This window comes from Enterobacter sp. 22452 (genome assembly GCF_052045065.1).
Lineage (GTDB): Bacteria > Pseudomonadota > Gammaproteobacteria > Enterobacterales > Enterobacteriaceae > Enterobacter > Enterobacter mori.
In genome coordinates, this window is the sequence record NZ_JBQEOB010000004.1 from 426,726 (window position 1) to 484,396 (window position 57,671).

The 57,671-nt window shown below is 56.8% G+C and carries 47 protein-coding genes (2 of these 47 cut by a window edge); 17 read left to right on the forward strand and 30 right to left on the reverse strand.

Annotated elements, in window-relative coordinates:
* Positions 1–1,180, reverse strand: the 5' portion of a protein-coding gene (locus ACTJJA_RS14575) for an EAL domain-containing protein (protein ID WP_440668517.1). 1,061 nt of this gene lie to the left of the window's left edge; only the first 1,180 of its 2,241 coding nucleotides appear in the window; it begins with the start codon at positions 1,178–1,180; its stop codon lies beyond the left edge, outside the window.
* A 352-nt stretch (positions 1,181–1,532) separates the two neighbouring features.
* Between ACTJJA_RS14575 and ACTJJA_RS14580 the strand changes: the two genes are divergently transcribed.
* On the forward strand, positions 1,533–1,721 hold the full coding sequence (locus tag ACTJJA_RS14580) for a YfgG family protein (protein WP_042717858.1): 189 nt from the start codon (positions 1,533–1,535) through the stop codon (positions 1,719–1,721).
* Here ACTJJA_RS14580 and ACTJJA_RS14585 read toward each other — a convergent pair.
* On the reverse strand, positions 1,718–2,608 hold the full coding sequence (locus tag ACTJJA_RS14585) for a LysR family transcriptional regulator (protein ID WP_440668518.1): 891 nt from the start codon (positions 2,606–2,608) through the stop codon (positions 1,718–1,720). The genes ACTJJA_RS14580 and ACTJJA_RS14585 overlap by 4 nt on opposite strands.
* Positions 2,609–2,705: 97 nt before the next feature.
* On the opposite strand from ACTJJA_RS14585, the gene ACTJJA_RS14590 reads away from it, so the two are divergent.
* The 3 genes from ACTJJA_RS14590 to ACTJJA_RS14600 are packed head-to-tail and all read left to right on the forward strand — an operon-like array spanning position 2,706 to position 5,209.
* Positions 2,706–3,935: an MFS transporter gene (locus tag ACTJJA_RS14590; RefSeq protein WP_440668519.1), complete on the forward strand. Its 1,230-nt coding sequence runs from the start codon at positions 2,706–2,708 to the stop codon at positions 3,933–3,935.
* A 51-nt stretch (positions 3,936–3,986) separates the two neighbouring features.
* On the forward strand, positions 3,987–4,454 hold the full coding sequence (locus ACTJJA_RS14595; RefSeq protein ID WP_440668520.1) for a DUF6130 family protein: 468 nt from the start codon (positions 3,987–3,989) through the stop codon (positions 4,452–4,454).
* 11 nt (positions 4,455–4,465) lie between these two features.
* Complete coding sequence (locus ACTJJA_RS14600) at positions 4,466–5,209, forward strand: alpha/beta fold hydrolase (protein WP_440668521.1); 744 nt, start codon at positions 4,466–4,468, stop codon at positions 5,207–5,209.
* 89 nt (positions 5,210–5,298) lie between these two features.
* Here the strand turns inward: ACTJJA_RS14600 and iolB are convergent, their stop codons facing one another.
* From iolB to ACTJJA_RS14650, 10 genes are all read right to left on the reverse strand, one after another.
* Complete coding sequence (gene iolB, locus ACTJJA_RS14605) at positions 5,299–6,123, reverse strand: 5-deoxy-glucuronate isomerase (protein WP_440668522.1); 825 nt, start codon at positions 6,121–6,123, stop codon at positions 5,299–5,301.
* Positions 6,124–6,132: 9 nt separating this feature from the next.
* The gene (gene iolE, locus ACTJJA_RS14610) at positions 6,133–7,023 is read right to left on the reverse strand and encodes a myo-inosose-2 dehydratase (RefSeq protein ID WP_440668523.1); all 891 of its coding nucleotides are present in this window, start codon (positions 7,021–7,023) and stop codon (positions 6,133–6,135) included.
* Positions 7,024–7,034: 11 nt separating this feature from the next.
* Positions 7,035–8,939, reverse strand: coding sequence for a bifunctional 5-dehydro-2-deoxygluconokinase/5-dehydro-2-deoxyphosphogluconate aldolase (locus tag ACTJJA_RS14615; RefSeq protein ID WP_440668524.1), 1,905 nt, complete (start codon positions 8,937–8,939; stop codon positions 7,035–7,037).
* A gap of 12 nt (positions 8,940–8,951) precedes the next feature.
* Positions 8,952–10,085 carry a Gfo/Idh/MocA family protein gene (locus ACTJJA_RS14620; RefSeq protein WP_440668525.1) on the reverse strand — a complete coding sequence of 378 codons (1,134 nt, stop codon included), beginning with the start codon at positions 10,083–10,085 and terminating at the stop codon, positions 8,952–8,954.
* Positions 10,086–10,093: 8 nt separating this feature from the next.
* On the reverse strand, positions 10,094–11,122 hold the full coding sequence (locus ACTJJA_RS14625; protein ID WP_028014045.1) for an ABC transporter permease: 1,029 nt from the start codon (positions 11,120–11,122) through the stop codon (positions 10,094–10,096).
* A gap of 11 nt (positions 11,123–11,133) precedes the next feature.
* A complete protein-coding gene (locus ACTJJA_RS14630; RefSeq protein ID WP_440668526.1) occupies positions 11,134–12,681 on the reverse strand; it encodes a sugar ABC transporter ATP-binding protein in 1,548 nt (515 codons plus the stop codon).
* Positions 12,682–12,729: 48 nt separating this feature from the next.
* Positions 12,730–13,659 carry a sugar ABC transporter substrate-binding protein gene (locus ACTJJA_RS14635; protein ID WP_023333011.1) on the reverse strand — a complete coding sequence of 310 codons (930 nt, stop codon included), beginning with the start codon at positions 13,657–13,659 and terminating at the stop codon, positions 12,730–12,732.
* Positions 13,660–13,690: 31 nt separating this feature from the next.
* Entirely contained in the window at positions 13,691–14,677 is a 987-nt protein-coding gene (gene iolG / locus ACTJJA_RS14640) for an inositol 2-dehydrogenase (protein ID WP_440668527.1), read from the reverse strand.
* Positions 14,678–14,968: 291 nt separating this feature from the next.
* Positions 14,969–16,894, reverse strand: coding sequence for a 3D-(3,5/4)-trihydroxycyclohexane-1,2-dione acylhydrolase (decyclizing) (iolD, locus tag ACTJJA_RS14645; protein ID WP_440668528.1), 1,926 nt, complete (start codon positions 16,892–16,894; stop codon positions 14,969–14,971).
* Positions 16,895–16,905: 11 nt separating this feature from the next.
* Positions 16,906–18,411 (reverse strand): CoA-acylating methylmalonate-semialdehyde dehydrogenase, encoded by a 1,506-nt coding sequence (locus ACTJJA_RS14650; RefSeq protein ID WP_440668529.1) that lies wholly within the window; start codon positions 18,409–18,411, stop codon positions 16,906–16,908.
* Between the two features lie 292 nt (positions 18,412–18,703).
* Here ACTJJA_RS14650 and ACTJJA_RS14655 point away from each other — a divergent pair, with 292 nt between their 5' ends.
* Positions 18,704–19,537: a MurR/RpiR family transcriptional regulator gene (locus tag ACTJJA_RS14655; protein WP_023338648.1), complete on the forward strand. Its 834-nt coding sequence runs from the start codon at positions 18,704–18,706 to the stop codon at positions 19,535–19,537.
* Positions 19,538–19,608: 71 nt separating this feature from the next.
* Here the strand turns inward: ACTJJA_RS14655 and ACTJJA_RS14660 are convergent, their stop codons facing one another.
* From ACTJJA_RS14660 to ACTJJA_RS14670, 3 genes are all read right to left on the reverse strand, one after another.
* Entirely contained in the window at positions 19,609–19,989 is a 381-nt protein-coding gene (locus ACTJJA_RS14660; RefSeq protein WP_440668530.1) for a DUF1641 domain-containing protein, read from the reverse strand.
* The gene (locus ACTJJA_RS14665) at positions 19,989–21,185 is read right to left on the reverse strand and encodes an NAD(P)/FAD-dependent oxidoreductase (protein ID WP_440668531.1); all 1,197 of its coding nucleotides are present in this window, start codon (positions 21,183–21,185) and stop codon (positions 19,989–19,991) included. The genes ACTJJA_RS14660 and ACTJJA_RS14665 overlap by 1 nt, the downstream gene beginning before the upstream one ends.
* Positions 21,186–21,402: 217 nt before the next feature.
* Positions 21,403–21,765, reverse strand: a complete 363-nt coding sequence (locus ACTJJA_RS14670; RefSeq protein WP_440668532.1) for a YcgJ family protein — start codon at positions 21,763–21,765, stop codon at positions 21,403–21,405.
* Positions 21,766–22,247: 482 nt separating this feature from the next.
* Between ACTJJA_RS14670 and ACTJJA_RS14675 the strand changes: the two genes are divergently transcribed.
* The 5 genes from ACTJJA_RS14675 (at position 22,248) to ACTJJA_RS14695 (ending at position 26,729) form a co-directional block, all read left to right on the forward strand.
* A complete protein-coding gene (locus ACTJJA_RS14675; RefSeq protein ID WP_047346742.1) occupies positions 22,248–23,345 on the forward strand; it encodes an ATPase in 1,098 nt (365 codons plus the stop codon).
* A gap of 9 nt (positions 23,346–23,354) precedes the next feature.
* Entirely contained in the window at positions 23,355–23,915 is a 561-nt protein-coding gene (locus tag ACTJJA_RS14680) for a hypothetical protein (protein ID WP_440668533.1), read from the forward strand.
* 191 nt (positions 23,916–24,106) lie between these two features.
* Positions 24,107–24,973: a multiubiquitin domain-containing protein gene (locus tag ACTJJA_RS14685; RefSeq protein WP_440668534.1), complete on the forward strand. Its 867-nt coding sequence runs from the start codon at positions 24,107–24,109 to the stop codon at positions 24,971–24,973.
* 2 nt (positions 24,974–24,975) lie between these two features.
* On the forward strand, positions 24,976–26,373 hold the full coding sequence (locus ACTJJA_RS14690) for a ThiF family adenylyltransferase (RefSeq protein ID WP_047346745.1): 1,398 nt from the start codon (positions 24,976–24,978) through the stop codon (positions 26,371–26,373).
* Positions 26,373–26,729: a DUF6527 family protein gene (locus ACTJJA_RS14695; protein WP_072059230.1), complete on the forward strand. Its 357-nt coding sequence runs from the start codon at positions 26,373–26,375 to the stop codon at positions 26,727–26,729. Before ACTJJA_RS14690 ends, ACTJJA_RS14695 begins: the two co-directional genes overlap by 1 nt.
* Positions 26,730–27,184: 455 nt before the next feature.
* Here the strand turns inward: ACTJJA_RS14695 and guaA are convergent, their stop codons facing one another.
* Positions 27,185–28,762 carry a glutamine-hydrolyzing GMP synthase gene (gene guaA, locus ACTJJA_RS14700; protein WP_089597818.1) on the reverse strand — a complete coding sequence of 526 codons (1,578 nt, stop codon included), beginning with the start codon at positions 28,760–28,762 and terminating at the stop codon, positions 27,185–27,187.
* A gap of 67 nt (positions 28,763–28,829) precedes the next feature.
* On the reverse strand, positions 28,830–30,296 hold the full coding sequence (gene guaB, locus ACTJJA_RS14705) for an IMP dehydrogenase (RefSeq protein WP_010433923.1): 1,467 nt from the start codon (positions 30,294–30,296) through the stop codon (positions 28,830–28,832).
* A gap of 159 nt (positions 30,297–30,455) precedes the next feature.
* Here guaB and xseA point away from each other — a divergent pair, with 159 nt between their 5' ends.
* The 3 genes from xseA to ACTJJA_RS14720 are packed head-to-tail and all read left to right on the forward strand — an operon-like array spanning position 30,456 to position 33,258.
* Entirely contained in the window at positions 30,456–31,829 is a 1,374-nt protein-coding gene (xseA, locus tag ACTJJA_RS14710) for an exodeoxyribonuclease VII large subunit (protein WP_440668535.1), read from the forward strand.
* A gap of 58 nt (positions 31,830–31,887) precedes the next feature.
* Positions 31,888–32,907, forward strand: a complete 1,020-nt coding sequence (locus ACTJJA_RS14715) for a M4 family metallopeptidase (RefSeq protein WP_420984560.1) — start codon at positions 31,888–31,890, stop codon at positions 32,905–32,907.
* Complete coding sequence (locus tag ACTJJA_RS14720; RefSeq protein ID WP_006811517.1) at positions 32,908–33,258, forward strand: protealysin inhibitor emfourin; 351 nt, start codon at positions 32,908–32,910, stop codon at positions 33,256–33,258.
* Here the strand turns inward: ACTJJA_RS14720 and ACTJJA_RS14725 are convergent.
* The 13 genes from ACTJJA_RS14725 to ACTJJA_RS14785 form a co-directional block, all read right to left on the reverse strand.
* The gene (locus tag ACTJJA_RS14725; RefSeq protein WP_420984561.1) at positions 33,255–33,476 is read right to left on the reverse strand and encodes a zinc ribbon domain-containing protein; all 222 of its coding nucleotides are present in this window, start codon (positions 33,474–33,476) and stop codon (positions 33,255–33,257) included. The genes ACTJJA_RS14720 and ACTJJA_RS14725 overlap by 4 nt on opposite strands.
* A 50-nt stretch (positions 33,477–33,526) precedes the next feature.
* Positions 33,527–34,561, reverse strand: a complete 1,035-nt coding sequence (locus ACTJJA_RS14730) for a Gfo/Idh/MocA family oxidoreductase (RefSeq protein ID WP_440668536.1) — start codon at positions 34,559–34,561, stop codon at positions 33,527–33,529.
* A 58-nt stretch (positions 34,562–34,619) separates the two neighbouring features.
* Positions 34,620–36,164, reverse strand: a complete 1,545-nt coding sequence (locus ACTJJA_RS14735) for a peptide MFS transporter (RefSeq protein WP_089597813.1) — start codon at positions 36,162–36,164, stop codon at positions 34,620–34,622.
* 298 nt (positions 36,165–36,462) lie between these two features.
* Positions 36,463–37,935 (reverse strand): ribosome biogenesis GTPase Der, encoded by a 1,473-nt coding sequence (gene der, locus ACTJJA_RS14740; protein ID WP_108416722.1) that lies wholly within the window; start codon positions 37,933–37,935, stop codon positions 36,463–36,465.
* A 112-nt stretch (positions 37,936–38,047) separates the two neighbouring features.
* Positions 38,048–39,226, reverse strand: coding sequence for an outer membrane protein assembly factor BamB (gene bamB, locus ACTJJA_RS14745; RefSeq protein ID WP_010433943.1), 1,179 nt, complete (start codon positions 39,224–39,226; stop codon positions 38,048–38,050).
* A gap of 10 nt (positions 39,227–39,236) precedes the next feature.
* The gene (locus ACTJJA_RS14750) at positions 39,237–39,857 is read right to left on the reverse strand and encodes a YfgM family protein (RefSeq protein ID WP_042718337.1); all 621 of its coding nucleotides are present in this window, start codon (positions 39,855–39,857) and stop codon (positions 39,237–39,239) included.
* 13 nt (positions 39,858–39,870) lie between these two features.
* Positions 39,871–41,145, reverse strand: a complete 1,275-nt coding sequence (hisS, locus tag ACTJJA_RS14755) for a histidine--tRNA ligase (RefSeq protein ID WP_440668537.1) — start codon at positions 41,143–41,145, stop codon at positions 39,871–39,873.
* A gap of 80 nt (positions 41,146–41,225) precedes the next feature.
* Positions 41,226–42,344 (reverse strand): flavodoxin-dependent (E)-4-hydroxy-3-methylbut-2-enyl-diphosphate synthase, encoded by a 1,119-nt coding sequence (gene ispG, locus ACTJJA_RS14760; RefSeq protein WP_008502138.1) that lies wholly within the window; start codon positions 42,342–42,344, stop codon positions 41,226–41,228.
* Between the two features lie 26 nt (positions 42,345–42,370).
* Positions 42,371–43,369: a cytoskeleton protein RodZ gene (rodZ, locus tag ACTJJA_RS14765; protein ID WP_440668538.1), complete on the reverse strand. Its 999-nt coding sequence runs from the start codon at positions 43,367–43,369 to the stop codon at positions 42,371–42,373.
* 293 nt (positions 43,370–43,662) lie between these two features.
* Positions 43,663–44,829 carry a bifunctional tRNA (adenosine(37)-C2)-methyltransferase TrmG/ribosomal RNA large subunit methyltransferase RlmN gene (locus ACTJJA_RS14770; RefSeq protein WP_089597809.1) on the reverse strand — a complete coding sequence of 389 codons (1,167 nt, stop codon included), beginning with the start codon at positions 44,827–44,829 and terminating at the stop codon, positions 43,663–43,665.
* 147 nt (positions 44,830–44,976) lie between these two features.
* Entirely contained in the window at positions 44,977–45,408 is a 432-nt protein-coding gene (ndk, locus tag ACTJJA_RS14775; protein ID WP_010433958.1) for a nucleoside-diphosphate kinase, read from the reverse strand.
* Positions 45,409–45,564: 156 nt separating this feature from the next.
* The gene (gene pbpC, locus ACTJJA_RS14780) at positions 45,565–47,889 is read right to left on the reverse strand and encodes a peptidoglycan glycosyltransferase PbpC (protein ID WP_440668539.1); all 2,325 of its coding nucleotides are present in this window, start codon (positions 47,887–47,889) and stop codon (positions 45,565–45,567) included.
* 1 nt (position 47,890) lies between these two features.
* Positions 47,891–52,843: an alpha-2-macroglobulin family protein gene (locus ACTJJA_RS14785; RefSeq protein WP_440668540.1), complete on the reverse strand. Its 4,953-nt coding sequence runs from the start codon at positions 52,841–52,843 to the stop codon at positions 47,891–47,893.
* A gap of 286 nt (positions 52,844–53,129) precedes the next feature.
* On the opposite strand from ACTJJA_RS14785, the gene ACTJJA_RS14790 reads away from it, so the two are divergent.
* The 4 genes from ACTJJA_RS14790 to ACTJJA_RS14805 all read left to right on the forward strand — a co-directional run.
* Entirely contained in the window at positions 53,130–54,674 is a 1,545-nt protein-coding gene (locus tag ACTJJA_RS14790; protein WP_089597806.1) for a PTS transporter subunit EIIC, read from the forward strand.
* A 12-nt stretch (positions 54,675–54,686) separates the two neighbouring features.
* The gene (locus ACTJJA_RS14795; protein ID WP_440668541.1) at positions 54,687–56,054 is read left to right on the forward strand and encodes a 6-phospho-alpha-glucosidase; all 1,368 of its coding nucleotides are present in this window, start codon (positions 54,687–54,689) and stop codon (positions 56,052–56,054) included.
* A gap of 90 nt (positions 56,055–56,144) precedes the next feature.
* Entirely contained in the window at positions 56,145–56,990 is an 846-nt protein-coding gene (gene sseA / locus ACTJJA_RS14800; RefSeq protein ID WP_440668542.1) for a 3-mercaptopyruvate sulfurtransferase, read from the forward strand.
* On the forward strand, positions 56,990–57,671 hold the 5' portion of the coding sequence (locus ACTJJA_RS14805; protein WP_440668543.1) for a MurR/RpiR family transcriptional regulator. Its footprint extends 89 nt past the window's final position; the window shows 682 of its 771 coding nt (coding positions 1–682); the start codon lies at positions 56,990–56,992; the stop codon falls past the right edge of the window. Before sseA ends, ACTJJA_RS14805 begins: the two co-directional genes overlap by 1 nt.

Sequence of the window (57,671 nt, forward strand, 5' to 3'; positions counted from 1 at the left end):
TGTGCTGAAGCGTGCCATTAATCCAGTGCGCCAGCTGCTGCTTGTACTGAATGCGCAGCAGCACACCGTAGTTGCGCCCCAGCACTTCCAGTTCCGGGATGCGCAGCAAGCACAGCGCCGACCAGGGGTTTTTAGCCAGCTCGCGCGACAACGCGCGCAGGTTGGGCATGTGCACCACCGGGTCGAGCAGCGCCAGCCTGCGGGATCGCGTATTCACGGCACGCTGGCGTGTCGCCAGCATCGACATATAAATCACCACAAACGAAAAAACCAGATAGCTGGATGAGGTGATGGCCAGCTGAATGTCATAGGCCTGGTGCAATGGAATGTAGCGGTAGAAAAAGTGAATCGACACCAACAGCACCGGCGTCCAGATTATCGACATCAGCTTATAGCCAAAACGCATTGCACCCCAGAGCATCACGGGCATCAGTAGCGATAAGGTATAGTTGGTGCTGAAAATTGAGCTGTTTTCATTCATCGGCTGCAGCAGCAGCGAAAGCAGCCCAACCAGGGCCATAGCCCAAATCACCAGCTCAACGGCCGTCACTTTTTTGTCTACCTGGGCGCGGATTTGGGACATAAGCCCGTGAATGTAGCGAGGATGGCGTATCAGGCGAATGAGCAGATAGCTCAGCGGAACGCCGGTCAGTCCGCTGACCAGCAGCGCCTGATAGTTAATGAGCGTTCGAATGTTAAGGGGATTTAATCCCGCAAGACTCTGACGGCTCTCATAGATGCCAAGATAAACCGCAAACTGAAACAGCAGCAAAAACAGTGTTGCCGGGCAGAAAACCTGCCAGAAAATGCGCTGCGCCATCAGCCGTATATCCCCATAAGCCGTCATATTGCGTCGTGGGGCAAACACGCGGTAACCGCCCCAGCTGAGCACTAAAGGGATGATAAAATGGAAAATCCCGGCGACCGTTTCAAACATCCCAACAGACGCGTAGTAACGGAAAAACAGCGCTAACACGATCCCGGGAAGGGCTTCCAGACCAAAAAACATCATCAGTGAAAGCAGGAAAAAGAGAGGCAGATAGTAGAGCGTCACAATACCGTCGCCCAGTTGCGCGAAGGTATTTACCACACTGAGAACAGGCAACAGCGCGATGGGTAATATAAACGGCAGAGCCCACCAGCGATCTTTATTTTTTTTCAGGATAGGGAGAATTTTCATAGATGCCCGTTTAAAACCCTTTCGCTCCAGAGGGTATAAGAAGACAGGCATCCAACCTGACATACTCGTCGTCCGGCAATGTACGGCACGGACGCAGTGGAGGAGGGATTTTAATTATCGGCGCAGGGAAACCGTTGACATAAATCAAACTAATTTATTCAAATAAATCTTTCTTAGGTTTTTTGAGACTCTTTTTCATGAACTTATCAATACGATAAATAGATATATTATTTTTAATAACAGGAATTAATGTAAACATTGACGGTTATTTACACATCGCAGAATTGACCCTTTCTTCCCGCTGTGCCTTAATATCCGCATCGCCCGGAAGGGTATACCCAGGAAAAACACAGTGAGTCAGGCCACGCGTATGCACAAACGACACCGATTTAACACCCGGATGACCCGCATCATACTGCTCATCAGCTTCCTGTTTTTCTTTGGCCGCTTTGTTTACTCCTCCATCGGCGCCTGGTATCACCACCAGGACAAAATCCAGTCGCAGCAAACCAGCCTGACCGTCGAAACGCCCGAACGCTAGCGTTCCGGATGCTGTTGCAGGATCCGAATAATGCCTGAAATTCCTTTGCTTAGGATCTTATCCTGACGCATCACCACAGCCAGCTGCCGTTGCAGTAAGGGCGAGAGAGAACTGACGCATAATCCTTCACGGTCTGCCTTCTGCTCCACCGCCATTTTCGGCACGATGCTGTAGCCAAGCCCCGAACGCACCATCCGTTTGATAGCCTCAATGCTGCCGAGTTGCATAGCCGGTGCAATCGTTAAGCCACTTGCCTCAAACCAGCCGTCAATCAACGCCCGGGTTCCGCTGCCCGACTCAAAGGCAATCAGCGGTTGCGTATGGAGTGCATCAGGCCTTAAGTCTGTAAACAACGCTTGCTGCGCCAGCGACGCGATAAACACGAATTCTTCGTCCATCACCGGCATCACGTCCAGCGCCCTCCCGCTGACGGGCAGCGTCACCAGTCCCATATCGAGTCGGTTTTCTTCAATAGCGCGAACAATATCGAGCGTATTGCCCGTCGTCACGCCTACGCGTAAAAGCGGATAGTCACTGCGCAGTTGCTGCAGCAATGGCGGCAGAAGATGAATACAGGCGGTCGCGCCCGTGCCAAGCGTAATGGTGCCGCTGACGTCGTGATTGAACGCGCTAACGGAACGAAGGGTTTCATCGACTGCCTGTTCAATGCGCTCACCGTGAACCAGCAATGCCAGCCCGGCAGCCGTTGCTTTAATCCCCCGCCCGGTACGCTCCACCAGACGCGTTTGCAGAAACTGCTCCAGCTGGCGTATTTGCAGACTGACGGCGGGCTGGGAAATGCCCAGCACATCCGCCGCCGCTGAAAAGCTGCCGCGCTGGATCACCAGACGGAACGTGGCGAGATAGCCCAGATTAAGCGTCGTCATTCAAAGTTTCTCTTATACCGCGCATAAGGTTGCTGACCTGCCAGCACAATACCGCGCTCGCTATGCTCTGGACAACTGCATAACGGAATGAAAGACAATGGAAACACCTACCCTGCCTCGCCACCTTGCCCTCGCTGCCGGGTGCAATCAACTCATCAACTGGGGGATCTCGTTTTATATGCCCGGCACTTTAGCGCTGGCGATTTCAGCCGACCGGGGCTGGTCGTCACCGCAGATTTACCTTGGCCTGACGCTGGCAATGCTGGTGATGGCGGCGGTTTCGCCGTTTGTCGCACGCCTGCTGGCGCGCTTTGGCGGTCAGAAGGTGGTCATGAGCGGCACGCTGCTGATTGCCGCTAGCTGCGCGGGTATGGCCTATACCCAGACGCTGTCTGGCTGGTATTGCGCATGGCTGGTCACCGGTATAGGGATGCGCCTGTCGCTGTACGATGCGCTATTCGCCGCGCTGGTGAATCTCTACGGACAGCAGGCGCGAAGAACAATCTCACGCGTCACGCTGGCGGGCGGGCTGGCCTCCGCCGTCTTCTGGCCGCTGGGCGATGGTCTGCTTCAGGTGATGAGCTGGCAGGAAGCGCTACACGTCTATGCTCTCTTCGGCCTGCTGAGCGCGACGCTGATTCTCTCGCTTCCCCACCAGCAGTTGACGGTAACCGCGAAAACCACCGCGCCGCTTCAGAGCAATGAACGACGTAACGGCTGGCTTTATGCCGCCTTCATTGCCCTTATCACCTTTGTCTCTAACGGCACCTCTACCCATCTGCCGGAGTTTATCACCCACTTCGGCCTGCCGGTCGCCATCGGCATGCTGTGGGGGATCGGCCAGACGGCTGCCCGCTCGCTGGAAGTGCTGGCGGGTGCCCGCTTAACCCCCTTCAAACTCACGCTTTTCACCGCGCTCGCCATGCCGCTCTGCTTTGTGGTTGGGCTAAGCAGTTCCCAGTTTGTCTGGTGCGCAGCCGGGTTTGTGCTGGGTTACGGTGCCATCAACGGGTTGGCCACCATTGTGAAAGCCACGCTGCCGCTGGAACTGTTTAGCACCGAAAGCTATGCCCGCCGTACCGGCATGCTGCTTATCCCCGGCCAGCTGATGGCGGCAGCCTCACCGTTTGCCTATGCGTGGCTGAATAAAACGCTGGGGATCGCGGGAGCAATGTGGGTATCAACGGGGCTGACGCTGGTGATTGCCGGGCTGGCGATAGCGATTGTGCGCCGTCCCGGCAGGCAAAGTGTATCGCACTGTATCCAGAGCACCACGCTGACAAACGGGTACAAAACGCCGCCTCCGGCAAATATCGCCGATACATAAAAATGGTTTTCTTTCCCTGTCGCCATTCAGAACCGATGAGGAGAGAACCTGATGATTCGTCGCTATGCAATATTCCCCCTGCTTGCCCTGGCATCTGTAGCACATGCCCGGCCCACACCACTGGACAACCTGAGCGCCGCAGACGTTAACGGTCCCGCCGCCGTTGCCCCGCTGGCACAGCCGCAACCGCCCGCAAAACTGATCGTCGATCCGCCCCTTGCCGGGCCGCTAAGCAAAGGCGCGGTGTTTATTCAGTACCGGGCCGAAAACTTGCGCATCGAGCCGGTATTCGGCCCCGAAGCGCTCAGGGTCACCCCGCGCATCGGGCACATTCACGTGGTGGTGGACGGCGCGCCGTGGCACTGGGCTGACGCCAGCGGAGAGCCGGTGATCCTGGTGGGGCTGCCCGCCGGCAAACACAAGGTGACGATTATTCTGGCCGACCCGACGCATAAACCGCTCGACCACAAAACCATTGAATTCACCGTACCGCCCCACGCGGCGGTCCACCATTTTTAAGGAGCCCCAGAATGAAAGCACTGACTGTACTGACGGCAGGGCTGCTGGCGCTTTCCGCCAGCGCCTTTGCAGAGAGTAAAACCAGCGTCGTGCTGGTGCACGGCGCGTTTGCCGACGGCAGCAGCTGGAATAAGGTGATTACCCTGTTGCAGAAACAGCACGCAGAGGTCATTGCCGTGCAGCTGCCGCTCACGTCGCTAAAAGATGACGTTGCCGCCACGCGGCGGGCCATCGCCCGCGCCCAGGGGGATGTGGTGCTGGTAGGGCACTCCTGGGGTGGCACCGTGATTAGCGAGGCGGGCAACGATGCGCGGGTAAAATCGCTGGTTTACGTGGCGGCATTTGCGCCGGATTCCGGGCAGTCGACGGCGGATCTGGCAGGAAGCTTCCCCGCCCCGCCGGGCAGCGCAGACATTGCCAAAACGGCGGACGGCTATTTATATCTGCCGACGGACGCCGTCAGGAAGGATTTCGCGCCGGATGTGAAACCGGGTGAACAACAGACTATTGCGGCTACTCAGGGGCCCATAAAGGGCGACGCGTTTGGCGAAAAGATCGCTCGCGCAGCGTGGCACACTAAGCCGAGCTGGTATGTGGTGAGCGAGAATGACAGGATGATTAACCCGGCGCTTGAACGCGCGATGGCGAAGACGATCCACGCGAAAACCACCGAGGTGGCGGCGAGCCACGTGTCGATGGTGAGCCAGCCGCAGATCGTTGCCCGGACGATTGAGCAGGCGACGCGGATGCACTGAGGACATTTCGCCCGGCGGCGCTGCGCTTGCGCGGGCCTACGGTTTCGTAGGTCGGGTAAGCGCAGCGCCACCCGACAAGAAAGGCCGCCTCAGCCGCCCCTCTCCGCGGAATAATCCCGATTAATCCACGCGTGGTCCTCCTCCCAGGTGAACATCCATTTGCGCACCGGCCCGGCCATCACGTTGAGGTAGTAGCTGTCATACCCGGCCATCGTCGCCACCGGATGGTAGCCCTTCGGCACCATGACCACATCGCGGTTATAGACCGCCATGCACTCATCCAGCGTTCTGTCGTCGGTGTAAACGCGCTGCATGCAGAATCCCTGCTCAGGGTTGAGGCGATGGTAGTAGGTCTCCTCCAGGTACGTCTCCTGCGGCGGATTATCCGTGTCGTGCTTATGGCTCGGGTACGAGCTGGTACACCCCTCACTGGTCCAGACTTCCACCACCAGCAGGCTGTCGGCGGGTTTGTCTTCCGGCAGAATGTTGTGCACGTAGCGCTGGTTGTGACCTTTACCGCGCGCTTCGCCGTCGATATCCTGGGGCGCAATCAGCCGCGTCGGATACGTGCCTTTTCCCGGCGCGGCGCAGACCGCCAGCTCCAGCTTGGTCAGCGCCTTCACCTGGACCGTCTCCTGCGGGGTGACGTAAACCGCCCACGGCTTGATGCGCTCGAACGGGCTCATCCGCTCGCCAATATCGTTAAACTGCGCGGAAGGCGTGCTGATGGAGGCGCGTCCGGCCACCAGCACCAGGCAGCGCTCTTCGCTGACGGCGGGCAGCGTCAGCTGCTGCCCCTCCTGCAGCTCATACGCCTCAAAGCCGACATACCCCCAGCCGGCGCGTTCCGGCGTGATGGACTGAGTGCGTCCCTCTCCGTTCGGCTGTTGCCAGCGTGATAACAGACGTGACATGTCGCCTCCTCAGATAAGCCCGGCGTCGCGCGCCAGGCGGCTCAGGTTGTTATAGCCCAGACGGGCGTAGGTCAGCGGATGGGCAATCGCCGGATCCTGCTCGGCCTCCACCACCAGCCAGCCGTGATAATCCTGCGCTTTCAGCAGTTGCATGATCGGCGGGTAATCGACGCTGCCATCGCCCGGCACGGTAAACACGCCGCTCAGCACCGCGTCGAGGAAGCTGGTTTTGCGATTTTTCACGTCCGCCAGCACGTCGGCGCGCACGTCTTTGCAGTGAACGTGGTTGATGCGCGACGCCCAGCGCTGCGCCACCGCCAGCGGATCGGCTCCGGCAAAGGTCAGATGACCGGTATCCAGCAGCAATCCAACCTCCTCTCCGGTGTGGCTCATCAGGTTGTCCACGTCGTCGGCAGACTCAATCACCGTGCCCATATGGTGATGGTAGGCAATCTGGACTCCCTGCTGCTGCGTATAGCGGGCAAATTCGGTGAGCTTCTCGCCGTACTCCTTCCAGCGCGCCTGCGGGAAGCGCGGGCGCAGATGCACCGGGGTCTGCTGCTCGCCGTGAATGCAGCCGCTCACTTCCGCAAAGACCAGCACCTTCGCCCCCAGCTCGCGCAGCAGCGTCAGGTGAGACTGCACGGCGGCGATCTCCTCCTCCACGCTGCGTTCCAGCAGGCGGCCAGAGTACCAGCCGGAGACCAGCTGCAGGTCGTGACGCTGCAAAATCGGGCCGAGCAGGCGTGCTTCGCGCGGGAATTTGTTACCCAGTTCGAAACCGGCGAAACCGGCCTCTTTTCCTTCGCTCAGACAGGTCTCCAGCGACGTCTCCGCGCCGAGTGAAGGCAGATCGTCGTTCGTCCATGTCAGCGGGTTAATGCCTAATTTCACACTCATTGTCGTCTCCATTATGCGTGTCCGCGCTCGCGCCACCAGGCGATAAGCTGCAGGTAGTTGTCCCGGATGCGCGCCACCAGCTGCGCATCGTCAATATCGTGTTTCAGCCACGCGCGGGAGGCATCGCCAAACAGCGTGCGCCCTACGGCGAAACCTTTCACCAGCGTCTGCCCCGCTGCGGCTTTAAAGTCGGCGCGCAGCTGTTCCGCCGGAGCGTCCAAGCCGAGGATCACCACCCCGCGGCAGTGCGGATCCCGGCGTTCGATAATCTCGCTCAGCGCCGTCCAGCCGTCGGCGGAGAGCGGCGGCAGCTTCCACCAGTCCGGGTAAATGCCGAGGTTGTAGAAGCGGGAGATGGCGCGCAGGTAGAGCTCGTCGCTGCGCGGCATGCTGGCGGGCAGGATCACCTCCAGCAGCAGCTCGTGCCCGGACTGGCAGCAGGCGTGGTACACCTCGGCAATTTTCTGCTCCTGCTCCAGGCGCAGACCGTGGGCATCTTCCGGGTGGAAGAAGACCAGGCACTTGACCACGTGCTCCTGCGGCCAGCTGATAAGCTGCGTGCCGATGTTGCCATGCTCCATCTCCAGCGGCCGCGAGCCCGGCAGCTCGATGGGGCGACCAATCCACCACCCTTCGCCGGTGATCGCGTTCAGCGCGTCCTGACCAAAGGTGCCGTCGCACAGCAGGCCGGCTTTGCCCTCCAGCCCGACGCGGCTCGCCGCCTCGCGGCTGGCCTGTAGTATCAGCTGCTTCAGCGCCGGAATACGCTTAAGCGACGCGCCGCACTGCATCGCCATATCCTCAAGCTGGCTGCGGTGATCGAAAGCCATCACGCACAGCTCCGGCCACTCGCGGCGGCGGGTAGTGACCCGGTGGAGATGGTTAAGATGCGGGTCAAGATCCGGGCGCGGCACCATTGCGGCGCGCGCGAGATAATCATCCAGCTCGATTTTGCTCGGCATCGCCGGGGCGCAGCCGTGGCGCGAGACCACCAGCGCGCCGCAGGCGTTGGCGTAGCGGCACGCCTGCTCCCAGCCCTCGTCGTTCAGGTAGCCGCGCAGCAGGCCAGACATAAATGCGTCCCCCGCCCCGAGGACGTTCAGCACCTCCACGCGCACGCCGGTCACCGTCAGGCCGTCGTCCAGCCGGGGCGGAATGGCGTCGGTATAGACCGAACAGCCGAGCGCGCCGCGTTTGCAAACCAGCGTTGCGTCGCTGACGGCGCGCACCTGCCCCAGCGCCTGCAGGGTATCCGTGCTGCCACCCGCAATGTGGAACTCCTCTTCGGTGCCGACAATGACGTCGAAGAGGTGCAGCACCTCCTGCAGCTCGCGGGTGACCTTATCGGCGGCGATAAAGCGCGTTTCGCCGTCGCCTAAGGCGGTCAGCCCCCACAGCACCGGACGATAATCGATGTCCAGCACCGTGCGCACGCCGTGGCGGCGGGCATAGCCCAGCGCCGTCAGCACCGCCTCGCGGGTCTGAGGGTGAGAAAGGTGGGTCCCGGTGATGGCAAGACAACGTGCGGAGGCAATGTAGCTTTCGTCCACATCGCTGGCGGTAATCGCCATATCCGCGCAGTTATCGCGATAAAAAATCAGAGGAAAGGTGTCCCGGTCTTTAATGCCGAGTAGCACCAGCGCCGTGAGGCGGTCTTTATCAGTGATCAGATGACTGGTATCGCAGCCCACCTGGTTGAGCTCTTCCCGCAGGAAGCGGCCCATATGTTCATCGCCGACGCGCGCCAGCATCGACGAACGTAAACCCTGACGCGCGGTGCCGTACGCCACGTTGCCGGACGAGCCGCCGAGATATTTGGCGAAGCTCGACGCATCCTCCAGACGGGCGCCAATTTGCTGACTGTAGAGGTCTACCGCCACGCGGCCCATGCATATCACATCAAACTGCTTTTCCACGTTGATACCTCATCAGACAATGTCGTTCACGTTCAGCCAGCGGCCTTCCCGGTGCGAGAGTGCAATCGCGTCCAGCACGCGCGACACCTTCCAGCCCTCTTCGAAGTCCGGCCACATCGGCGCGTCGGCGGCAATCCCGTCCACCAGGTCGCGCACCTCCACCGTTTTTTGATCGTTAAAGCCAATCCCGTGTCCCGCCCCCATGCAGAACGCGGCGTAGTCCGGGTGCGCCGGACCGACGAGCAGCGTGCGGAACCCCTGACGGTTCACCGGATCGTCATGCAGATAGAGCTTCAGCTCCGCCATGCGCTCCTGGGTGAAGCTGATAGCGCCTTTCGTTCCGGTAATGACGTACGACAGCCCCATCTTGCGGCCGCAGGCGACGCGGGAGGTTTCAATGACGCCCTGCGCCCCGCCCGCAAAACGCACCATCGCGTGGGCCTGATCCTCGTTTTCGACGGCGATCATCTCCGACGATCCGGCCTTCGCCGGGCGTTCCGGTACCACAATCTTCAGGTCGCCGCAGACCTGCTCAATCTCCCCCACCAGGTACTGGGCCATATTGACGATATGCGCCGCGAGGTCGCCCAGCGCGCCCAGCCCGGCGGTCTCTTTAAAGCAGTGCCAGTGAATGGGCGATAGCGGGTCGGCCATATAGTCTTCGTTGTGGGTGCCGTAGAAGTGGATCACCTCGCCAATCTCGCCGCGGGCGATAATCTCCTTCGCCAGCTGCGCGGTCGGGTTCTTCATGTAGTTGAACCCCACCAGGGTTTTCACGCCGGCCCGCTTCGCGGCGTCAACCATCTCGCGCGCGTCGTGGGCGTTCAGCGCCAGCGGCTTCTCCGAGTAGACGTGCTTGCCGTGGCGAATAGCCTCCAGCGCCATCTCTTTATGCAGATGGTTGGGTGAACAAATATCCACCACGTCAATGGCCGGGTCGGCCACCAGCGCCCGCCAGTCTCCGGTTGAGCGGTTAAAGCCAAACGCCTGCGCACGCTCTGCCGCCAGCGTCGGGTTTACCTCGGCCACCATCTCGCGCACCAGTTTGCCGCGCAGGTTGAACACCGTCGGGGCCTGGGCATAGGCGATAGCGTGCGCCTTGCCGATATACCCGGTGCCAATCAATCCAATACGAACCTCTTTCATCGTGATCCTCACAGTGCGCCGCGACGGCTTTTGGCATAGGTATCGAATGCCACCGCCAGAACGATAATTAATCCGGTGATAATTTGCTGGTAGTAGGCCGAGACGTTCATCAGCACCAGGCCGTTAATCAGAATGCCCATGATGATGGAGCCGATAATGGTGCCGCCGATGCGCCCGTAGCCGCCCATCAGCGAGGTGCCGCCAATCACTACCGAGGCGATGACGCGCAGCTCAAAGGAGATCCCGGCGACCGCCTCGGCGCTCCCCAGACGAGCGCTCAGAATGAAGCCCGCCAGCCCCGCCAGACAGCCAATCAACACGTAGACGCTGACCAGCACACGCTTGACGTTGACCCCCGCCAGGCGCGCCGCCTCCGGGTTGCCGCCAATAGCGTAGACGAAGCGGCCCCAGCGGGTTTTATGCAGCGCCAGATAGCCGCCGACGGCGACGATGGCGAAGATCCAGATCGGAATGGAGATGCCGAGCAGCTCCCCGCGTCCCCACCAACGGTAGCCAGGGTCGAAACCGGCGATCGGCGCACCGTCGTTAATCACCAGCGTCAGGCCGCGCCAGATGGTCATCCCGCCGAGCGTGACGATAAACGGCGGCAGGCGCAGGCGGGTGACGCCCAGACCGTGCAGGAAGCCAATCGCCGTGCCCATGGCCAGACAAATTCCCAGCCCAATCAGCCAGCTCATGCCGCCCCAGGCGTTCGGGTCGACGGTGGTGAAGTTGTCGCCTTTAATCACGTACGCCGCGGTCATGGCGCACACCGCCAGAATGGAGCCGACGGAGAGGTCGATCCCGGCGGTCAGGATGACGAAGGTCATCCCCACGGCCATGATCCCGTAGATGGACACTTCGGTCAGGATGTTGAAAATATTGCGTTCAGAGAAAAAGTTGCTGTTCTGCGACTGAAAGAAGATCAGCAGCAGGATCATGAAAATCAGCACCCCGAAGCGCTCGAAGAAGGCAATGGGATCGATGCGTCCGGCGCGTTTGACCGGGGCCTGCGTTTTAGAAATCATCTGCGTCATGAGAAACTCCGTTATGCCGCGTTCAGGGCGTTGTGGTTGATGGCCATCATCGTCATCAGCCGTTCTTCGTTAGCGTCGTCGCCGTGGATCACGCCGGTCACCCGGCCTTCGCTGAGGGTGATGATCCGGTCAGACACCGCCATCACTTCAGGCAGATCGGAGGAGATCACGATCACCGCCACGCCCTTTTTCGCCATGTCAAACAGCACCTGGTGCACTTCCGATTTGGTCCCCACGTCGATGCCGCGCGTCGGCTCATCGACGATCAGCACCCGTGGATTGAGCGCCATGCAGCGCGCGAGGATCACTTTTTGCTGGTTGCCGCCGGAGAGCTTGCGCACCTCCTGCTCGCTGTTGACCATTTTGATCTGCAGCGCCTGGCGGTAGGACTCAATCAGATCGTCCTCTTTGCGGGTGTTCACAAACCAGCGCCACTGCAGCAGCGAGGAGAGGCAGGAGAGCGACAGGTTGTCGCGAATCGACAGCCCCAGCACCGCCCCCTCTTTTTTACGATCTTCCGGCACCAGCGCCACACCGTGGTCGAGGGCATACAGCGGATCGCGCGGCTGGTACGGCACGCCGTCCAGCTCAAAGCTCCCCGAGGTAAACGCATCAGCGCCAAACAGGCAGCGGGCCACTTCGGTACGTCCCGCGCCCACCAGCCCGGCAATGCCCAGCACCTCCCCGGCGTGGACGTGGAAGCTGATGTCGTGCAGGGCGATGCCGTGCGGATCCAGCGGCGGCTTTTCGCGGCTCAGTCCCTTCACCGCCAGGCGGACGGGTTTGTCTTCATGATGCGTTTCGCTGGCGGGACGACGGTTAAAGGCCACGTCGCGTCCAACCATCAGGCGGATCAGCTGTTCTACGTTGGTCTCCGCCACCGCGCCGGTGCCGGTGAAACGGCCGTCCTGGAAAACGGTGAAGCGATCGCAGAGCTGGAAAACTTCATGCAGACGGTGGGTAACGTAAATAATGCTCACGCCGCGGTTTTTAAGCTCTCGCACCACGCGGTGCAGGCTTTCCACCTCGCTGTCGCTCAGCGCGGCGGACGGTTCGTCCATAATGATTAACCGGGCGTTGAGGGTCAGCGCCCGGGCGATCTCCACCATCTGCTGCTGGGCGACGCTCAGGCGGGCGACAGGCGTGGTCGGCGCAACGTTTAGCTGCAGGTAATCGAGAATGACCTGCGCCTCCTGGTTTACCGCCTTTTCGTCGACGATCAGGTTACGCTTGCGCGGCTCGCGCCCGAGAAACATGTTTTCCGCAACGGTCATGTTGGGCAGCAGGTTGAATTCCTGATAGATGGTAATAATGCCCTTGTTCTGGCGCTCCACCGGGGAGTCGTCCACCGGCAGCGTTTCGCCGTTGAACCAGATATCCCCGCGCGTTTGCGGCTGCGCGCCCGCGAGCGCCTTCAGCAGCGTGGATTTCCCCGCCCCGTTTTCCCCCAGCAGGGCGTGAATTTCTCCGCTGCCGACGGTCAGCTGCGCGCTGCTCAGCGCCCAGACGCCGGAAAAGCTTTTGGCCAGGTCGGTCACTTTCAGTAAGGGTTGCGACATCAGTCTGCTCCTCCTCATGATGAGCCGCCAGAGGCGGCTCGGGACATATTAGTTACCGGCCTCACCGATACGCTCAGCCTGCTGCAGGTTCTCTTTGGTGATCAGCGTCGGCGGGTAGTCGGCCCCGGTGATGGCTTTCTTCTCACGCACGTTGGCCACCAGCTGGCTCATCGCGGTCTGCACCGCAAAGCCCGGACGCTGATCCGCCGTTACCGCCAGCCAGCCGTCGCGCACGCGGGCCAGCGCTTCCGGCACCGCATCGAAGCCGGTCACGAGGATCTCGCCCGGCTTCACGCCCTGGCTCTGCAGCGCTTCAATCGCGCCCAGCGCCATATCATCGTTGGCGGAGAGGATCACCTGCGGGCGCTTCGGCAGCGAAGGCAGAACGCTTTCAACAATGCGCATCCCTTCTGAACGCATCCAGTTCCCGGTCTGATCGGCGACGATCTTGTACTTATCCCCGCCCGCCTTCAGGCTGTCGCGGATCCCTTTGGTGCGTTCAATATTGGAGGAAGAACCCGGCTGGCCGGTGAGGAGAATGATGTCTGCGCCGTTGGGGAATTTGGTTTTAACGAAGTCGCCAACCGCCTGGCCGCCCTTGTAGTTGTTGGCGCCGAAGTGCGGCACTTTCTTCTGGCTATCGACGGAGCGGTCGAGGGTAACGATCGGCAGTTTTGCATCCTGAATTTCATCCACCGCGCTGGAGACCGCGTTCACGTCGTTCGGGGAGACGATAAAGCCCTGCGCCCCTCGGGTGATGGCGTTTTCCAGGTCAGCCACCTGCTTCGGTGAGCTGCCCTGCCCGTCCAGCACCTGAAGCTTCACGCCCATCTCTTTTGCGGCTTTCACCGCCGTGCGCTGCATGTGAACTTCAAACGGCATGGCCAGGTTTGGCGTACTGAAAACAATTTGCTCGTTTTCGGCGAGGGCGGCCCCGGACGTCATGGCGATGAGGGCGGCTACGATCAGTTTTTTCATTATTATGTCTCTCTGTGTAGGGTTGTTGTGTTTAGAGGACGATCTCGCGCTGGCTACGCAGTGACTCCAGCGCTTTATCCGCAAGGTACAGCGCACGTTCACCATCACCGCCGCTACAGTCAGGCACCGCTTCGCCGCGCAGGACCGCAACAAAGTGTTCCCATTCCGCGGCGTAAGCGGATTTGTAGCGCTGCAGGAAGAAGTGTTCCGGCAGCGCGCTGGTGCAGCCCTGTTTGCCGTAGTGCTGCACCTGGTTTTCAAGAATGTTGCCCGCGCACAGCAGCCCTTCGGAGCCATGCAGTTCCAGGCGCTGGTCGTAGCCGTAAGATGAACGGCGGCTGTTAACGATGGTCGCCATCGCGCCGGAGGCGTATTTCAGAACGATAAACGCGGTATCGATATCCCCCGCCTCACCAATCGCCGGATCCACCAGGTTACTGCCCTGGGCATACACCGACACCGGCTCTTCGCCCATGATGAAGCGCGCCATGTCAAAGTCATGAATGGTCATATCGCGGAACATGCCGCCGGAAACGCGCACGTACTCGGCAGGCGGCGGAGACGGGTCGCGGGAGATGATCAGCAGCGATTCCGGTTTGCCGATGCGCCCGGCCTGGGCATCGGTTTTCACGCGGCGGAACTGCGGGTCAAAGCGGCGGTTAAAGCCGATGAACAGCGGCACGTCGTACTCTTTAACCACTTTCAGGCAGTCGCGCACGCGGGCGAGGTCAAGGTGTACCGGCTTTTCACAGAAGATGGCCTTGCCGTGGCGGGCGGCCATTTCAATCAGATCCGCGTGGGTGTCGGTCGCAGAGGCGATCAGCACGGCATGAACGTTAGGGTCGGTCATCACCTCATCCAGGCTCTGCTGGCGAGCGTGATACTGCGCGGCAAGTCGAGTGGCAAATTCCTGATTCGGGTCAACCACGGACCAGAGCGTGGTCGCGCCGTGGCTGGCGATGTTAGCTGCATGTACCTGGCCAATTCGGCCAGCGCCCAGTAAAGCAATGTTAAACATAACGGCTCCCGGTGTTGGTGAATGCTGTGAACTAACGACCCTATAAATAAAACATTTATTTCATTTTTATAAATAGTGAAAATTATGTTTTTGAGTGCGGGTTAACACTTTTGAGATGAATGAGATAAATTTTGTTATCAATCTCACAACATGGGAAGACATACAGAAGCCCCCTCACCCCGGCCCTCTCCCCAAAGGNAGAAAAGGCCGCACCGAACCATCCCCTCTCCCCTTTGGGGAGAGGGCCGGGGTGAGGGGAAATGAAATGAAAATTTCGTTAAGGCGGGAAATTTAATACTGCCGGGCTTTTTTCACCTGCGCCTGCGTTTGCTCCGCGGCTTCGCGCACGGCAGACGACTCTGCCACCTGCGCATCACCGGTTCGCCACCAGGAGGCGTAATCGTGGGTCATGGTCTTCGGCAGCACCTTGATGTCCAGTAGCGTCGGGCCCGGATGCGCGCGTGACGCCTCCAGCGCCGCCAGCAGGCTTTGCTCATCGTTCACTCGCCATGCGCGACAGCCATAGCTTTCCGCGTTTTGCGCAAAGTCGACCTTCACCAGCGGCCCGTCAAGCCGCCCGGTTTCCGGGTTGCGCCGACGGTTTTCCGTGCCAAAGCTGCCCATGCCGTGCCCCATCTGCAGGTTATTAATGCAGCCGAAGCTGGCGTTATCAAACAGCAGAACGGTGACCTTAATGCCCTCCTGAACGGCGGTTTGCAGCTCGGAGTGCAGCATCATGTAGGAGCCGTCCCCCACCATGGCGTACACCGGCTGCTCTGGCCTGCCGAGCTTCGCGCCGATGGCCGCCGCAATCTCGTAGCCCATGCAGGAGTAGCCGTACTCCAGGTGATAGCTGTCCGGCGTTTTGACCTGCCAGAGGCGCTGTAAATCGCCCGGCAGCGAACCGGCCGCGCCCACCACGATGGCGTTATCTTCAATATGCTGGTTGATCAGCCCCAGCACCCGCGTCTGGGTCAGGCGGGTGTTGAGCGTCTCGCCGTACTCCACCAACTGCGCATCCAGATGCCCCGCCACTTCGGGCGCGTCGTCAGGACGCCACTGGCGATCCCACAGGCGACGGCACTCGTCGCGCCAGGCGGACTTCGCCTCGGCGATCGCCTCTCCCCAGCCGCTGCGATACTCCTTGAGCAAGTGGGTTAATGCCTGGAGCCCGGTTTGGGCATCCGCAATCAGCGCGGTCGCGTCCAGCTTCAGGGCGTCAAACTCGGCCACGTTCAGCAGCAGAAATTCAACGTCCGGATGGGAAAAAAGCGCCTTGGAGCCGGTGGTAAAGTCGGTCAGGCGCGTGCCGATTCCGATCACTAAATCCGCCTGTGGCGCGAGCTGGTTGGCGGCCATTCCGCCCGTCACCCCCACCCCGCCCAGATTAAGTGGGTGGTCACTTACCAGCGCCCCCTTTCCGGCCTGGGTTTCGGCAAACGGCAGCTGCAGCGTCTCGACAAATTCGCGAAACGCCTCATGCGCGCCGGAATAGCGCACGCCGCCGCCGCACACCACCAGCGGACGACGCTTGCGGGCGATTAGCGCCCGCGCCTGCGCCAGACGCTGCGGGTCAGGCGGACGGCGTTCGATGTGGTGCACGCGACGCGCGAAGAAGCTCAGCGGATAGTCCCAGGCCTCACCCTGCACGTCCTGCGGCAGGCAGATGGTCACCGCTCCGGTATTGGCGGGGTCAGTAAGCGTTCGCATCGCGCTTAGCATGGCGCTCATCAGCTGCTCCGGCCGATTGATACGGTCCCAGTAGCGGGAGACCGGGCGGAAGCAGTCGTTGGTGCTGATGCTTAGGTCGTGATACTGCTCAATCTGCTGCAGCACCGGGTCCGGCTGGCGGCTGGCGTAGATATCTCCCGGCAGCAGTAGCAGCGGGATGCGGTTCGCCGTGGCGGTGGCCGCGGCGGTCACCATATTGGCGGCACCCGGCCCAACGGAGGAGGTGACGGCAAAAATACGCTGACGGCGGTGCTGTTTGGCGAATCCCGTCGCCATATGGGCGATCCCCTGCTCGTTGCAGCCCTGCATCACCTGCAGATGGCCCGGGTCCTGCTCCAGCGCCTGGCCGATACCGAGCACGTTGCCGTGCCCAAAGATGGTGGCGACGCCCTCGACGAACGGCGTTTCGTTGCCGTCAACGCTGACATACTGTTGATTAAGGAACCGGACCAGCGCCTGGGCCATGGTCATACGTTCGGTTTGCATAAAACCTCCTGTCAGCCCAGCGTCGGCATGGAGAACGCAGCACCTGTCTCCTGCTGCATTTCCGGCCAGCGCGCGGTAATGGTTTTCATTCGGGTGTAGAAGCGCACGCCGTCGTTGCCGTGGACGTTGAGCGCGCCAAAAATCGAGCGCTTCCAGCCGCCGAAGCTGTGGAATGCCATCGGCACCGGGATCGGCACGTTGACGCCCACCATGCCCGCCTGCACCTCTTCGCAGAAGCGGCGCGCGCAGCCACCGTCGCGGGTGAAAATGGCCGAGCCATTACCATATTCATGGCGGTTAATCAGATCCACCGCGCTGGCGTAATCTGCTACGCGCACCACAGAAAGCACCGGGCCGAAAATTTCTTCTTTATAGATGGTCATCTCCGGGGTGACGTTATCGAACAGCGTAGGCCCGACGAAATAGCCCTGCTCGTGGCCCTTCACGCTGAAGCCGCGGCCGTCCACGCGAAGTTTCGCCCCCTGCGCTTCCCCGCTGTCGATGTAGCCCAGCACCTTGCTGCGGTGCACTGAGGAGATAAGCGGCCCCATTTCGTTTTCCGGCGACTGGTCCAGACCCGGCCCGACGCGCAGCGCGGCAATCTGTTTTTCCAGCCGGGCGCAGAGGTCATCGGCGGTGTTATCCCCCACCGCCAGCACCACCGAGAGCGCCATGCAGCGTTCCCCCGCCGCGCCGTAGGCCGCGCCCATGATGGCGTTGGTCGCCATCTCCATATCGGCATCCGGCATGAGAATGCAGTGGTTTTTCGCGCCGCCCAGCGCCTGACAGCGCTTACCGTGGGCGGACGCGGTCTGGTAAATGTATTCCGCAATCGGCGTAGAGCCGACAAAGCTCACCGCCTGCACGCGCGGGTCGGTCAGGAGCACGTCAACGGACTCCTTATCCCCCTGCACCACGTTGAACACGCCGTCCGGCAGTCCAGCCTCTTTCAGCAGCTGCGCCAGCGCGAGCGCCAGAGAAGGATCTTTTTCCGACGGTTTCAGCACGAAGGTGTTGCCGGTCGCCAGCGCAATCGGGAACATCCACATCGGCACCATCGCCGGGAAGTTAAACGGCGTGATCCCGACGCAGACCCCGAGCGGCTGCATCAGCGAGTGGCTGTCGACGCCGGTACCGACGTTCGCCGAGTGTTCGCCCTTTTGCAGATGCGGGATGCCGCAGGCAAATTCCACCACCTCCAGGCCGCGGGTCAGTTCGCCCACCGCGTCGGAGAAGACCTTGCCGTGCTCTTCGCTGATGATGCGGGCCAGGCGCTCCATGTTCTCTTCCAGCAGCGCCTTGAAGCGGAACATCACGCGCGCGCGCTTAAGCGGAGCATGGCGCGCCCACGCAGGAAACGCCTGCTGCGCGGCGGCAATGGCCTGTTCGGTTTCCCGCGCCGTACTCATCACCACCTGGCGGATCTGCTCGCCGGTGGCCGGGTTGAAGATCGCCTGAACGCGCTGGCCTGAACCGGTGACACATTCGCCGTGAATAAAATTCGCTACCGTCTCCATCCTTAACCTCTCGCTGTTGATACGTGACTGTTACCTGAACGCTGTGTACTGAACACTATATATGAAACAAATATTCCATTTTAAGTTGAAATAAAATAAATGATGATTATTGTGATCAAGGATGGATTTTTATGTTAACAGGCAACAACACTGACGCAGCGTGCGCTATTAAGGAATTTCGGGCGAGGAAATGACTGAAGTTTCTGTTTCATTTTTGCTGCCAGATGGATGGCCGACATTTAAAAGACGCGGTTTTGCGTTTAGAATCATAAGACTGTATTTGGGGGATAAGATGACGACAGCAACCAGCCTGAACGAACTGCAGCAGCAAATCCGCGATCGCTACGATAGCCTGAGCAAGAGGCTGCAGCAGGTCTCCCGCTACGTGCTGGATAACACCAACAGCGTGGCCTTTGATACGGTTGCCGTCATTGCCGAGCGCGCCGACGTGCCGCCCTCGACGCTGATCCGCTTTGCCAACGCCTTTGACTTCACCGGCTTCAACGAAATGAAACAGCTGTTTCGCATGAACCTGGTTGAAGAGACCGCCAGCTACAGCGACCGCGCCCGGCTGTTCCGCGAGATGGAGAGCGAGGCCGTGCCGGAAACGCCGCTCGATATCCTGCAGGAGTTTGCCCGCTCAAACGCGCAAGCGCTACAGCAGCTGGCCGCCCGCGCCGAACCGGAGATGCTGGAGCGCGCCGTGCAACTGCTGGCAGACGCCGACACCATCTACATTGCCGGGCTGCGCCGCTCCTTTAGCGTCGCTGCCTACCTCACCTATGCCCTGAGCCACCTCGAGTGCCGCCCTATCCTGCTCGACGGCATGGGCGGGATGCTGCGCGAGCAGATCAGCCGCATCAAGGCGCGCGACATTGTGGTGTCGATCAGCTTCTCGCCGTACGCGGAAGAGACGGTGATGGTCAGCGAAACCGCCGCCAGCGTCGGCGCGCGGCAGATTGTGATTACGGACAGCCAGATAAGCCCGCTGGCGACGTTTAGCGATCTTTGCTTTGTGGTGAAAGAGGCGCAGGTGGATGCGTTCCGGTCACAGTCGGCAACGCTGTGTCTGGTGCAGTCGCTGGTGGTGGCGCTGGCGTATAGGTTGGGTGGCGGGGAGAAATAGCCCCGATGCAGTTTGGTGGGCCGGGTAAGGTATAGCCGCTACCCGGCCGCCTGAAGAGCATCAGCCAGACATTAACGACTCCTTATCTCGGGGCAATCAGAATAACTGACGGAAGAGAGAGTATTCAGACGTTGCCCCGTAATCTGTAACACCCGCAGTAGAAGCATGATGCCGCGGCGGGTATCAGGATCGTTGAGCGCGGCGAACACCTGCCGAAGCGAAATATCCCCTTCCCGGTTAATCTGCTCACCCCACGCCATGCGTAGCGCGGTTCCGCCTTCCCAGCCCACGGTGACCACATCTTCAAAAACGCCAGCCAGTTTTTCGACCATCGCGTTATCGGTCATTTCCAGCAGGTCTGCTACTACGGCGAGTAGATCAACCAGATTATTCAGACGATTGCCTGCCATCAGCGGGGCGAGGCTTTTTAATAACTGTTCCTGTTCACTCATCAGAACATCCCCCTCACGACACCCCAATACAGTCCTCGGTTAAAGCCGTTTCGCAGCATGCCGCCAAGCTTGGTTGCAGGCATAGGCGTGACATCATTGCGATAGTCATACACCAGCGGCATGCCCGCCCAGAGCCCCATCTGCGCGACCGCCTGAACCCGCCCATCGTAGTGGTTACCGCTTCCGGAAGGTCTGCCGTACAGCTCCGCCACAATGTTATCGGCAACGATCGGCGCCTGGTTGTGGCATGACCCTCCCGCTTTACTGATCGGCAGATCGACGGTATCGCCGATCACATACACCCCTTCCAGGCCGTAGACGCCCAGCGTTTGGTGATCCGTCGGCAGCCAGCCTTCACCGTTATGAACCTCACTGAGGCCCGTATTACGCACCGCTTCTACTGCCCTGATGGGAGGCGTTGCCATCAGAATGTCGAAGTTCTGTGAATCGCCCTCAGCGGAATAAGCAATTTTGCCGTCAGGGTCGACATGGCTTAAGGTAAAGCCGCGCTGATGCTGTATTCCTTTGGCAGCAAAAATATCGCCCAGCGCCTCCCCAACCGGACGCTGCAGGAACAGACAGTTTCGCAGCAACTGCGCTACGGTTGGATAGGTGTAAACGATCTCAACCTGATTACGTACGCCGCGCTGACGCAGATAGTCGTCAACCATCAGCGTGGTTTCAATGGGGGCGATGCCGCACTGATGGGGAACATTCGGTGTTTCCGGGAAAGAGACGGTAATAAATATTCGCCCCTTTTTAATGGTGGAGAGCTTATGCGCTAATTGTCTTGCCGCCGCATATTGATAAAAATGGTCGCCCGCTTCGGCAAGGCCGGGGATTTTTTGGGGGAAAGGCGTGCAGCCGGTTGCGATAACCAGCAGGTCCCAGTCGTAATATTGCTTACTGGCACCGTACAGTCGACGCTGTTTAAATTCGAAAGATTCAATCTTATCGGTAATAAATCGAATTTCCGGACTCAGTAATTGCCGTTCAGGCCGTGCCAGTTCATGGTGGTGGAAGAGGTTAAACGCGACATACATAAACGCCGGTTTGTAGTAATGCACCGGCGATTCGGAGATCAGCATCAACTCCACCTGACCGGCAGCAATTTCACGCCGTAATTTTCTGGCCAGCAGGTTGGCGACAATCGTCCCTCCCGTGCCGCCGCCAACAATAATTATGCGGTTTTTCATTCCATTATTCGCTCATGGTAGTGAATGGGAATTCACGTAACCAGACCGCTTCACTGTTACGCTCAGCTAAAGGGTAGTAATGGAATAATATTCCGCAATAAAACCTTTATCGAGAAATTTAATTTTGACAACCACATCATCATTTAAAATATACACTACAAAATATAATTCATATCTTTATAACGTAGTCTCTTACTATGGTCTCTTTTCATCACCATTATTCGCCAAAGAGCAGCTTTGTGTACTTTTTAGAGACAGCCCCGGAGCGCTGTCCGTTCGCGCCATAATAGCGATCTTCACGGCACAGTCGTTCCTTCACATCGCAGAAAATGCCGTTGGCAAAGGTGAATTCGGTCAGATCGACATTGCTCGACGTGAACACCTCGTTTGCAGCAGCCTTCTTACCGAGATACGTCTCTGTCAACTCGCGGGATAATCCCTTGTCATTGGCGCATACATATCGGTCGCAGAGCACGCCCGATGCTGGCGACTTGAGTCTGGCGGGGGATTTGGCCTGGACGGACATGGCGGACACGGCCAGCAGCGCGGCCACAGAGAATGCGAGTATTGACTTGTTCAAGATGATAATCTCCGTTGGTGAATGGGTGTCGGCTTTGCAACGGGCGCGGTGGAACCACCATTCATAAGGGGTGTAATATCCTGGATGGTTCTAAGTTTCAGCAGGAAAAGCCCCGTTTAGCTTTTTGTTGACCTAACAGTTGTCGCAAGTTCGGCTCGGAGGCAATTGTAAGGGCCCTATCCAGGTGAGTCATGCGATTTTAGAGACCCGAACTACTATGCTCTACACGGAGTGGGCTTGTGGGGCGGGTTAGGTCCGGTATGAGCGAGGGGCTGAAGTTTATAGTTTTATGGCACATACAGATTTTACGTACATAACCGTGTATTAGTTAACAGTGAGCAGGTCAGGACGCATCAAAAAACTAATGTTTTAAGAGGGGAGTAATGGTGTATGATATTTCGTTTTTTCTTAGGAGTGTGAACCTAACTAGATGATTAGAAGCATAAATCATCACGACTCACTTTCAATTAATTGAACCAACTATGCTTACAAGTATTATAAATCTAATATTAAAAAAACCTGGTTTAAAAGCAAATGAACTGGCACGTGAACTGGGTATGGCCCGAAAAGAGCTTAACCAGATTTTGCATAAAAAACCGGATGTTTTTCATAAAAATGAGAGCTTTGAATGGTCAATTAGGGGAAGTGCCGTTTGCAAACTTTCACTCAAATCTCAGAAAAAATGGATTACTCAGAATGATTTTGAAGTTGCTTTAAAGGAACAAGGCTCCCCTCTTGAGTGCAACATCGACCAAGTCATCATTGAAATTGTTGGAGAGCAACGATTGTTGCTCTGTGCTGTAGCCAGGCTACTGGCTTTGTCTAATCAATTGGCTGACGCTGGTAAAATCGTCACACTCGATTTTACGAATAATAAATCAACAGTCTCATACTTGAATCGGGCCTGTTTTTTTGCCCGCTTAGCACCTGAAATTATTGTCCTACCTCAAAGACCCGCAGTTGAAGATTCTGAAGTCTATAAAGCTAAAAGTATTTCATTGGTTGAGCTTCTTGAGTTAGGGACTGACGAGAATGTGCCGTCCCGAATACGTGATAGTTTTATAAGCGTTTTCGGACATAACGAAGCGACTAAGCTCTTCACAGTCGTTGCGGAAATGGTGGGTAACGTAGAAGATCATTCCGAAACACCTATACCAGGTTTCGCTGGGCTTCAGTGTTACTCTCCTGGTAACAGGCAATCTGTAGTAGTTGTGGTTTCAGATAGTGGAAAAGGGATCTGTGCAACTCTACGCCCTGCTCTGGCTGAGCATTTTCCTAAAATTGCCGCTATGTTCCCTTCAGGAGCCACTGCCTCGGATCCAAAACTTATCCTTTATGCAATGAAACACGGAGGCTTAAGCAGAACAGGTAAGGGACGGGGCGCAGGCCTTCATACCAGTCGTGAGAAAGCCGAGTTGCTTAAAGCAAAAGTGACAATAAGGCAGGAAAACTTTTCAGTTAATCTGAGTTATTCGAACGGGGCACTTGAGAAAAAACACTGGGACCTCAATTTGCCAAAATTGGCAGGAACTCATGTTGTGTTCGAGTTCTCTTTGACATCGCCAAAAATTTCTGATTAAACTCGTGCTATGAAACAGAAAAATTATATCCTTAACTTGATAAAATATGCTGGTGAACCTAATCCTTACGGTACAACTAAAGGGAGGAAGGCCCATGCTAACCTAGTTGATGACATTGCAAAACTTATCGGTGCCTCGGAGGTAGGCATTTCGCTTGCTAACATCCAGAGCGCAGACGTTTCTTTCTTCCGTGAATCTGTGATTTATTCAGTAAAACGCTATAGCCGCGAAATTGCTTTTTACATCTGCGATGTCAGCGATGAAGATTTGATTTCTAATCTTCATGGTGCTGCTCTTTCTGGAGAACAGCCACTGACATGCTGGAAGGGAGAGCAGTGCCGGTTCTTGGGACCTGAGACTTCAGCTTCAAATAAAACGCTTCTTGATTTCATAGTAAAAAAACATAAAACCACTACTGCTGAGGCCGCGGCAGGTCTTGACATTAGTGTCCAGAATGCAAGCACACGGCTTAAGCGTCTCACGGAAGAAGGCTTCCTTTTACGCTCGGAAGAGTCAGCCGAGAGCGGTGGTAAAGAATTTATCTATAAAATTATCGGTATTTCTGCTTAAAGGGCTTCCATTAAGCAGAAAAAGGATCTATTGTATCGCCAATGGATCCTTTTTTTTGACATCTGATTAAACAGGATTCATTAAACAGAATACATGACGGGTCTGATGATTAAGGAGACAGTTCATCTATCGGGGCTTCTTCGAGAATCATTATTAAGCAACACATAACTATGCTGAAACAAGAGGTTAGCATGAGTCATTCAACCGGTTTATCTGAGCATGCGTACTCCATCCTGATTGGTGACGCTGAATTAAACTTTCGTAGCATCACGATCCCGGATCCTATCGTAACGGGACGACAGATTCTGGAAGCCGCGAATGTCCGCCCGACTGATGAGCACATTGCCGTGGCATGGCTTTCAGATGGGGCACTAGAAACCCTACGTGAAGATGAACGTTTTGATCTTCGGGAAAAAGGGGCTGAAAAGGTGATTCTGTTCAAAGCTGCAGACCTTTACCGTTTTATCTTGGATGGACGTGATTTTGTGTGGGGTGCCACGACCATTTCAGGATCTGTTCTTAAAAAACTGGCAGGTGTCGAAGCCACGACTCACGATGTTTATCAAGAGATGCGTAAAAGCGAAGACATGTTGATACGTGATGAAGATATGGTCGATATATCTCTCCCTGGCCTGGAACGCTTCTTTACTGCGATTGCGCAAACAACCGAAGGGCTTTCATCTTTCCTTCCCCGTCGAGACGCTGCATATCTTGAAAGTCGAAATATTATTTTTGAAGAGTGTTCAGAATCGGGTCAGTCCGGTGTGATATTGAAAGGAGTCCAGTTACCAGTGGGAAAGTTTACTTCAGATGTTGTTGATGTTTTGATTATGCTTCCTGCAGGCTATCCTGACTGCCCACCAGACATGTTCTACTGCACGCCTTGGTTAAAACTCTTGGCTAACGCGACTGACCCGCGTGCTGCAAATGTAACTCATGCGTTTGCGGGCCAGGATTGGCAACGCTGGTCACGGCATAACAATGAATGGCGTCCCGGTGTAGATGGTTTGCACACCATGGTGAAACGCATTGAGCTGGCACTGGCCGAGGCGGGATAATTATGGACATGATTTTGTTGGAAGCTCATAAGGATGAACTTAATTCTATTCTGCAAACTGACGGAGATCGTGAAAACTCAGCGTATATACTCTTCGGCAAAGTTTGTATTCAAAATGACCCGTGGTCAGGCAAGGCGCGCCAGCGCCTTGTTTCCCACAAAATAATTCCGGTCCCAGAAGAGGAAAAGATATCGTCTTCTGATGTTCATGTAACTTGGTCTACCCGTACATTTGTCAAGCTTCTTAAATTAGCTGAAAGAGAAGATCTTATCTTAGGGATCGTGCACACTCATCCAGGTAGTTACGCATTTTTCTCTGAACAGGACACCCGTAACGAAAAAGATTTGCTTAAAATCTTATCGAATCGTTCAGGCGATGGTCATACTTTTGTGAGTGTAGTTTTAGGTGGAGACGGCTCTTTCTGCTCACGGTTATGGACCACACCAAGCCACGAGGAGATATTTGAAGCAATTATCGTTTCGGGTCGATCATTAACTTTTCATGGTAATAAAGAATCAGCTGATGCTGAAATGTTTGACAGGCAAGCCCGTTTATTTGGCCCACTGTTTAACTCTACGGTGAAAGGGTTACGAGTTGGTATTATTGGCTGTGGTGGTACGGGAAGTCCTACGGCAATGTTGCTGGCAAGACTTGGCGTTGGGAAATTGCTCCTTATAGACGATGATGTAATCGAATTGTCGAATTTAAACCGAGTCCATGGTGCCAGAAGAGACGATGCATTGAACCGAGTACCAAAAGTCGAGGTTATTGCCCGGGAAATTTCGAATGCTGATTTGGGAACAAATGTTGCTATTTTCAAAGGTTGGGTTGGAGACACTAAAGTAAGAGATGCTTTAAAATCTTGTGACGTGATTTTTGGCTGCACTGATGATCATGATGGCCGATTATTTCTGAACAGATTAGCTTATTTTTATGGCATCGCTGTTCTTGATATGGGAGTTCGTATCATACCTGCCAGCAAAAACCGCACCTATGAGATGGCAGGCCGAGTTACGTTGGTCGCACCTGGGGCTCCCTGTTTGCTATGCCGTAGGTTAATCAATCCCGTCACTGCCAGAGACGAAGCTTTGAAGCGCTCAAATCCAGAAGAATATGAACGTCGAAAAGCAGAGGCATACGTTCTAGGAGGCGGAGACCCAGCTCCTGTTGTTATAACCTTTACTACCGAAACTGCTTGCATGGCGGTCAATGAGCTTCTCCAAGGGTTAACCGCATTCCAAGGAGAAAATGGTATGAAAGCAGGACGTATACGTCGCTTCGATATTTCAGAAGATAGAGCAAACACCTGTTTACCGGTTTCAGGATGCCAATTATGTGCCAGTCAAGAAAATTGGGGAAGAGCAGATATCATTCCATTTTTGGATAGGGTAGGTAGTTGATGGGGCGTTTTTTCGCAAAATTTTTAAGCTGGGCCAAGTTTATAAATTTCGATCTACTTATTAGAAGATCAGAAACATTTCCTTTAAATAAAAATTTGAGGAGTGACGACCTTATTTTTGTCGTTGATGGAAATATTGAGAAATGGGCCTGCTTAAAATGCCCCGGCAACTGTGGAGAAATGATATCCCTTTCTCTTAATCAAACAAGACGTCCTAGGTGGAACGTAACATATGATTATTTAAACCGACCAACAGTTAAACCTTCAATACATCAAAAAAATGACTGTGGATGTCACTTTTGGATAATAAAAGGAAAAATTGAATGGTGCAAGGGAGGACGACCTAAAAAAAATTAATTGAAGTTTCATTTTTAATTCATTGTTTGCCTTTTCATTGTAAAATGCCATCAACTTGCCGTGCCGCTCCAGATAGCCGCGCTATAGCTGCTCAGGATCCATAACACTTAAGGCATATACAGCTTGAACACGCGCAGTTCAATCATCATTACAACCAGATTCTACTCGCGACCCATTATATCCGAACCATATGTGGGGCTCTGTAAAGTCACATCGGACGAAGATTGTCCGCTTTTGGCACTCGCCTGACAACGCGAGAGCGAGAAGATTTAGGTTTAAATTGGCGCGTCATGGTATCAGGTGTAATACATAGTTTTACCGATAAATCCCCCCTATCAAAATACCACGTTCAACCACGCATGGTGTTGCCAGCCATGGTCCAAAAAAAAGCCCGCAATCCGCGGGCTTAGAGATAATTTAGAACCTGTTAGTACCAGACATTTCCTGTTAGGAAATCATTCCCACTCAATCGTAGCCGGTGGCTTACCGCTGATGTCATACACCACGCGGGAAATACCGTTAACTTCGTTGATGATGCGGTTAGACACGCGGCCTAAGAAGTCATACGGCAGGTGCGCCCAGTGCGCAGTCATGAAGTCGATGGTTTCCACCGCACGCAGGGAAACAACCCAGTCGTACTTGCGGCCATCGCCCATCACGCCAACGGAGCGAACCGGCAGGAACACAGTGAACGCCTGGCTCACTTTGTTGTACAGGTCAGCTTTGTGCAGCTCTTCGATGAAGATAGCGTCCGCGCGACGCAGCAGGTCGCAGTACTCTTTCTTCACTTCGCCCAGCACGCGCACGCCCAGACCCGGACCCGGGAACGGGTGACGGTAGAGCATGTCGTACGGCAGACCCAGTTCCAGACCGATCTTACGCACTTCGTCTTTGAACAGCTCGCGCAGCGGTTCAACCAGACCCATCTTCATCTCTTTCGGCAGGCCGCCCACGTTGTGGTGAGATTTGATGACGTGTGCTTTACCGGTTGCGGAAGCCGCAGACTCGATCACGTCAGGGTAGATGGTGCCCTGCGCCAGCCACTTCACGTCTTCCAGCTTCAGCGCTTCTTCGTCGAACACTTCAACGAACACGCGACCGATGATCTTACGCTTCGCTTCCGGATCGTTCTCGCCTTTCAGCGCGTCCAGGAAGCGTTTTTCGCCTTCCACGTGAACGATGTTCAGACCAAAGTGGTCGCCAAACATGTCCATAACCTGCTGGGCTTCGTTCAGACGCAGCAGACCGTTGTCCACGAACACGCAGGTCAGGTTTTTGCCGATGGCGCGGTGCAGCAGCATCGCGGTCACGGAGGAGTCCACGCCGCCGGAGAGGCCGAGGATCACTTTGTCATCGCCAACCTGCTGGCGGATACGCTCAACGGCGTCGTCGATGATTTTTGCCGGGGTCCACAGAGCTTCACACTGGCAGATGTCACGCACGAAGCGCTCCAGCATGCGCATACCCTGACGGGTGTGGGTCACTTCCGGGTGGAACTGCACGCCGTAGAAGCGTTTTTCTTCGTTCGCCATGATCGCGAACGGGCAGCTTTCGGTGCTGGCAACGGTCACGAAGTCAGACGGGATGGCGGTGACTTTGTCGCCGTGGCTCATCCACACGTCCAGCAGCGGTTTGCCGTCTGCGGTCAGGGAGTCTTCGATACCGCGCACCAGCGCGCTGTCGGTGACAACTTCTACCTGCGCATAGCCAAACTCACGCTCGTTAGAGCCCTCTACGTGGCCGCCCAGCTGCATTGCCATGGTCTGCATACCGTAGCAAACGCCGAATACCGGCACGCCAGCTTCGAACACGTACTGCGGCGCGCGCGGGCTGTTCTCTTCGGTGGTGCTTTCCGGGCCGCCGGACAGGATGATGCCGCTTGGATTGAATTCGCGAATCTGTGCTTCCGTGACATCCCACGCCCACAGTTCACAGTAAACGCCCAGTTCACGTACGCGACGCGCCACCAGCTGAGTGTACTGAGAACCGAAGTCCAGGATGAGAATGCGATGTTTATGAATGTTTTCCGTCATTGACGCTAATTCCGAGGCAAGTGAAACAAAAACAGAGCGCCCGGCAGAAGCCGGGCGCGGAAACTTATCAGGAGCCCAGACGGTAGTTCGGGGACTCTTTGGTGATCGTCACGTCGTGAACGTGGCTTTCCTGGATACCCGCACCGCTGATGCGTACGAATTCCGCTTTGGTACGCAGCAGGTCGATGGTACCACAGCCGGTCAGACCCATACAGGAGCGCAGGCCGCCCATCTGCTGATGAATGATCTCTTTCAGACGGCCTTTATAGGCAACGCGACCTTCGATACCTTCCGGCACCAGTTTGTCAGCGGCGTTATCGGTCTGGAAGTAACGGTCAGAGGAACCTTTGGACATCGCGCCCAGGGAGCCCATGCCGCGGTAAGATTTGTAAGAACGGCCCTGGAAGAGTTCGATTTCGCCCGGGGATTCTTCGGTACCGGCCAGCATGGAGCCTACCATCACGGCAGCAGCGCCTGCGGCGATCGCTTTGGCGATGTCGCCAGAGAAGCGGATACCGCCGTCAGCGATAACCGGAATACCGGTACCTTCCAGCGCTTCAACCGCGTCAGACACCGCGGTGATCTGTGGAACGCCCACGCCGGTGACGATACGGGTAGTACAGATAGAGCCAGGGCCGATACCCACTTTCACCGCGCTGCAGCCGGCGTCAGCCAGCGCGCGAGCGCCTGCGCCAGTTGCCACGTTACCGCCGATGATCTGCAGGTCAGGGTATTTGGCACGGGTATCACGAATACGTTGCAGAACGCCTTCGGAGTGGCCGTGAGAGGAGTCAATCAGCAGGACGTCAACGCCCGCAGCAACCAGCGCGTCAACGCGCTCTTCGTTGCCTGCACCAGCACCAACCGCAGCACCGACGCGCAGACGGCCATGCTCGTCTTTACAGGCGTTAGGCTTACGTTCTGCTTTCTGGAAATCTTTAACGGTGATCATGCCGCGCAGGTGGAAGCTGCTATCAACAACCAGCGCTTTTTCAACGCGTTTTTCGTGCATTTTTGCCAGCACCACGTCGCGGGTTTCACCTTCGCGAACGGTAACCAGACGCTCTTTCGGCGTCATGTAAACGCTGACAGGCTGGTTCAGGTCAGTCACGAAACGCACGTCACGGCCGGTGATGATACCGACCAGTTCGTTCTCTTCGGTCACAACCGGGTAACCGGCGAAGCCGTTACGTTCGGTCAGGGCTTTCACTTCGTGCAGCGTGGTGGTTGGCAGAACGGTCTGTGGGTCAGACACGATGCCGGATTCATGTTTCTTCACGCGGCGAACTTCTTCCGCCTGACGTTCGATAGACATGTTTTTGTGAATAAAGCCAATGCCACCTTCCTGTGCCAGAGCGATAGCCAGGCGCGCTTCAGTCACGGTGTCCATTGCCGCAGAGAGCATAGGAATGTTCAGGCGAATGGTTTTCGTCAACTGCGTGCTGAGATCGGCAGTATTCGGCAGAACGGTGGAATGAGCGGGAACGAGGAGGACGTCGTCAAACGTCAGTGCTTCTTTAGCGATACGTAGCATGGGCAATATCTCTGACCTGGGTGGTTAAATATTGCCGTGGCATTATACAGAGCGTAACCGATTGCATCTACACTTTTTTGAAAAAAATGCTTGCGATCGCCCCTCAGCAGGTTACTATCGACTGAATAACTTGCTGATTTAGAATTTGATCCCGCTCACATGTTATCCTCTCAATCCCCCTCAATTTATACTGTCGGCCGCCTTAATCAGACGGTGCGTTTGCTGCTTGAGCAGGAAATGGGGCAGGTCTGGATCAGCGGTGAGATATCAAACTTCACGCAGCCGTCTTCCGGACACTGGTACTTTACCTTAAAAGACGACACCGCCCAGGTGCGCTGCGCGATGTTCCGCAACAGCAACCGCCGCGTGACGTTCCGCCCTCAGCACGGCCAGCAGGTTCTGGTTCGCGCCAATATCACCCTGTATGAACCGCGCGGTGATTATCAGATTATCGTCGAGAGCATGCAGCCTGCGGGCGAAGGTCTGCTGCAGCAGAAGTACGAACAGCTTAAAGCCAAACTCTCTGAGGAAGGTTTGTTCGACCAGCAGTTCAAAAAACCGCTGCCCTCACCTGCCCACTGCATTGGGGTCATTACTTCGAAAACCGGTGCAGCGCTGCACGATATTTTGCACGTGCTGAAGCGTCGCGACCCTTCCCTGCCCGTCATCATCTACCCGACCGCCGTTCAGGGTGACGATGCGCCAGGCCAGATTGTACGCGCCATTGAGCTGGCAAACACCCGTCAGGAGTGCGACGTATTAATCGTCGGGCGAGGCGGCGGTTCGCTGGAAGATCTGTGGAGCTTTAACGACGAGCGCGTGGTGCGGGCAATCTTTGCAAGTCAGATCCCTGTAGTGAGCGCCGTCGGTCACGAAACGGACGTAACGATAGCGGATTTTGTCGCGGATCTGCGCGCGCCTACGCCGTCCGCGGCGGCGGAAGTGGTCAGCCGCAACCAGCTGGAACTTTTGCGTCAGATTCAAAACGGACAGCAGCGCCTTGAGATGGCGATGGACTACTTCCTTGCCAACCGTACTCGCCGCTTTACCCAGCTTCATCATCGTCTTCAGCAGCAGCACCCGCAGCTGCGTCTGGCGCGTCAGCAGACCGTGCTGGAACGTCTGCGTCAGCGCATGAGTTTTGCGGTGGATGCGCAGCTTAAGCGCGCGGTATCACGCCAGCAGCGCGCTACGCAGCGCCTGAACCAGCAGAACCCACAGCCGAAAATTTATCGCGCGAAAACGCGGATTCAGCAGCTGGAGTATCGTCTGGCAGAGACTGTCCGCGCGCGTCTGAGCACCACCCGCGAACGTTTTGGCAATGCGGTGACCCATCTTGAAGCGGTCAGCCCCCTCTCCACGCTGGCGCGCGGCTATAGCGTGACGACGGCGACGGACGGCAAAGTGCTGAAGCAAACCAAACAGGTCAATACCGGTGATGTGCTGACGACGCGTCTTTCCGACGGCTGGGTAGAAAGCGAAGTGAAATCAATTAAACCGGTGAAAAAGACGCGTCAGCGTAAAACCGGATAATTCTTCGCCGGTTACTTACTATACTGCTGCTATTCCCTTTTTTAATAAGGAGAGCAGCATGCCCCATCTTCACAGCGTAATCCCCCCCTATATCCTTCGTCGTATTATCGAAAGCGGTTCCGAGCCGCAGCAACGCTATGCCCGCCAGACGTTAACCCACGTCCAGACGCTGATGGCCCACATGCCGGGAAAACCCGCCGCGCCTCACGTGAATAAAGCCGGGCAGCTGGAGCGCGATATTTACGACGCGAAGCAGACCCAGGAGCTGCCGGGTACGCAGGTGCGTTACGAAGGCCAGCCTTCAAACGGCGATGTGGCGGTGGACGAAGCCTACGATTATTTGGGTATTACTCATGATTTCTTCTGGAAAGAATATCAGCGTGATTCGCTCGATAATAAAGGGCTTATTTTGACCGGCACCGTACATTACGGCCGGGAATATCAGAACGCCTTCTGGAACGGTCAGCAGATGGTATTCGGCGACGGCGATGGGGAAATATTTAACCGCTTTACCATCGCCATCGACGTGGTGGCGCACGAGCTGAGCCACGGTGTGACCGAGACCGAAGCCGGGCTTATCTATTTTGAACAGTCGGGCGCGCTGAACGAGTCTCTGTCAGACGTGTTTGGCTCGCTGGTCAAACAGTACCATCTGAAGCAAACCGCTGATAAAGCAGACTGGCTCATTGGCGAAGGGCTGCTGGCGAAAGGGATCAACGGCAAAGGACTGCGCTCAATGTCTGAACCCGGCACCGCCTATGACGATCCGCTGCTCGGCAAAGACCCGCAGCCCGCGCACATGAAAGATTTCATTAAAACGCGCGAGGATAACGGCGGCGTGCACCTGAACTCCGGCATCCCCAACCGGGCATTTTATCTGGCTGCGACGGCGATCGGCGGCTACGCCTGGGAAAAAGCGGGATATGCCTGGTACGACACGGTTTGCGATCGCAATCTGGCGCAGGATGCGGATTTTGAGGCCTTCGCAAAACTGACGATCGCGCACGGAGAGAAACGCTCCGGCAGCGACGCTGGGGCGGCCATTAAACAAGCCTGGGAACAGGTGGGAGTGTTGTAAATGCAGGTTCCGGAACTGACGGATGACGCCGTAGTTGAGCTGGCCCGGGAAGGCGGCGTCGCTTTTATTCCCAAGCTGAGCGGGCAGCGCACCATCGCGCTCTCCTCGCTCAATGAGGCCCAGCGCCAGCGCCTGGTGAGCATCCTGGAGCAGGCTTTTCCACGCGGCCAGCCGCCGGGGCAAGCCTCTTCACCCGGCAGCGGCGACCAGCGCTATTTCCGCATCCAGATTATCTGGACCGGGCAAAATCAGGCCCACTACGCCGATATCATCGTGCTGGTGCCCGAGCAGGAAGCGCCCGAGTCGCTGGTCGAGCTGTGGCAGAAAGGCGAAGGCTGCGTGTGCGATTAACCTTCTGCCCGAACAAACTCCACGCGTTTTTTAGAGATAAGACCGTGGCCGTTCTGGCAGAAATAATCCACCGCGCCGCAGGCTTTTAAAACCTGGAGTGGCTGATGGCACTCCGGGCAGCGGGCTTCAAGCGCAATATCCTTATTACAGCTGTCGCAGTGCGCCACCCCGTTCTGGGGCTCCAGCGGTGTCTGGCAATCCGGGCAGGTAATCGTCATGATGGCTCCTTTAAAGCGTTCAGGTCTGCAATAATTTTACCACGTTACGTTCAGTGCGGGCCACGCAGCTGCTGCTGTAACGTCAGCAGCTGCGTCACTTCCTCGATCCTGCGGCGCGTCGTGCGGCTCACCTCATGCGGATCCCGTTCATACAGGCTGTTGGCGCCCAGAATATGCTCTGCAAGACAGTGCTCGTAGATCGTGCCGGGAATGTTCCAGCGTTGACGCGTGTCGCCATTTATCAGCTCCAGCACATCTTCAGCGCCATGCCGGTCGTAACTGATGCTCCGCCCGTCGCGCAACCAGAGCCGTAAGCCTTTTTGCCCGCCTTCGGGTCCCGCGTATTTGTTAAGCCAGATATCCACCGGCACGCCGCTGATGCTTCCCTGAAGATGCGCTTCGCCTTCCGCCGTGGTCAGGTCGCCTTTCGCGATATCGCGCCCCAGGCGGTCTTTAACCGTGACGACCTGCAACGTCATCTCATCATTCCCGCCCAGATAGCGCACCGTTTCGCGCAGCATCGCCAGCACGTGCGTACCGATATCCAGAATCACGCCATCAGGGTGGCGAAGCGTACGCGCATCCGGCTCACCCGTGGCAAAGTTAAGCGCGATGGGCTCCCCTGCAGCGTTATATCCGCTCGGCTCCTGCAAAAAACCATCAATTTTGATGATGTCAGAGACATTGCCAACCAGCGACCGCTTCACCGTTTCGATACGCGCCATCCAGTGATCGAGCGCCAGCACGCGGGAGGCGGCGTCGTGGCTCGCCAGCAGCGCGTTGAGTTTTTCTGTCTGGGGAAGCGTGGCAATAATCGGTTTTTCAACCACGATGCGGGAAACCGATGAGGCGAGAGCGTGTTCAAGCACCTCAAGATGGTGCAGCGACGACGTGGTAATAAACAGGGTATCAAGCGGCTGGGAGAGAAGTTCAGACAGCGTGGAGCAGCGCGTTACACCCTCCGGCTGTTTTACAGGCTGGATATCAAAGCCTAAACAGTGAGGGGGAGTATCAAAAAGTTTTCGTATTGCGGGCAGGTAAGCTGTTTCAACGACTGCGCCAAGACCAACAAACCCTAACAGCATGTTCTTACCTCGTTGAGTGAATTGCCGGGGCATAACACCGCCCCGGCAAGATCGAGGTTTAAGAGGCGTTAGCAGCCGGTTTAGTCTGCGCATTTTCCAGCATGCGGCGCACCGGAACAATGAGGACGATCAGTACCGCGGCACAAATCAGCAGCGCGACGGAGCAGCGCGCAAAGAGATCCGGCAGCATATCCAACTGGTCGGCCTTCACGTGGCCGCCAATCAGGCCTGCAGCCAGGTTACCCAGCGCACTGGCGCAGAACCACAGCCCCATCATCTGGCCGCGCATTCTTTCCGGCGCAAGCAGCGTCATGGTCGCCAGACCAATCGGGCTCAGGCACAGCTCGCCAAGGGTTAGCATCAGAATGCTGCCCACCAGCCAGAACGGCGACACGCCCGCCCCACCGTTGCTCAGCACGTTCTGTGCCGCCAGCATCATCAGACCAAAGCCCGCTGCGGCACACAGAATACCAATAACAAACTTGGTGATGCTGCTCGGGCGAATGTTCATGCTCGCGAGCTTCGGCCATGCCCAGCTGAACACCGGGGCCAGCAGGATAATAAACAGGGCGTTGATCGACTGGAACCACACCGCCGGAATTTCAAAATCACCGATCATGCGGTTAGTGTAGTCGTTGGCAAACAGGTTGAACGACGTTGGCTTTTGCTCAAACGCAGACCAGAAGAACGCGGCGGAGACCAGCAGGATAAAGCAGACCAGCAGCCTGGCGCGCTCTTTGCGATTCAGACCCGCGAAAAGGAACAGATAGATAAAGTACAGCGCAACGGACGCTGCAATCACGTAGACCAGCACGCTGGCAACAGCCACCGGGTTAATCACAATCACGCCCTGAGCAATCAGCGTCACGATAACTGCCACGCCGACGGCCAGCGCCAGCAGCCATGCGCCCACGCCGTTGCGCTTCACCACCGGGCTGTTCCAGGTGGAGTCGAGACCGACTTCGCTGTCATAGCGTTTCATTGCCGGAACGGCAAACACGCGGAAGATAATCAGCGCCACCAGCATCCCGATACCGCCGATACCAAAGCCCCAGTGCCAGCCGTGAGTTTTAATCAGCCAGCCGGAAATCAGCGGTGCGATAAACGAGCCCATGTTGATGCCCATATAGAACAGCGAGAAACCGCCGTCACGACGCGCATCGCCTTTTTTATACAGGGTGCCGACCATTACCGAAATACAGGTCTTGAACAGGCCAGAACCGAGCACAATGAACATCAGGCCGATAAAGAACAGGTTGTCGCCCATGATTGCAGAGAGCGCAATCGACAGGTGACCGAGCGCAATCAGGATCGAACCGTACCAGACGGCTCTCTGCTGACCGAGCCAGTTATCGGCCAGCCAGCCACCCGGCAGCGCGGCCAGGTACATGGTACCGGCAAAGATACCGACAATCGCCGAGGCGTTTTCACGCGCCAGCCCCATGCCGCCGTCATAAACGGTCGCAGCCATAAACAGGATCAGTAACGGACGAATGCCGTAAAACGAGAAACGTTCCCACATCTCGGTGAAGAACAGTGAACCGAGTGGATACGGATGGCCGAAGAACGTTCGGCTCTCTTTTGGATTAACAGAGGATTGCATAATTCTCCCGAAAGGTATGTGTCGTGCTTGTAAACACCAGCATGTACGCCGGCCAGTTACGTATCTGACCGATTTTTTACATGCGGCGAAAAGTTAGTTAACCATTTGATAACCAGTCGCTAGTTTTGTCTAGTACCGGACCCAGGACTTTAAGACGAAAATTCGATGATTGTCTACTTTTCTGGATTTAAAGATGGTTGGGAATGAATAGTGATTGACTTCACACAGAGAAAACCGGCGGTATGATTGAGCAAAAAAAACCCGCGATATACGCGGGTTTTCAGGAGAACGGCAAAGATTATTTGCTTTTCTTAATGTGCTTAATCAAACGCTTACGCTTACGCATCTGGTTTGGCGTCAGGGTATTACGCTTGTTGGCGAACGGGTTTTCCCCTTCCTTGAACTGGATACGGATAGGCGTACCCATCACGTCCAGCGATTTGCGGAAGTAGTTCATCAGATAGCGTTTGTAGGAATCCGGCAGGTCTTTCACCTGGTTGCCGTGGATCACCACGATTGGCGGGTTATAACCACCGGCGTGAGCATATTTCAGCTTCACGCGACGACCGCGCACCAGCGGCGGCTGATGGTCTTCCGCAGCCATATTCATGATGCGCGTCAGCATCGCGGTGCTCTGACGACGGGTGGAGCTGTCGTAGGCTTCACGCACGGACTCGAACAGGTTACCCACGCCGCTGCCGTGCAGCGCAGAAATAAAGTGCACGCGCGCAAAGTCGATAAAGCCCAGACGGAAGTCGAGGGTCTCTTTCACCTGCTCGCGCACTTCGTTGCTCAGGCCATCCCACTTGTTGACCACGATCACCAGTGAGCGCCCACTATTCAGAATAAAGCCGAGCAGAGAGAGATCCTGATCGGAGATACCTTCACGCGCGTCGATGACCAGCAGCACCACGTTGGCGTCTTCAATCGCCTGCAGCGTTTTGATAACGGAGAATTTTTCCACCACATCGGTGATTTTCCCGCGCTTACGCACGCCCGCGGTGTCGATGAGGACAAACTCACGTTCATCGCGCTGCATCGGGATGTAGATACTGTCACGTGTGGTGCCCGGCATGTCGTAAACCACGACGCGCTCTTCACCCAGAATACGGTTAGTAAGCGTAGACTTACCTACGTTTGGACGACCGACGATGGCCAGCTTGATCGGCAGGTCCTGCGGGTTGAAGGTGTCTTCAGGCTCTTCTTCGCCCTCTTCACTCTCTTCGAATTGCGCCCAATACTCAGCGTCTTCGTCCACTTCTTCCGGCGGGTTCACTTCGTCAACCCACGGCAGCAGCACGGTTTCCAGCAGGCTGGTGACGCCACGGCCATGCGATGCCGCAATCGGGTAGATTTCACCCAGGCCCAGAGACCAGAAATCCGCGACGGCCTGATCGGCATCGATACCGTCAGTTTTGTTCGCCACCAGGAAAGTCGGCTTTTCGCGTGAACGCAGGTGTTTGGCAATAGCGGAGTCTGCAGGCATCAGGCCAGCGCGCGCATCCACCATAAACAGCACCACGTCTGCTTCTTCAATCGCCAGCAGAGACTGTTCCGCCATGCGGGTTTCAACACCGTCTTCTGTGCCGTCGATACCGCCGGTATCGATACAGATGAACTCGCGTCCTTCCACCTCTGCACGACCGTACTTACGGTCACGCGTCAGCCCCGGGAAATCCGCAACCAGCGCATCACGGGTGCGTGTTAAACGGTTAAAAAGAGTGGATTTTCCAACGTTAGGGCGCCCGACAAGCGCGACCACAGGTACCATGTTTGAAGCCTCATAAAATTCAAATAAACGTCGCTTTTGCGGCGTTTTTAAAAATGTCAAAACGGCTCCTGAGTGAACAGGAGCCGTTTAGTATACTACAACCGCCGGGTAATTAACGCGTGATCGCGTACAGCGTGCCGTCTTTTGCCTGAATCAGCAGTTTACCGTCAGCTACTACCGGATCGGTCAGGAAACCAGAACCATCAACTTTTTGCTGTGCAACAAAGCGACCGTTTTCTGGATCGATCCAGTGCATATACCCTTCGCTGTCACCGACTACCAGGCTGCCGTTGTACAGGGCTGGCGCAGTCAGCAGGCGGTGCAGCAGATCGCTCTGCGTCCACAGCGTTACGCCGCCTTCAGTGCTCAGCGCCAGCAGGCGATCGTTCTGGTCAACCATATAGATGCGGTTACCGTCAACGATGAAGTCATTCACGGAGCCCAGTTCACGTTTCCACATGATCTGGCCGCTGCGCAGATCCAGCGCGGTCAGGTTGCCGTTATACGCCAGCGTATAAACAACACCGTCAACAATGACCGGGGTGGTGTCCACGTCGCTCAGACGGTCGATTTCTGTTGAACCGGTCGCCTGGGAAATACGCTGCTGCCAAATCATCTGGCCCTGCTGCATCAGTACCGCGCTCACACGACCGTTATCACCGCCAACAATCGCAGCACCGAAAGCCGTTGCCGGGGCGGACTCTCCACGCAGAGACAGCGCTGGCATATCCAGGTTAACGGTCCATTTCACCAGGCCGTCCGCTTCGTTCAGCGCCTGCAGCTGGCCGTTGCTGGTATGGATCAGCACCAGACCGTCACTCACCACAGGACGAGACAGAGACTCACCGGCAACGGTCGTTTGCCATGCAACAGAACCGTCACTGGTGTTCAGCGCATAAACCTGCGCTTTTTCGCTTCCCACGTAAACGTGACCGCCAGCGACGGTCAGGCCGCCGGAAAGCAGCGCAGGTTTACGGGAGAACCAACCGTCTTTTTCCGCCAGGTTAACGGACCATACTTCTTTCCCGTCATCGGCGTTCACCGCTTTCACGGTACCTTTGCGGTCAGCGGCATAGACAACGCTGTCCGCATACGCAGGATGCAGGTTGGAGTAGAAATCGCCAATCCCACTGCCCACGGAGACGTCCCACGCGGTGGATGGGGTAAACTGGTTTTCAACCGTTGGCAGCGGGGACATTTTTACAACATCTTCTTCGCCACTGAACAGTGAACAACCACTCAATAACGTAACAGAAAGCAGTCCTGGCAGAAGTAATTTACGCAATTGCATCGGGTCCCTCTCAGACGGACAAATTATTTATTTTCATCTGCATCATTTCGCTCAGCGCAGGTGAAGCTTTGCTATCTACGCCAGCTTGCCACGCTTTACGCGCGCCCGCTTTGTCACCTTTGCTCAGCAGTGCTTCACCGCGCAAATCAGCAACAATGGCAGCAAAACCGTCGCCTTTGATGGTATCGAGCGTTTTCAGCGCGTCATCGACTTTTTTCTGCTGAACCTGGATACGTGCCAGACGCAGGTTGATCACTGCTTTCAGGTTTTCATCGCTTGCAGCAGCAAGACCCTGTGACAGTTGTGCAGCGGCTTTATCCAGTTCGTTTTTATCAACGTACTGCTGAGCCACTTCCAGCGCGGCCAGCGCGCCGTAGGTGTTTTTGTTGTCAGCCGCAAATTTCTCCGCTGCCGTCAGCGTTTGCGGCTGGTCGGCACGAATGGCGCTAACGGTGTTTTCGTAGCTCAAAGACGAACCGCGAGCGGCATCAGCCTGATGGTTGTTCCAGTAGCGCCAGCCTACCAGCGCACCTACACCCAAAATAACCCCAACAACCAATGCTTTGCCGTTTTCAGCAAAGAAGCGTTTAATCGCGTCGACCTGGTCGTGTTCGTTCTCGTACATTTCCACGCAGTCTTTCTCCTTAGCCCAATAGAGTGCGCAAGTGCGCCGCAACGCCGTCCTGCGTTACCGTTGTTTGCTCACCAGAGCGCAGGTCTTTCACTACCACTTCGCCGTTAGCCACTTCGGACTCGCCCAGCACCAGTGCAATACTTGCGCCCCACTTATCGGCACGAGCAAACTGTTTTTTGAAGTTGCCGCCGCCATGGTTGGTCATCAGCTTAACGCCCGGCAGCGCATCGCGCACGCGTTCGGCAAGCTGCATCGCCGCAGACTGCGTATCCGCACCTGAGGCCACCAGGTATATATCGACAACGGAATCTGCTTTAAATTCCGGATTAACTGCCTGAACCAGCAAAACAAGTCGCTCAAGACCCATTGCGAAGCCAACAGCAGGCGCCGCACGGCCACCCAGTTGCTCAACCAGACCATCATAACGGCCGCCCGCACATACGGTGCCCTGCGAACCAAGGCTGGTCGTTACCCACTCAAACACGGTGCGGTTGTAGTAGTCCAGACCGCGCACCAGGCGCTGGTTCACGGTATAGGCAATGCCTGCCGCTTCAAGCAGCTTGCACAGGCCCGAGAAGTGTTCGCGAGATTCTTCATCCAGGTAGTCACCCAGCGCAGGCGCATCGTTCAGCAGTGCCTGAACGTCTGCGTTTTTGGAATCCAGAACGCGCAGCGGGTTGCTGTACATGCGACGTTTGCAGTCTTCGTCCAGCTTCTCTTTATGCTGTTCCAGGAACGCCACCAGCGCATCGCGGTAGTTAGCGCGAGCTTCCAGAGAACCGATAGAGTTCAGCTCAAGGGAAACGTGATCGGCGATACCGAGGGCGCGCCACCAGCGGGCGGTCAGCATAATCAGTTCAGCGTCAATGTCCGGGCCCTGCAGACCAAAGACTTCCACACCCAGCTGATTAAACTGGCGATAACGACCTTTCTGCGGACGTTCGTGGCGGAACATCGGGCCGATATACCACAGGCGCTGCTCCTGATTGTACAGAAGACCATGTTCGATGCCGGCGCGTACGCAGCCCGCCGTACCTTCCGGACGCAGGGTCAGACTGTCGCCGTTGCGGTCCTCAAAGGTATACATCTCTTTTTCAACCACGTCGGTGACTTCACCAATCGCGCGTTTGAATAACGGGGTCTGCTCTACAATCGGCAAACGGATTTCGCTGTAACCGTAGCTGCCGAGCACCTGTTTCAGTGTGCCTTCAATGCGCTGCCAGATGGCGGTTTCGCCAGGCAGATAATCGTTCATGCCGCGGATGGCTTGAATGTTTTTTGCCACGTTTATTCTCTTTCTATATACAAAAAAAACCCAAAGAATGGGTTCAATCATACATGGGAAGCTCGCGGCTTCCCATCACGTTATTTTTCAACCTGCTGAACGTTGATGCGCTGCGTCTCGTCCATCATTGCGGCTTTGGCACGAATGCGCGCTTCGAGCTGGTCGATCATGTCACTATTATCCAGACGATCTTTACGAACGCCATCTTCATAGAGACCACTTTTCTTGTTACCGCCGGTCACGCCCAGTGTTGACACCAGCGCTTCACCCGGACCGTTCACCACGCAGCCGATGATGGAGACGTCCATCGGGGTAATGATGTCTTCCAGGCGCTGCTCCAGCGCATTCACCGTACCAATCACGTCGAACTCCTGACGTGAGCAGGTTGGGCAGGCAATGAAGTTGATCCCACGGGCGCGGATGCGCAGTGATTTCAGTATATCGAAACCGACTTTGATCTCTTCCACCGGATCGGCCGCCAGAGAGACGCGCAGCGTATCGCCGATCCCTTCAGAGAGCAGCAGACCCAGACCGATCGCAGACTTCACAGAACCGCTACGCAGGCCGCCCGCTTCGGTGATCCCGAGGTGCAGAGGCTGGTCAATCTGCTTTGCCAGCAGGCGATAAGACTCTACAGCAAGGAACACGTCGGACGCTTTCACGCTAACTTTGAACTGATCGAAGTTAAGACGATCGAGATGATCGACGTGACGCATGGCGGATTCCAGCAGCGCCTGCGGCGTTGGCTCACCGTATTTTTCCTGCAGGTCTTTTTCCAGGGAACCGGCATTCACACCGATACGGATAGGAATATTTTTATCGCGGGCGCAGTCCACTACCATGCGGATACGCTCTTCGTTACCGATGTTACCTGGGTTAATACGCAGGCAGTCGACGCCATATTCAGCGACTTTCAGTGCAATGCGGTAGTCGAAGTGAATATCAGCCACCAGCGGAACGCTGACCTGCTGCTTGATGAGTTTGAACGCTTCGGCGGCATCCATCGTCGGGACGGAGACGCGAACAATGTCCGCGCCTACACGTTCTAATGCTTTGATCTGATTGACCGTTGCTTCCACGTCCGTGGTGCGCGTATTGGTCATCGACTGGACGGCGATGGGTGCCCCGTCCCCGATTGGCACATTCCCAACGTAAATCCGTTTCGATTTTCTACGTTGAATCGGAGCCTGGTTATGCATGAAAAATCTCCCGCGTTGCCCGTCTGTTACTGTGCTGCTGATTGTTCGGCATTAACGGTAAGACGCGCAACCTGGTTAGTTCTGATAAAGCGGCTCAGGTCGACAGGTTTTCCTTGATACTGGATCTGTACCGCTGCCGGAGCGCCGATTTTAAGTTTGTAAGGTGCCTGACCCGTTAGGTTTAACGTGCCATCTTTACGCTGCAGACCGCTAAACAGCTTTTTGCCTGTGGCGTCAGTCACTTCCAGCCAGCAATCCGCGGTGAAATTCATCACCAGCGCGTTAGGATCGACCGCTGGTGTCGCAGTGGCTGCCGGGTCGGTAGGCAGTGGTGCCGCAGCAGTATTATCCGCTGGCGCCGTCGCCGCAGGGGCGGTATCCACATTGGCCTGTGAAGGAGAAACAACCGCGTTCTGATCCTGCGCCTGCGTGGCTGGTGCGGCGTCAGGCGTGGTGGCCGGAGCCTGAGCGGCATCGGTCGCTGCTGTTTGCGGCTCGCTGGACGGTGCCGTGCTGTCCGTGTTCAACGGCACGCTCTGTGCGTTGTCATTACCGGATTGATTAAGCTCGGCAGAAGACTGATCGGCCATCGTGGTGATCTCTTCCTGCTGCGCCTTGTGGTTTTGCCACCACCATGCGCCCGTCAGGCCAATCACCACAAACAGCACCAGCCAGGTAAAGCTCATCAGCCAGCCATCACGTTTTTTACGGCGTTTGCCCAGAGAGAAGGTCTGCATCGGCGCAACTTTTGCTGCACGGACCGGTGCCTGCTTCTCCATCATTGGCAGTAATTCTTCTTCGGGGATATGCACCAGTTTTGCGTAAGAGCGGATATAACCGCGCAAAAATGTTGAAGCCAGATCGGCAGGCGCCTTATCTTCTTCAATATCGCGAACCGTGGAAACCTTCAGGCACAAGCGTTCTGCAACGGCTTGCTGGCTGAGTCCGAGTTGTTCACGGGCGTTGCGAAGACGAACGCCAGTGGAGAGTGCTTCATTTTGGTCGTGAGTGGCTTCAGTATTCATTCGCTACAACTACTGGTACGTGAAAAATAAGGGTTCAGGTGCCGGTGAGTCACAATGCCACCCGCACCGCGAAACTTCTGGTCAGTTAACCTTGAACAGACAGTATAAGACTGTCAGCCGGTAGATGACAGTGCAGCTCTGCCCGCCTGGCTAAACTGTTGTTACGTCGTTACATACTGCCCGAAAGTCATATGAAACGCACCGTAATTATTAATCAAACATCACGAATCTGACTGATTATTCAGTAAGATTATGCTTCACGGCGCAGATCATGCGCCGTGACTGCATAATAATCAAACAGCTTTGACCGCGATTGTCTCACCCTGCATGCGTTTACGCAGCGTACGTTTGGTACGGTCAATGACATCACCCGCCAGCTGTCCGCATGCGGCATCGATATCATCACCACGCGTTTTACGCACGATGGTGGTGAATCCGTACTCCATCAGCACTTTCGAGAAACGATCGATACGGCTGTTCGAGCTACGGCCATAAGGCGCGCCCGGGAACGGGTTCCATGGGATCAGGTTGATCTTGCACGGCGTATCTTTCAGCAATTCTGCCAGCTCATGTGCATGCTCGGTACCGTCGTTGACGTGATCAAGCATCACATACTCGATGGTGACGCGGCCCTGGTTGGCATTGGATTTCTCCAGGTAGCGGCGAACGCCAGCCAGGAAGGTTTCGATATTGTACTTTTTGTTGATCGGCACAATTTCGTCACGGATCGCATCGTTTGGCGCGTGCAGGGAGATCGCCAGCGCAACGTCAATCATATCGCCCAGCTTGTCCAGTGCAGGCACAACGCCTGAAGTAGACAGCGTAACGCGGCGCTTGGACAGACCAAAACCGAAGTCGTCGAGCATGATTTCCATCGCCGGAACCACGTTGGTCAGGTTCAGCAGCGGCTCACCCATCCCCATCATCACCACGTTGGTGATTGGGCGGGTACCGGTCACTTTCGCTGCACCCACGATTTTTGCCGCACGCCACACCTGGCCGATAATTTCAGACACGCGCAGGTTACGGTTAAAGCCTTGCTGCGCGGTAGAGCAGAATTTGCACTCCAGCGCACATCCTACCTGAGAAGAGACGCACAGCGTGGCGCGGTCATCTTCCGGAATATAGACAGTCTCAACGCGCTGATCGCCGACGGCAATCGCCCATTTGATGGTGCCATCAGACGAGCGCTGCTCTTCCACCACTTCCGGTGCGCGGATTTCAGCCACTTCTTTGAGCTTGTTGCGCAGGACCTTGTTGATGTCTGTCATGTCATCAAAGTTGTCGCTGCAGTAGTGGTACATCCATTTCATCACCTGGTCGGCACGAAACGGTTTCTCACCCATATCTTTGAAGAACTCGCGCATCTGCTGACGGTTCAGATCCAGCAGGTTGATTTTTCCATTTTTATTTGGAACCGCAGGAATGGCGACTTCGGAGGTATTCACTAATTCAGACATAATTTTATCCGGCCTCGTTGTTACACGTTATGGCCCATGGAGGGTTGAAAAGAAACGCCCCGGAAAGCAGTCTGCTCGTCCGGGGCGTTGCATTGTACAAAGTCTGACGCAGGGATGCCACGTTTGCACGCGGCATTTACGAAAATATTAACGAGTGCGAGCGCACACTTCGCCTTCTGCGAAGAAGAATGCGATTTCACGCGCGGCAGATTCAACGGAATCAGAACCGTGGGTGCCGTTCTCGGTGAAGCTGTCTGCATAATCAGCGCGCAGCGTACCCGCCAGCGCGTTGTCCGGGTTGGTTGCACCCAGCAGATCGCGGTGACGCTGAACTGCGTTTTCGCCTTCCAGTACGGATACCACGATTGGGCCGGAGGTCATGAACTCTACCAGGCCGTCAAAGAATGGGCGACCTTCGTGCTCAGCGTAGAAACCGCGAGCCTGTTCAACGGTCAGGTGCAGCATTTTGGTGCCAACGATCTTAAACCCTGCTGATTCAAAGCGAGCGAAGATGCTGCCAATAACGTTTTTTGCCACCGCGTTTGGCTTGATGATGGAAAAAGTACGTTCAATAGCCATGATAACCTCTGTCAATGTTCTGTTGTTTTGCATACCTGAGTATGGTGTGGCGCGGATTATAATGAGCAATAGCGCCATTGCCTATGGATTCAGGTAACATTTTTTTAAAATAAGACGAGTTTTAGCAACAGCTCACATCTGAAAGCTGTTTTCAGATCACTGCAACGTAAAATTCACCGTCGCGACCTGCCCGGTCTCATCCATAACGAGTAACTGATATTCGCCCGATTTATCAAGCTGTAATGTGTAAACTCTTCCCTTCACACTCAGCGGTTCACCGTTCAAAAACCACCAGCGTTCACCGCTGTTGCCGGTCGCCTGAAGCGGCAGCGAAACGCGGGACTCGCCCGGCAGACGTTTAATGACGGCCCCTTCGCGCACGCCTGTCAGGATGAGTGGCGCTGGTGCGTCCTGCGACAGCGGAGGACAGATTGTTGATGAAGGAGGGACCCGTACCGCGCGACGCTCGGTTGCTGGCAGCCACGGCTCCAGCGGCAGCGGCCAGACATCCAGGACTTTTTCAGTTGCATCAGGGCAATCTGCCGCTACACGTTTACCCGTTTTATCCAGCCAGACCGGGAAGCGAATGCCGCGTATGCCTTCCTGTTCGGGCAGGAGCAGCGTGGGCGGTTCACTCCCTTCCAGCAGCCAGGTCGACAGACGGCGTCGGCAGTTTTCACTGCCTTCTGGCAGCGACTGACCGCCCGGCCAGCAGATCACCCCGCGCCCCACGCTTGTCGGGCGAGGGTCACGCGGCAGACGGGCTTCGTCTACCGTTGAGCGTGACTGAAGCAGGTTATTCACCTGGTTTAATAGCGGAACCGCGCTGGCAAAACCAAACTGCCCCGCCACCGGCGTACCGTCCGGCCGTCCGGTCCAGATGCCAATCACGTAACGGGCATTCAGACCGATAGCCCAGGCATCACGGTAGCCGTAGCTGGTGCCGGTTTTCCACGCCAGCGGCGCGATTTGCGGTAACGCATTATCCGGCAGCGGCTGTGCCTCATTCGCCAGAATACGGCGAATGATCCACGCCGAACCTTGTGACAATAGCGGACGTTCAGTCAGCGGATCGCCAGGCTGTAACCGCAGCCTTCCCGCTTTACCGTGTCGGGCAAAGGCGCTGTAGGCCGCGGCGATATCGGCCAGCCGCGCGCCTGCACCGCCGAGGATCAGGGAGAGATTCGGCTGCGCCCCCGCGGGCAGGATCAGCGGCAACCCCGCGTTACTGAGCATCCCGGCAAAACGTTTTGGTCCGTAGGCTTCCAGCACCTGTACCGCGGGCAGGTTGAGGGAGCGCACCAGCGCTTCACTCATGCTGACCGGTCCGTGAAACCCACTGTCAAAATTCCCTGGCCGATAATCACCGGTTTTTCTGGGAACGTCCTGGAGCAGAGAGGCGGGATGGATCAGGCCATCGTCCAGCGCCATACCGTAGATAAAGGGCTTTAACACCGATCCCGGGGATCGGATCGCATTGACCATATCCACATGGCTGAAACGACTGTCATCGTTAATATCCACCGATCCGACCCAGCCGCGCACCTTCATATCCGTATGATCCACGACGATCATCGCCAGCGAGCTTCGCGCAGGAAGTCGGGACTTCCAGTTCATCGCCAGCTCTTCCAGCTGCCGCTGTAGTCCGGCATCCAGCGTGGTGACAATTTTAGTGTCGCGGCTTTTACCGAGCATCATGCGTGCAAAGAGCGGTGCCAGCTGCGGCATCTGTCGGGGCGCCAGCCATACCGATTCTTCCCGCGATTCCTTGACCTGCTTCGCAGACCAGACGCCCTGCGTGACCATACGGTCGAGCACTTTATTTCGCGCCGCTTCAGCCCGTTCAGGCCAGCGGTCCGGACGTAATCGACTCGGTGCCTGCGGCAGCACCGCCAGCAGCGCCGCTTCGGAATAGCTGAGCTGCGATGGTGGTTTTCCCAGATAGGTCCAGCTTGCAGCCCCTACGCCCTGCAGCGTACCGCCAAAGGGGGCGCGGTTGAGATAGAGCGTGAGAATGTCGCGCTTAGAAAGATGCCACTCCAGCTGCATCGCCCGCCAGAGCTGACGAATTTTACCGCCAAAGGTGCGCGGATGCGGATCCAGCAGGCGTGCTACCTGCATGGTGAGCGTACTGCCGCCAGAGACGACTTTGCCAGAACTGAGATCCTGCCAGGCGGCACGCAGGACAGAGAGCGGGTTTACGCCAGGATGATCCCAGAACCAGCGATCTTCGTACTGGATCAGCGCCTCAAGATAACGGGGAGAGACCTCTTCAATCGTAACCGGGTAGCGCCAGATCCCGTCGCTGTCCGCAAAGCGCCACAGCGGCGTGCCCTTCTCATCCACCACCACCCGGGCGGGGTTAACCTCTTTCAGAGGCAACGGCCACAGGCGGTCGGCGGCGATAATCAGCCCCCATAAAACGAGAAGCGCTCCCGCCAGCCAAAGCCAGCGGGAGCGTGTCAGACGAGCTATCTGCATATTACGGAACAACAATCAGCGGGCCGCTGGCCGCACCCGTTGCCCGCCACTGCGGAACGTACATAGACTCCACCATCGGCACCGGCACCTGGTAGGTACCCGGCGTCACGGCACGCGCCAGATAGACCAGCGTGACCGGCTGACCTTCATTTACCGGCACGGCAGCCACAAAGCGGTCATCGCGGAATTCCATATGCTGAATATCCGCCTGCTGCATCTGGCTGAGCAGGTTCTGGACCTCACTGCCGCTGTCCTGCAGGCTGGCACTGCTGTTCGCCAGGTTCTGGTTTTCCAGCTCCAGACCTGCCGGGAGCAGATCGACCACCAGCGCATCCGGCACGTTCTGGCTGGCCTTCACTTCCAGCCACACCAGCACCAGCTCACCGCTCTTCAGTGAAGAGAGTGACTTGCTGCTGCCGTCGGTTGCCAGGATATGGCGTTCAACCTGCAGTACGTTAGACGTTGGCTGAGGCGCATATTCCGGGTAACCGGTGCTGTCGAGGCGCACCCACAGCGGCGCTGCACCGGTGTTAGTCACCTGCAGCGCGCCAAGCTGGTCACCGTTGACGTTTTGCACCTGCGATTTATCGCCGCTCAGCGCTTGTTCTGAAAGACTGGTCGTTGCCTGCCACGCACCAGACAAGGTTTGCAGCGAACGACCTGCCAGGAACAGCGCATTGCTCTCCTGCGTTGACAGCCAGCGCTGGCTGAACGCTTCTTCAGATAAGGTATTGAGCAGAGCGTTTTGTGCTTCCGGCAGCAATTTGTACTCTTCCAGCAGGGAGAGCATCAGCGCGTTATCACGCAGCTGGCTGCCGTAATCGGCCATCCAGTTTTTGCTGTCGTTGCGCGGTGTTTTGAGCGCCAGATCCAGCGCCTGCTGGCTGCGTGGGGCGTCGCCCATCAATTTGAGCGCCATGCCCAGCTGCATCAACGGCAGCCCGGATGCCGCCTGGCCGTGGCGATCCCAGATTTCGCGCAGCGCGCCGAGTGGTGCTTTTTGCTGACGCGCCAGTACCAGCGAAGCATAGGCCTGCACGGCGAATTTGCTGGCCTGAGTATCGTCGCTGTAGCGAATGGACATCATGCCCGGATCCTGAAGATAGCGCAGCAGGCGGCTATTGGCGTTATTCACTGCATCAGCAGGTACGCTGTAACCCTGCTCGCCCGCACGCACCAGGAAGTCGGTCACGTAGGCCGTCAGCCAGTACTCTTCCGGACCATTTTTATCCCACAGGGCGAAACCACCGTCGTCACGCTGCATTTGCAGCAGACGGGAGATACCAATATCGATCGCTGCACGGCGTTTATCGTCCGTATCCCCCTTAATGCCAAGCGCCGACAGCTGTGCCGCGTTGGTGTAGAGCGACGGGAACAGGCCACTGGTGGTCTGTTCCAGGCATCCGTACGGGTAGGCCTGAAGTTCGCGAATGTAGCGCGCCAGGTTCAATGGCGGTTTGCCGCTCAGCAGCAGTTGCCCCTGCAGCGTGGCAGGCGAGAAACCGTTGCTATGTTGCGCCGGTGCAACCCAGGACTCACCTGGGTTCAACATCGCGCCAGTGTTTACCGTCTGCGCCGGGAATGCAGGACGCACGCCGATTTTCCAGCTCTTCTGCTGCGGTGCGAAAGTTTCCCCCGGTAGCTGCAGACCGGTCACCTGAGCCGTCACTTCACCGTCACCATAGCCCTCCAGCGCACGCACCGGAATAAACATCGTACTGCGCGCCCCCGGAGGCAGTTGAACCGGCTGCGGCTGCGAGCCTTCCAGCGACACTTTACCCGTTGTGGTTAAGGCCACGTTCAGCGTTTGCGGCTGGTCGGTCAGGTTAGTCAGATCCAGCGTCAGCCGTGAGGTATCGCCGCTTGCCAGGAAGCGTGGCGTGTTCAGCTCGGTAATGACCGGCGCGGCGACAACCACCTTACTTTCACTGCTGCCGAAATCGTCTTCCGTCCAGGCTTGCGCCATCAGGCGCAGCTCACCGTTGAAGTCCCCAATCGGCAGCGTAACAGTGCCCTCCCCGTTGGCATCCAGCGTGACCGGCTGTGCCTGCTGGGCAATAATGGTGACGTGGTTCACCGGCGGTTTGCCGCCGCGCTTGAGTTCATCTCCATCGCCACCGAAGCGCAGCGCGGCCATACGTCCCTGCCCTTCAATGACCTGGCCGTAGATATCGTAGATATCCGCGCCGTAGCGCTTCTGGCCAAAGAAAGCCTGCCACGGGTCGGGCGTAACGTAATCGGTGATGTTCAACACGCCGCTATCCACCGCCGAGACCAGGACGTTCACTTTCTGCGGCACAGCCCCCTCTTTCACGCTGGCTTTCACTTTCACAGAGAGCGTCTGGTTCGGACGCATTTTCTGCGGAGTATCCAGCGCAATATTCAGACGGCGATTTTCGTCACCCATCGGCAGATGCAACAGACCAACCGCGCGTTTCGGCGTGGCGGATTTGGATTTATCGCCAGGACGAACCACCAGCGTGCTGAGGTAGAGATCGTGACGTTTCCAGGCTTTATCTACCGGAATGGAGAGATCCAGCCCGTTTGCCGGTACGTCGATCTCTTTCCACCACAGCGGTCCTTCGCTGGACTCGATCATCGCATAGCCTTTACCCGCAGCCGGTGCTGCAATGTGCAGGTTGATGGTATCGCCTGGCTGATAGGCTGGCTTATCCAGTTTTAGCGTCACGCGATCAGGGCGTGCCGCACCGGTGCCGTCGCTGTTATCCTGCCAGCTATACCCTGCCCAGAAACGGACGCTGCTGACCATCTCATCAGGCGCTTTAACTTCCAGGCGGTATGAGCCCCACTCCACCGGGAAGGTGACTTTACCCGTCTCATCGGCCTTGAGCGTCAGCTCCTGCTCACCTTCGACCAGGTCTTTCTGATCAAACTGGGATTGCCAGCCATCACTCTCCGACCAGTTCCAGTAATAGTCCCGGCGTTCGCGGATCAGGCGAACCTGTAACCCGGTAACCGCTTTTTTCGTACCGCTGGCGTCGGCATAAACGATGTCGAAGCTGGCGTTGCCGTTTTCATCCACAATCGGCTGGTTGACGGTGGTGTCGGTGCGGTAGTCGTAAACGGCCTTGCTGGCGAACTGCGGACGAATCCCCGGAAGTTCAGCCGCAGGCCAGATAGCCTGTTCAGCACGACGCGTTACCGGACGGCCGCCGGACTCCAGCAGACTGGCCTGCAGGATCAGCTGCAGCGGAGAGTGTACCTCTTTCCACTGGCTTTCGGTGCTGACCTGTCCACGCCCCTGCTCGTCGAGCGTAAGCTGTACTTCATCCAGGCTACGGCTCAGGTTTTCCTCGGCGATATCGCCAAACTGGAAGCCCGGCAGCGTAGCCACCGCCTCACGCAGCGGACGCAGGTACAGCTGGCCCTGCAGCGAATTGCCATTAGCTGGCGCGCCGTACAGGTAGTACCCCACCACGTTAAAGTCGACATTATCCTGCTGTGATACCGGGGCTTTTTGCCCGGTCAGGTTGAGCGCCATACGCTCCGGCATAAAATCTTCAACGTTAAAGTCCCACAGCCGCTGCAGGTTGTCGCCGGTGTTAGCGCGAATATGCCACATACCGGTCTGCGCCCCGCTGTCCAGCGGATAGTTAAAACGATAGAGTCCGTTTTCTGGCTTGACGACAATCGTACGCGCGACCTGTCCATCCGGACGCAGCACGTCAAGCTTCACAGGCTGATCGGGTAGCGGTTTTCCGTCGCTGTCGCGCAGCAGGCCATTAAGGATCACAGTTTCCCCAGGACGGTAGAGATCGCGCGGGCCAAACATAAAGAACTGCTTGCTGTAGCCAGGGCTACCGGCGATATCGAACTCCGCCAGGTCGAGCGCAGGCAGCTTGAGATCGAGCAGCGTGGTCTGGCCGTCTTTACTGGCCAGGATCAGCGCGGCTTCTTTGTCGGTTTCAAGCTTCGCATGACCGTCGGCATCGCTGTTCGCCTCGGCAAGCGTCTGGCCTTTGTCATTCAGCAGCGTAACGGTCACGCCGGACTGCGCCGCACCGTTTTCCAGGCTCTGAGTGAAGATGTCCAGACGGTTGTGATAGCGGTGAGCGGACAAGCCGATATCGCTCAGGGTAAAGAGCGTTGCGGCGTTGCTGTAGTTGTAGTGCCCTGCCTGGTTCATGACCGCGATATAAACGCCAGACTGCTGGAGTGGTTTAATATCCTTCAGGGGCAACAGCAATTTTTCGCGCGTGTTGCGCGCCGGATTAAGGTCGAATCGACCAGTGTAAACCAGTTCCGCCATCTTCAGCAGGTTATCGGATTCCCAGTTGGTCAGAGAATTGCGGTATTCCCACTGGCTGACAAAGGAAGCCAACGACTCCGGTTTCACGCGGTAGAAGTTCACGTCCACGTTGTTAACGTTGAGCGCCATCACCGGCAGGCCTTCCACCACTTTACCCGGCAGCAGTGAGCCCCGGCTGGCAAAACCGACCGTCGGTTCGACATCCCGGGTGGTTAAGGCTTTTTCATAATCAATGCCAAAGGTCGCTTTATTCAGCGCCTGCAGGTCGCGTTCAACGGTGACGACCAGGCTGCGGTTAGGCTCCAGATGGCGCAGTCGAAGCTCTTTCAGGTTAGGCGCAAGTTCCCACGCCCCGTCAACCTTGCCGCTTTTCTTATCCACGACATGCACTGTTTTCGCGAAATCCTGATCGGGATTCAGCGGAACAGAAAAGGTCAGCACCAGCGTGGCGGCACCGTCGAGCTGAACTTCAGAGGTATCCAGCAACGTCAGCGCTTTTCCCTGACTCTGGGCGGCGAGTTTAGCCAGCGTTTCAGCATTGGGCTTTTCCGCGGCTTTCGGTGTTGATGCGGTGGATGCCGCGGGAGCCGCAGCCTGAGATTTATCGTCGCTGTTATCACAGCCGACAAGCGTAAACGTGGTAAGCAGCGCAAGAGAGAGCGCGGCTAAGCGAAACGGTTTCATCCTTTGTCCCTGGCCCATGGAGCCTGTTGGTCGTCGTCCGGATAAGTATTATCCGCAAGTTTCATTAATTCAAAAAGTCCAATTTTAGAATCTTGAAAGCGCCTCGCAGAATCGCATCACGCCGCTACGCCGTGATGAAACCGCGATCACAGCACATAACGTCACATGTTACCTTTCACGTCATTTGTTTTTAAAACAAGAAGATAGCTGGATAAGCGTGCCTGAAGACTGCTAGTTTTATGACCATGACGCACCCCGAGTGCGCGGTTCAATAAGAGAGAAAGCCATGAAACGAGCCGTGAACGCCCTACAAAATTTCGGAAAATCATTGTACGGACCGGTACTTATCTTACCGATTGTCGGTCTTTTTATCGCCTTTGGTAACGTGCTGGGTAACGGCAATCTTGCCGAGTACCTGCCGTTTCTTGGCCATCCTCTGATTCAGAATATCGGCCAACTCATCGCGAAATCTGCCGTATCGGTACTGGTTAACCTGGCACTGGTGTTTGCCGTCGGTATCCCGATTGGTCTGGCGACACGTGATAAAGGCTATGCCGCGCTGATTGGGCTGGTGACCTTTGTGGTGTTCATCAACGCCATGAACGTCACGCTGCAGCTACAGGGCGCGCTTGCGCCTGCCGAGCAGATGAAAGCGGCCGGACAGACCATGGTGCTGGGCGTGCAGGTGCTGGAGATGGGCGTGTTCGCCGGGATCCTGACCGGCGCGCTCTCCGGTTATCTCTACAACAAATACTCCGGCGTACAGTTTAACGGCGCGATGGCGATTTACTCCGGCCACTGCTTTGTCGCTATCGTCATGCTCCCCGTCTCCATGCTGCTCGGCGTGGTGATGAGTGAATTGTGGCCGTTTGCTCAGCACGGCATTAGCGCCCTGGCGCTGGCCATCAAAGGCTCCGGGCCGTTTGGCGTAGCAATCTACGGTTTCCTGGAACGCATTCTGGTCCCCACCGGCCTGCACCATCTGGTTTATACGCCGTTCCTCTATACCGAGCTGGGCGGCACGCAGGAGGTATGCGGCGCAACCTATCAGGGCGCGCGCAATATCTACTTTGCCGAGATGGCCTGCCCGGACGTGAAGCAGCTCAGCAGCACCGTGGTGTGGGATGCGCGCGGCATCAGCAAAATGTTCGGCCTGCCTGCCGCCGCGCTGGCGATGTACATGACCGCGAAGCCGGAGCGTAAAGCCATTGCGAAAGCCATTTTGATCCCGGCGGCGCTGACTTCGCTGCTGGTCGGCGTGACCGAGCCGATTGAGTTCTCCTTCCTGTTTGTCGCCCCGCTGCTCTTCGTGGTGCACGCGGTGCTGACCGGAATCGGCATGATGCTGTTCTCGCTGCTGGGCGTTCACGCCATCGGCGCCAATGGGATTATCGACTTCATCCTTTACAACCTGCCGCTCGGCACGGAGAAGTCCAACTGGCCGATGTACCTCCTGGTCGGGCTGATCATGTTCGCCCTCTACTTTGTGGTGTTCCGCTTCCTGATCCTGCGCTTCAACATGAAGACGCCGGGCCGTGAGGATGACGATAAAGAGACGCGCCTCTACAGCAAGCAAGAGTACCAGGCCAAAGGCAATAACGACGGGCTGGGCGAGTCCATCGTGGTGGGGCTGGGCGGCCGGGAAAACATTGAAGTGGTAGATAACTGCTACACCCGCTTGCGCGTCACGGTGAAGGATGTCGCCATCATCGACGAGCCGCGCCTGAAGGCGACTGGCGCGAAAGGGATTATCAAACAAGGTAACAACGTTCAGGTGGTCTACGGGCTGCACGTCAAAAAAATGCGAGAAGCCGTTGAGACGTTTCTCTGAGAGGAGCTAAAGATGTTTACACCCCCATTTATCCTGTCGATTGCCGGCGGCGGTAGCACCTACACGCCGGGTATTGTGAAAAGCCTGATGGTGCGCCTGCAGGATTTCCCGCTGGCCGAAATTCGCCTTTACGATATCGACGAGGCGCGTCAGAACACCATTGCGCCCGTCGTAGAGAAGGTCATTCGCGACCACAGCCAGAGCATCAAATTTACCGTCACCAGTGACCCGGAAGTGGCTTTCAGCGGTGCACATTTTGTCTTCGCACAGATGCGCGTCGGCCAGTACAAGATGCGCGAGCAGGATGAAAAGATCCCGCTGCGTCACGGCGTGGTCGGCCAGGAAACGTGCGGCCCCGGGGGTCTGGCGTACGGACTGCGCACGATCCTGCCGATGGTGGAGCTTATCGATCTGGTCGATCGCTACGCGCACGAGAAAGCCTGGATCGTGAACTACTCCAACCCGGCGGCGATCGTCGCGGAAGGCGTGCGCCGCCTGCGCCCGAACGCGCGCGTGCTGAACATCTGCGATATGCCGGTGGCTGCCATGCGTAACATGGGGGCGATTCTGGGCGTCGATCGCCGCAAGCTGGAGGTCGACTACTTCGGTCTGAACCACTTCGGCTGGTTTACCCGCGTGCTGGTGGACGGCGAAGACAAGCTGCCGGAGCTGCGCAAACATATCGCGAAGTTTGGCCTGCTGACGGAAGATGCGGCTAAAACCGACCCGCAGCATTCGGATCCGTCGTGGGTAAAAACCTGGCGCAACATTAAGCCGATCATGGACAACTTCCCGGAGTATCTGCCGAACCCGTATCTGCAGTACTACCTGATGCCAAACCAGATTGTGGAGCATCAGAACCCGGACTATACCCGCGCCAATGAAGTGATGGACGGGCGCGAGAAAAAACTGTTCGCCGCAGCCGAAGAATATAAGCGTACCGGGATCCTGCCGGATGCCTTCCACGTGGGCGTCCACGGTGAATTTATCGTTGACGTCGCCTGCTCGCTGGCCTTTAACCTGCGGAGCCGCCATCTGGTGATGGTGGAAAACCGCGGTGCGATTACCAACCTGCCTTACGATGCCGTGGTGGAAGTGCCCGCGTATATCACCTCCGAAGGCCCGGAACCGATTCGCGTCGGTCAGGTGCCGCTGTTCCATCAGACCCTTTTGCAACAGCAGCTCGCCTCGGAACAGCTGCTGGTGGAGGCGACCATCGAGGGCAGCTATGAGAAAGCGCTGCAGGCGTTCACCCTCAACCGTACCGTGCCGACCATGGAGCACGCGAAAGTGATTCTGGATGAGATGATCGAGGCCAACCGCGACTACTGGCCTGCGCTGCAAAAAGCCTGGCAGGACGGCGAAAAGGTGAAAAAATAGGGGCTTGCTCGCGAGTTGAACGTGGTTTGCTTGTCGGTGTCAGAAAAAACACCGACAATCCTTTTTTACGGAAAAGAATGGAGGCAACCCATGTCCACCTCATATTTCGTCGCCGCCGACTGGCTGATTGAGCACGGCGACGATCCGGAAGTTCAAATTATTGATGCGCGTATGGCCCCGCCAGGGCAAGAGCATCGCGACGTGCCCGGTGAATACCGTGCCGGACATCTGCCTGGCGCGGTATTTTTTGATATCGAAGCCCTCTCCGATCACACCTCTCCCCTGCCGCACATGCTGCCGCGCCCGGAAGCATTTTCCGTGGCGATGCGCGAGCTGGGCGTCAGCAAAGACAAACACCTCGTTGTTTACGATGAGGGTAACCTCTTCTCCGCCCCGCGGGCGTGGTGGATGCTGAAAAACTTCGGCGTGGAAAAAGTGTCGATTCTGGCGGGCGGGCTTGCGGGCTGGAAGCGCGACGAGCTGCCGCTTCAGCAGGGCGACGTGACGCTGCCGGAAGGCGAATTCGATGCCACGTTCGACGCACACGTGGTGAAACGCCTGACCGACGTGCTGGTCGTGAGCCATGAAAAAACAGCGCAAATCGTCGATGCCCGTCCTGCTCCGCGCTTCAATGCCGAAGCGGATGAACCGCGTCCGGGGCTGAAGCGCGGCCACATTCCGGGTGCGCTGAACGTGCCGTGGGGCGATCTGGTATTTGAGGGCGAGCTGAAAACCACCGACGAGCTGCGCGCCATTTTTGACCGTGCAGGCGTGGATTTACATCGTCCGATTATTGCCAGCTGTGGCTCCGGCGTAACGGCCTGCGTAGTGATCCTGGCACTCGCCACGCTCGGCGTGAACGACGTCACGCTTTACGACGGCGCCTGGAGCGAATGGGGTGCGCGAGACGATCTGCCTGTCGAACCCGCGAAATAATGGATAACCGCCTGGCCACGCTGTTAACGCGCGGGGCATCGCTGACCCGCGCGGAGTATCGCGTCCTCGCCCATCTCACGGAGCATCCGCTGCTGGTGGGCAACATCACGGTGCGCGAGCTGGCGCAGGCGACGTTTGTTTCGACCGCCACCATCATGCGGCTGTGCCAAAAGCTGGGGTTCAGCGGCTTTAGCGAATTTATCTGGCACTGCAAGCAGTTGCTTTCCGACACGCCGCATATTGCCGCTCAGGCGCCCTCCCTTCCAGAACTCCCGGCGCTGTTTAATCAGTTTATCGCCAATTATCAGCACACCTTCCGGTGGGTCACGCAGGAGAAGCGCCAGCAGTTTGCCGACCTGCTGCGCCAGAAAGAGAGCTTCTTTCTCTACGGCGCCGGTTTTTCTTATCTGTTTGCGGAGTACCTGACCAAGAAGCTGCAGGTGCTGGGCAAAACGGCGTTTATCTCCGGGCCCGGAGACAGCCGGAATATTTTTCTCAGCAATGCCGCACGCTATCAGGTTTTTATTGCCGTCTCGCGCAGCGGCGAAACGGAGCAGGTGCTGGATAAAGCGCGGATTGCCAAAAACGTAGGAATGACGGTTGTGGCCTTTACTCGCGCCTCAGCGAATACGTTGGCGGGCATGGCCGATCTGCATTTCGCGCTGTATGACGAAGCGGTGC

Coding starts and splice junctions, on each gene's coding strand:
- ACTJJA_RS14585 (WP_440668518.1), bottom strand. CDS start 2,608: ATGACGACGCTTAATCTGGGCTATCTCGCCACGTTCCGTCTGGTGATC.
- ACTJJA_RS14590 (WP_440668519.1), top strand. CDS start 2,706: ATGGAAACACCTACCCTGCCTCGCCACCTTGCCCTCGCTGCCGGGTGC.
- ACTJJA_RS14595 (WP_440668520.1), top strand. CDS start 3,987: ATGATTCGTCGCTATGCAATATTCCCCCTGCTTGCCCTGGCATCTGTA.
- ACTJJA_RS14600 (WP_440668521.1), top strand. CDS start 4,466: ATGAAAGCACTGACTGTACTGACGGCAGGGCTGCTGGCGCTTTCCGCC.
- iolB (WP_440668522.1), bottom strand. CDS start 6,123: ATGTCACGTCTGTTATCACGCTGGCAACAGCCGAACGGAGAGGGACGC.
- iolE (WP_440668523.1), bottom strand. CDS start 7,023: ATGAGTGTGAAATTAGGCATTAACCCGCTGACATGGACGAACGACGAT.
- ACTJJA_RS14620 (WP_440668525.1), bottom strand. CDS start 10,085: ATGAAAGAGGTTCGTATTGGATTGATTGGCACCGGGTATATCGGCAAG.
- ACTJJA_RS14625 (WP_028014045.1), bottom strand. CDS start 11,122: ATGACGCAGATGATTTCTAAAACGCAGGCCCCGGTCAAACGCGCCGGA.
- ACTJJA_RS14630 (WP_440668526.1), bottom strand. CDS start 12,681: ATGTCGCAACCCTTACTGAAAGTGACCGACCTGGCCAAAAGCTTTTCC.
- ACTJJA_RS14635 (WP_023333011.1), bottom strand. CDS start 13,659: ATGAAAAAACTGATCGTAGCCGCCCTCATCGCCATGACGTCCGGGGCC.
- iolG (WP_440668527.1), bottom strand. CDS start 14,677: ATGTTTAACATTGCTTTACTGGGCGCTGGCCGAATTGGCCAGGTACAT.
- iolD (WP_440668528.1), bottom strand. CDS start 16,894: ATGCAAACCGAACGTATGACCATGGCCCAGGCGCTGGTCCGGTTCCTT.
- ACTJJA_RS14650 (WP_440668529.1), bottom strand. CDS start 18,411: ATGGAGACGGTAGCGAATTTTATTCACGGCGAATGTGTCACCGGTTCA.
- ACTJJA_RS14655 (WP_023338648.1), top strand. CDS start 18,704: ATGACGACAGCAACCAGCCTGAACGAACTGCAGCAGCAAATCCGCGAT.
- ACTJJA_RS14660 (WP_440668530.1), bottom strand. CDS start 19,989: ATGAGTGAACAGGAACAGTTATTAAAAAGCCTCGCCCCGCTGATGGCA.
- ACTJJA_RS14665 (WP_440668531.1), bottom strand. CDS start 21,185: ATGAAAAACCGCATAATTATTGTTGGCGGCGGCACGGGAGGGACGATT.
- ACTJJA_RS14675 (WP_047346742.1), top strand. CDS start 22,248: ATGCTTACAAGTATTATAAATCTAATATTAAAAAAACCTGGTTTAAAA.
- ACTJJA_RS14680 (WP_440668533.1), top strand. CDS start 23,355: ATGAAACAGAAAAATTATATCCTTAACTTGATAAAATATGCTGGTGAA.
- ACTJJA_RS14685 (WP_440668534.1), top strand. CDS start 24,107: ATGAGTCATTCAACCGGTTTATCTGAGCATGCGTACTCCATCCTGATT.
- ACTJJA_RS14690 (WP_047346745.1), top strand. CDS start 24,976: ATGGACATGATTTTGTTGGAAGCTCATAAGGATGAACTTAATTCTATT.
- ACTJJA_RS14695 (WP_072059230.1), top strand. CDS start 26,373: ATGGGGCGTTTTTTCGCAAAATTTTTAAGCTGGGCCAAGTTTATAAAT.
- guaA (WP_089597818.1), bottom strand. CDS start 28,762: ATGACGGAAAACATTCATAAACATCGCATTCTCATCCTGGACTTCGGT.
- guaB (WP_010433923.1), bottom strand. CDS start 30,296: ATGCTACGTATCGCTAAAGAAGCACTGACGTTTGACGACGTCCTCCTC.
- xseA (WP_440668535.1), top strand. CDS start 30,456: ATGTTATCCTCTCAATCCCCCTCAATTTATACTGTCGGCCGCCTTAAT.
- ACTJJA_RS14715 (WP_420984560.1), top strand. CDS start 31,888: ATGCCCCATCTTCACAGCGTAATCCCCCCCTATATCCTTCGTCGTATT.
- ACTJJA_RS14720 (WP_006811517.1), top strand. CDS start 32,908: ATGCAGGTTCCGGAACTGACGGATGACGCCGTAGTTGAGCTGGCCCGG.
- ACTJJA_RS14725 (WP_420984561.1), bottom strand. CDS start 33,476: ATGACGATTACCTGCCCGGATTGCCAGACACCGCTGGAGCCCCAGAAC.
- ACTJJA_RS14730 (WP_440668536.1), bottom strand. CDS start 34,561: ATGCTGTTAGGGTTTGTTGGTCTTGGCGCAGTCGTTGAAACAGCTTAC.
- ACTJJA_RS14735 (WP_089597813.1), bottom strand. CDS start 36,164: ATGCAATCCTCTGTTAATCCAAAAGAGAGCCGAACGTTCTTCGGCCAT.
- der (WP_108416722.1), bottom strand. CDS start 37,935: ATGGTACCTGTGGTCGCGCTTGTCGGGCGCCCTAACGTTGGAAAATCC.
- bamB (WP_010433943.1), bottom strand. CDS start 39,226: ATGCAATTGCGTAAATTACTTCTGCCAGGACTGCTTTCTGTTACGTTA.
- ispG (WP_008502138.1), bottom strand. CDS start 42,344: ATGCATAACCAGGCTCCGATTCAACGTAGAAAATCGAAACGGATTTAC.
- rodZ (WP_440668538.1), bottom strand. CDS start 43,369: ATGAATACTGAAGCCACTCACGACCAAAATGAAGCACTCTCCACTGGC.
- ACTJJA_RS14770 (WP_089597809.1), bottom strand. CDS start 44,829: ATGTCTGAATTAGTGAATACCTCCGAAGTCGCCATTCCTGCGGTTCCA.
- ndk (WP_010433958.1), bottom strand. CDS start 45,408: ATGGCTATTGAACGTACTTTTTCCATCATCAAGCCAAACGCGGTGGCA.
- pbpC (WP_440668539.1), bottom strand. CDS start 47,889: ATGCAGATAGCTCGTCTGACACGCTCCCGCTGGCTTTGGCTGGCGGGA.
- ACTJJA_RS14785 (WP_440668540.1), bottom strand. CDS start 52,843: ATGAAACCGTTTCGCTTAGCCGCGCTCTCTCTTGCGCTGCTTACCACG.
- ACTJJA_RS14790 (WP_089597806.1), top strand. CDS start 53,130: ATGAAACGAGCCGTGAACGCCCTACAAAATTTCGGAAAATCATTGTAC.
- ACTJJA_RS14795 (WP_440668541.1), top strand. CDS start 54,687: ATGTTTACACCCCCATTTATCCTGTCGATTGCCGGCGGCGGTAGCACC.
- sseA (WP_440668542.1), top strand. CDS start 56,145: ATGTCCACCTCATATTTCGTCGCCGCCGACTGGCTGATTGAGCACGGC.